General features: G+C 44.5%; 68 protein-coding genes and 2 pseudogenes (1 of these 70 running past the window's edge). 7 read left to right on the forward strand and 63 right to left on the reverse strand.

Features of this window, described 5'->3' with window-relative positions; translation table 11 throughout:
* Positions 1 to 14: 14 nt before the first annotated feature.
* The gene (locus tag OCV96_RS12365) at positions 15 to 410 is read right to left on the reverse strand and encodes a LysM peptidoglycan-binding domain-containing protein (RefSeq protein WP_227063176.1); all 396 of its coding nucleotides are present in this window, start codon (positions 408 to 410) and stop codon (positions 15 to 17) included.
* A gap of 465 nt (positions 411 to 875) precedes the next feature.
* Here OCV96_RS12365 and OCV96_RS19720 point away from each other — a divergent pair, with 465 nt between their 5' ends.
* Positions 876 to 1,160, forward strand: a complete 285-nt coding sequence (locus OCV96_RS19720) for a transposase (protein ID WP_425609811.1) — start codon at positions 876 to 878, stop codon at positions 1,158 to 1,160.
* A gap of 55 nt (positions 1,161 to 1,215) precedes the next feature.
* Positions 1,216 to 1,551, forward strand: a pseudogene (locus OCV96_RS19725) (transposase); the annotation flags it as partial.
* A 48-nt stretch (positions 1,552 to 1,599) separates the two neighbouring features.
* Here OCV96_RS19725 and OCV96_RS12375 read toward each other — a convergent pair.
* The 7 genes from OCV96_RS12375 to OCV96_RS12405 all read right to left on the reverse strand — a co-directional run bounded on the left by OCV96_RS12375 (position 1,600) and on the right by OCV96_RS12405 (position 5,267).
* Positions 1,600 to 1,947, reverse strand: coding sequence for a hypothetical protein (locus OCV96_RS12375; protein ID WP_227063178.1), 348 nt, complete (start codon positions 1,945 to 1,947; stop codon positions 1,600 to 1,602).
* A 3-nt stretch (positions 1,948 to 1,950) separates the two neighbouring features.
* Entirely contained in the window at positions 1,951 to 2,328 is a 378-nt protein-coding gene (locus tag OCV96_RS12380; RefSeq protein ID WP_227063182.1) for a hypothetical protein, read from the reverse strand.
* Positions 2,329 to 2,553: 225 nt separating this feature from the next.
* Positions 2,554 to 2,772: a hypothetical protein gene (locus OCV96_RS12385; RefSeq protein WP_227063184.1), complete on the reverse strand. Its 219-nt coding sequence runs from the start codon at positions 2,770 to 2,772 to the stop codon at positions 2,554 to 2,556.
* Positions 2,773 to 2,821: 49 nt separating this feature from the next.
* Positions 2,822 to 3,649 carry a DUF4163 domain-containing protein gene (locus OCV96_RS12390; RefSeq protein WP_227063187.1) on the reverse strand — a complete coding sequence of 276 codons (828 nt, stop codon included), beginning with the start codon at positions 3,647 to 3,649 and terminating at the stop codon, positions 2,822 to 2,824.
* A 283-nt stretch (positions 3,650 to 3,932) separates the two neighbouring features.
* Complete coding sequence (locus tag OCV96_RS12395; RefSeq protein WP_227063189.1) at positions 3,933 to 4,097, reverse strand: hypothetical protein; 165 nt, start codon at positions 4,095 to 4,097, stop codon at positions 3,933 to 3,935.
* Positions 4,098 to 4,131: 34 nt separating this feature from the next.
* Positions 4,132 to 4,728, reverse strand: coding sequence for a hypothetical protein (locus tag OCV96_RS12400; protein WP_227063190.1), 597 nt, complete (start codon positions 4,726 to 4,728; stop codon positions 4,132 to 4,134).
* Complete coding sequence (locus tag OCV96_RS12405; protein ID WP_119623702.1) at positions 4,725 to 5,267, reverse strand: hypothetical protein; 543 nt, start codon at positions 5,265 to 5,267, stop codon at positions 4,725 to 4,727. Before OCV96_RS12405 ends, OCV96_RS12400 begins: the two co-directional genes overlap by 4 nt.
* Positions 5,268 to 5,530: 263 nt before the next feature.
* Here OCV96_RS12405 and OCV96_RS12410 point away from each other — a divergent pair, with 263 nt between their 5' ends.
* On the forward strand, positions 5,531 to 5,875 hold the full coding sequence (locus tag OCV96_RS12410; protein WP_227063192.1) for a helix-turn-helix domain-containing protein: 345 nt from the start codon (positions 5,531 to 5,533) through the stop codon (positions 5,873 to 5,875).
* Positions 5,876 to 6,286: 411 nt separating this feature from the next.
* Here the strand turns inward: OCV96_RS12410 and OCV96_RS12415 are convergent, their stop codons facing one another.
* The 10 genes from OCV96_RS12415 to OCV96_RS12460 form a co-directional block, all read right to left on the reverse strand.
* Positions 6,287 to 6,673 (reverse strand): hypothetical protein, encoded by a 387-nt coding sequence (locus tag OCV96_RS12415; RefSeq protein WP_227063194.1) that lies wholly within the window; start codon positions 6,671 to 6,673, stop codon positions 6,287 to 6,289.
* Positions 6,674 to 6,690: 17 nt separating this feature from the next.
* Positions 6,691 to 7,284, reverse strand: a complete 594-nt coding sequence (locus tag OCV96_RS12420; RefSeq protein WP_227063195.1) for a hypothetical protein — start codon at positions 7,282 to 7,284, stop codon at positions 6,691 to 6,693.
* Positions 7,285 to 7,335: 51 nt separating this feature from the next.
* Positions 7,336 to 7,953: a hypothetical protein gene (locus OCV96_RS12425; protein WP_227733116.1), complete on the reverse strand. Its 618-nt coding sequence runs from the start codon at positions 7,951 to 7,953 to the stop codon at positions 7,336 to 7,338.
* A 33-nt stretch (positions 7,954 to 7,986) separates the two neighbouring features.
* On the reverse strand, positions 7,987 to 8,703 hold the full coding sequence (locus tag OCV96_RS12430) for a hypothetical protein (RefSeq protein WP_006859528.1): 717 nt from the start codon (positions 8,701 to 8,703) through the stop codon (positions 7,987 to 7,989).
* A gap of 42 nt (positions 8,704 to 8,745) precedes the next feature.
* Complete coding sequence (locus OCV96_RS12435) at positions 8,746 to 9,195, reverse strand: hypothetical protein (RefSeq protein ID WP_227063200.1); 450 nt, start codon at positions 9,193 to 9,195, stop codon at positions 8,746 to 8,748.
* 39 nt (positions 9,196 to 9,234) lie between these two features.
* Positions 9,235 to 9,576: a hypothetical protein gene (locus OCV96_RS12440; protein WP_227063202.1), complete on the reverse strand. Its 342-nt coding sequence runs from the start codon at positions 9,574 to 9,576 to the stop codon at positions 9,235 to 9,237.
* A gap of 53 nt (positions 9,577 to 9,629) precedes the next feature.
* Positions 9,630 to 9,878, reverse strand: a complete 249-nt coding sequence (locus tag OCV96_RS12445) for a hypothetical protein (RefSeq protein ID WP_227063206.1) — start codon at positions 9,876 to 9,878, stop codon at positions 9,630 to 9,632.
* 96 nt (positions 9,879 to 9,974) lie between these two features.
* A complete protein-coding gene (locus OCV96_RS12450; RefSeq protein ID WP_262594663.1) occupies positions 9,975 to 10,922 on the reverse strand; it encodes a hypothetical protein in 948 nt (315 codons plus the stop codon).
* Positions 10,903 to 12,306, reverse strand: coding sequence for a hypothetical protein (locus OCV96_RS12455; RefSeq protein ID WP_227063210.1), 1,404 nt, complete (start codon positions 12,304 to 12,306; stop codon positions 10,903 to 10,905). The genes OCV96_RS12450 and OCV96_RS12455 overlap by 20 nt, the downstream gene beginning before the upstream one ends.
* A 38-nt stretch (positions 12,307 to 12,344) precedes the next feature.
* Positions 12,345 to 12,617, reverse strand: coding sequence for a hypothetical protein (locus OCV96_RS12460; protein ID WP_227063211.1), 273 nt, complete (start codon positions 12,615 to 12,617; stop codon positions 12,345 to 12,347).
* Positions 12,618 to 12,769: 152 nt separating this feature from the next.
* Here OCV96_RS12460 and OCV96_RS12465 point away from each other — a divergent pair, with 152 nt between their 5' ends.
* Positions 12,770 to 13,183 carry a transposase gene (locus OCV96_RS12465; RefSeq protein WP_262594664.1) on the forward strand — a complete coding sequence of 138 codons (414 nt, stop codon included), beginning with the start codon at positions 12,770 to 12,772 and terminating at the stop codon, positions 13,181 to 13,183.
* Positions 13,184 to 13,278: 95 nt separating this feature from the next.
* Here the strand turns inward: OCV96_RS12465 and OCV96_RS12470 are convergent, their stop codons facing one another.
* The 3 genes from OCV96_RS12470 to OCV96_RS12480 form a co-directional block, all read right to left on the reverse strand.
* A complete protein-coding gene (locus OCV96_RS12470; protein ID WP_227733118.1) occupies positions 13,279 to 13,512 on the reverse strand; it encodes a hypothetical protein in 234 nt (77 codons plus the stop codon).
* Between the two features lie 73 nt (positions 13,513 to 13,585).
* Positions 13,586 to 14,614: a hypothetical protein gene (locus OCV96_RS12475; protein ID WP_227063214.1), complete on the reverse strand. Its 1,029-nt coding sequence runs from the start codon at positions 14,612 to 14,614 to the stop codon at positions 13,586 to 13,588.
* 441 nt (positions 14,615 to 15,055) lie between these two features.
* Complete coding sequence (locus OCV96_RS12480) at positions 15,056 to 16,438, reverse strand: hypothetical protein (protein ID WP_227063216.1); 1,383 nt, start codon at positions 16,436 to 16,438, stop codon at positions 15,056 to 15,058.
* A gap of 350 nt (positions 16,439 to 16,788) precedes the next feature.
* Between OCV96_RS12480 and OCV96_RS12485 the strand changes: the two are divergent.
* Positions 16,789 to 17,436, forward strand: a pseudogene (locus OCV96_RS12485) (transposase); the annotation flags it as partial.
* Between the two features lie 296 nt (positions 17,437 to 17,732).
* On the forward strand, positions 17,733 to 18,350 hold the full coding sequence (gene lexA, locus OCV96_RS12490; protein WP_227063218.1) for a transcriptional repressor LexA: 618 nt from the start codon (positions 17,733 to 17,735) through the stop codon (positions 18,348 to 18,350).
* A gap of 55 nt (positions 18,351 to 18,405) precedes the next feature.
* Here the strand turns inward: lexA and OCV96_RS12495 are convergent, their stop codons facing one another.
* The 6 genes from OCV96_RS12495 to OCV96_RS12520 all read right to left on the reverse strand — a co-directional run bounded on the left by OCV96_RS12495 (position 18,406) and on the right by OCV96_RS12520 (position 23,940).
* Positions 18,406 to 19,032 carry a cytidylate kinase family protein gene (locus OCV96_RS12495; protein ID WP_227063266.1) on the reverse strand — a complete coding sequence of 209 codons (627 nt, stop codon included), beginning with the start codon at positions 19,030 to 19,032 and terminating at the stop codon, positions 18,406 to 18,408.
* Positions 19,033 to 19,091: 59 nt separating this feature from the next.
* Positions 19,092 to 19,802 (reverse strand): ABC transporter ATP-binding protein, encoded by a 711-nt coding sequence (locus OCV96_RS12500; protein ID WP_117465669.1) that lies wholly within the window; start codon positions 19,800 to 19,802, stop codon positions 19,092 to 19,094.
* Between the two features lie 13 nt (positions 19,803 to 19,815).
* Positions 19,816 to 20,574, reverse strand: coding sequence for an ABC transporter ATP-binding protein (locus OCV96_RS12505; RefSeq protein WP_022312523.1), 759 nt, complete (start codon positions 20,572 to 20,574; stop codon positions 19,816 to 19,818).
* Positions 20,575 to 20,576: 2 nt separating this feature from the next.
* On the reverse strand, positions 20,577 to 21,653 hold the full coding sequence (locus OCV96_RS12510; protein WP_022312522.1) for a branched-chain amino acid ABC transporter permease: 1,077 nt from the start codon (positions 21,651 to 21,653) through the stop codon (positions 20,577 to 20,579).
* A gap of 21 nt (positions 21,654 to 21,674) precedes the next feature.
* Complete coding sequence (locus OCV96_RS12515) at positions 21,675 to 22,559, reverse strand: branched-chain amino acid ABC transporter permease (protein ID WP_117465667.1); 885 nt, start codon at positions 22,557 to 22,559, stop codon at positions 21,675 to 21,677.
* Positions 22,560 to 22,722: 163 nt separating this feature from the next.
* Positions 22,723 to 23,940 (reverse strand): ABC transporter substrate-binding protein, encoded by a 1,218-nt coding sequence (locus OCV96_RS12520; protein ID WP_262594665.1) that lies wholly within the window; start codon positions 23,938 to 23,940, stop codon positions 22,723 to 22,725.
* A 284-nt stretch (positions 23,941 to 24,224) separates the two neighbouring features.
* On the opposite strand from OCV96_RS12520, the gene OCV96_RS12525 reads away from it, so the two are divergent.
* Complete coding sequence (locus OCV96_RS12525) at positions 24,225 to 24,434, forward strand: DUF378 domain-containing protein (protein WP_117465665.1); 210 nt, start codon at positions 24,225 to 24,227, stop codon at positions 24,432 to 24,434.
* Here OCV96_RS12525 and rsfS read toward each other — a convergent pair.
* The 36 genes from rsfS to OCV96_RS12705 all read right to left on the reverse strand — a co-directional run.
* A complete protein-coding gene (rsfS, locus tag OCV96_RS12530; RefSeq protein WP_022312519.1) occupies positions 24,431 to 24,784 on the reverse strand; it encodes a ribosome silencing factor in 354 nt (117 codons plus the stop codon). The two genes, OCV96_RS12525 and rsfS, sit on opposite strands and share 4 nt — an antisense overlap.
* A 7-nt stretch (positions 24,785 to 24,791) precedes the next feature.
* Complete coding sequence (yqeK, locus tag OCV96_RS12535; protein ID WP_262594666.1) at positions 24,792 to 25,385, reverse strand: bis(5'-nucleosyl)-tetraphosphatase (symmetrical) YqeK; 594 nt, start codon at positions 25,383 to 25,385, stop codon at positions 24,792 to 24,794.
* On the reverse strand, positions 25,378 to 25,992 hold the full coding sequence (gene nadD, locus OCV96_RS12540) for a nicotinate-nucleotide adenylyltransferase (protein ID WP_262594667.1): 615 nt from the start codon (positions 25,990 to 25,992) through the stop codon (positions 25,378 to 25,380). The genes yqeK and nadD overlap by 8 nt, the downstream gene beginning before the upstream one ends.
* A gap of 64 nt (positions 25,993 to 26,056) precedes the next feature.
* The gene (gene yhbY / locus OCV96_RS12545) at positions 26,057 to 26,347 is read right to left on the reverse strand and encodes a ribosome assembly RNA-binding protein YhbY (protein WP_022153048.1); all 291 of its coding nucleotides are present in this window, start codon (positions 26,345 to 26,347) and stop codon (positions 26,057 to 26,059) included.
* Positions 26,348 to 26,371: 24 nt separating this feature from the next.
* Positions 26,372 to 27,664 (reverse strand): GTPase ObgE, encoded by a 1,293-nt coding sequence (gene obgE / locus OCV96_RS12550; RefSeq protein ID WP_022312516.1) that lies wholly within the window; start codon positions 27,662 to 27,664, stop codon positions 26,372 to 26,374.
* Positions 27,665 to 27,749: 85 nt separating this feature from the next.
* Positions 27,750 to 28,034, reverse strand: coding sequence for a 50S ribosomal protein L27 (rpmA, locus tag OCV96_RS12555; RefSeq protein ID WP_022153046.1), 285 nt, complete (start codon positions 28,032 to 28,034; stop codon positions 27,750 to 27,752).
* 3 nt (positions 28,035 to 28,037) lie between these two features.
* Positions 28,038 to 28,385: a ribosomal-processing cysteine protease Prp gene (locus OCV96_RS12560; RefSeq protein WP_262594668.1), complete on the reverse strand. Its 348-nt coding sequence runs from the start codon at positions 28,383 to 28,385 to the stop codon at positions 28,038 to 28,040.
* A gap of 5 nt (positions 28,386 to 28,390) precedes the next feature.
* Positions 28,391 to 28,696 (reverse strand): 50S ribosomal protein L21, encoded by a 306-nt coding sequence (gene rplU, locus OCV96_RS12565; protein ID WP_022153044.1) that lies wholly within the window; start codon positions 28,694 to 28,696, stop codon positions 28,391 to 28,393.
* A gap of 160 nt (positions 28,697 to 28,856) precedes the next feature.
* Positions 28,857 to 29,501: a cytidylate kinase-like family protein gene (locus tag OCV96_RS12570; RefSeq protein ID WP_262594669.1), complete on the reverse strand. Its 645-nt coding sequence runs from the start codon at positions 29,499 to 29,501 to the stop codon at positions 28,857 to 28,859.
* Between the two features lie 110 nt (positions 29,502 to 29,611).
* A complete protein-coding gene (sdaAA, locus tag OCV96_RS12575; RefSeq protein WP_262594670.1) occupies positions 29,612 to 30,499 on the reverse strand; it encodes an L-serine ammonia-lyase, iron-sulfur-dependent, subunit alpha in 888 nt (295 codons plus the stop codon).
* 2 nt (positions 30,500 to 30,501) lie between these two features.
* Positions 30,502 to 31,164, reverse strand: a complete 663-nt coding sequence (gene sdaAB / locus OCV96_RS12580) for an L-serine ammonia-lyase, iron-sulfur-dependent subunit beta (RefSeq protein WP_117465658.1) — start codon at positions 31,162 to 31,164, stop codon at positions 30,502 to 30,504.
* 38 nt (positions 31,165 to 31,202) lie between these two features.
* Positions 31,203 to 32,117, reverse strand: coding sequence for an RluA family pseudouridine synthase (locus tag OCV96_RS12585; protein ID WP_227063225.1), 915 nt, complete (start codon positions 32,115 to 32,117; stop codon positions 31,203 to 31,205).
* Entirely contained in the window at positions 32,117 to 32,656 is a 540-nt protein-coding gene (gene lspA, locus OCV96_RS12590) for a signal peptidase II (RefSeq protein ID WP_022312510.1), read from the reverse strand. The genes OCV96_RS12585 and lspA overlap by 1 nt, the downstream gene beginning before the upstream one ends.
* The gene (aroB, locus tag OCV96_RS12595; RefSeq protein WP_262594671.1) at positions 32,649 to 33,758 is read right to left on the reverse strand and encodes a 3-dehydroquinate synthase; all 1,110 of its coding nucleotides are present in this window, start codon (positions 33,756 to 33,758) and stop codon (positions 32,649 to 32,651) included. Before aroB ends, lspA begins: the two co-directional genes overlap by 8 nt.
* A gap of 126 nt (positions 33,759 to 33,884) precedes the next feature.
* Positions 33,885 to 34,421 (reverse strand): cell division protein SepF, encoded by a 537-nt coding sequence (locus OCV96_RS12600; RefSeq protein WP_227063228.1) that lies wholly within the window; start codon positions 34,419 to 34,421, stop codon positions 33,885 to 33,887.
* A 33-nt stretch (positions 34,422 to 34,454) separates the two neighbouring features.
* Positions 34,455 to 35,177, reverse strand: a complete 723-nt coding sequence (locus OCV96_RS12605) for a YggS family pyridoxal phosphate-dependent enzyme (protein WP_227063229.1) — start codon at positions 35,175 to 35,177, stop codon at positions 34,455 to 34,457.
* Between the two features lie 17 nt (positions 35,178 to 35,194).
* Complete coding sequence (locus tag OCV96_RS12610) at positions 35,195 to 36,763, reverse strand: biotin/lipoyl attachment domain-containing protein (RefSeq protein ID WP_262594672.1); 1,569 nt, start codon at positions 36,761 to 36,763, stop codon at positions 35,195 to 35,197.
* Positions 36,764 to 36,852: 89 nt separating this feature from the next.
* Positions 36,853 to 37,272: a hypothetical protein gene (locus tag OCV96_RS12615; RefSeq protein WP_022312505.1), complete on the reverse strand. Its 420-nt coding sequence runs from the start codon at positions 37,270 to 37,272 to the stop codon at positions 36,853 to 36,855.
* Between the two features lie 88 nt (positions 37,273 to 37,360).
* The gene (locus tag OCV96_RS12620) at positions 37,361 to 38,350 is read right to left on the reverse strand and encodes a D-alanyl-D-alanine carboxypeptidase family protein (protein WP_227733128.1); all 990 of its coding nucleotides are present in this window, start codon (positions 38,348 to 38,350) and stop codon (positions 37,361 to 37,363) included.
* Positions 38,334 to 38,729 carry a methylglyoxal synthase gene (gene mgsA / locus OCV96_RS12625; protein ID WP_022312503.1) on the reverse strand — a complete coding sequence of 132 codons (396 nt, stop codon included), beginning with the start codon at positions 38,727 to 38,729 and terminating at the stop codon, positions 38,334 to 38,336. Before mgsA ends, OCV96_RS12620 begins: the two co-directional genes overlap by 17 nt.
* A 43-nt stretch (positions 38,730 to 38,772) precedes the next feature.
* On the reverse strand, positions 38,773 to 39,879 hold the full coding sequence (locus OCV96_RS12630) for an FtsW/RodA/SpoVE family cell cycle protein (protein ID WP_117465653.1): 1,107 nt from the start codon (positions 39,877 to 39,879) through the stop codon (positions 38,773 to 38,775).
* 29 nt (positions 39,880 to 39,908) lie between these two features.
* Complete coding sequence (gene minE, locus OCV96_RS12635) at positions 39,909 to 40,190, reverse strand: cell division topological specificity factor MinE (protein ID WP_022312501.1); 282 nt, start codon at positions 40,188 to 40,190, stop codon at positions 39,909 to 39,911.
* Between the two features lie 12 nt (positions 40,191 to 40,202).
* Entirely contained in the window at positions 40,203 to 41,024 is an 822-nt protein-coding gene (minD, locus tag OCV96_RS12640) for a septum site-determining protein MinD (RefSeq protein ID WP_022312500.1), read from the reverse strand.
* Between the two features lie 42 nt (positions 41,025 to 41,066).
* Entirely contained in the window at positions 41,067 to 41,738 is a 672-nt protein-coding gene (locus OCV96_RS12645; protein WP_022312499.1) for a septum site-determining protein MinC, read from the reverse strand.
* Positions 41,739 to 41,823: 85 nt separating this feature from the next.
* Positions 41,824 to 44,709 (reverse strand): penicillin-binding transpeptidase domain-containing protein, encoded by a 2,886-nt coding sequence (locus OCV96_RS12650; RefSeq protein ID WP_262594673.1) that lies wholly within the window; start codon positions 44,707 to 44,709, stop codon positions 41,824 to 41,826.
* Positions 44,699 to 45,238 (reverse strand): rod shape-determining protein MreD, encoded by a 540-nt coding sequence (mreD, locus tag OCV96_RS12655; protein ID WP_022312497.1) that lies wholly within the window; start codon positions 45,236 to 45,238, stop codon positions 44,699 to 44,701. The genes OCV96_RS12650 and mreD overlap by 11 nt, the downstream gene beginning before the upstream one ends.
* On the reverse strand, positions 45,228 to 46,115 hold the full coding sequence (gene mreC, locus OCV96_RS12660; RefSeq protein ID WP_022312496.1) for a rod shape-determining protein MreC: 888 nt from the start codon (positions 46,113 to 46,115) through the stop codon (positions 45,228 to 45,230). The genes mreD and mreC overlap by 11 nt, the downstream gene beginning before the upstream one ends.
* Complete coding sequence (gene mreB, locus OCV96_RS12665; protein WP_022312495.1) at positions 46,112 to 47,122, reverse strand: rod shape-determining protein; 1,011 nt, start codon at positions 47,120 to 47,122, stop codon at positions 46,112 to 46,114. Before mreB ends, mreC begins: the two co-directional genes overlap by 4 nt.
* 16 nt (positions 47,123 to 47,138) lie before the next feature.
* A complete protein-coding gene (gene radC, locus OCV96_RS12670) occupies positions 47,139 to 47,837 on the reverse strand; it encodes a RadC family protein (protein WP_022312494.1) in 699 nt (232 codons plus the stop codon).
* Between the two features lie 33 nt (positions 47,838 to 47,870).
* A complete protein-coding gene (locus tag OCV96_RS12675) occupies positions 47,871 to 48,110 on the reverse strand; it encodes a DUF4321 domain-containing protein (protein ID WP_022312493.1) in 240 nt (79 codons plus the stop codon).
* A 113-nt stretch (positions 48,111 to 48,223) separates the two neighbouring features.
* Positions 48,224 to 49,585 (reverse strand): methionine gamma-lyase family protein, encoded by a 1,362-nt coding sequence (locus tag OCV96_RS12680; protein ID WP_118731293.1) that lies wholly within the window; start codon positions 49,583 to 49,585, stop codon positions 48,224 to 48,226.
* Positions 49,572 to 50,543, reverse strand: coding sequence for a tRNA (adenosine(37)-N6)-dimethylallyltransferase MiaA (miaA, locus tag OCV96_RS12685; protein ID WP_022312491.1), 972 nt, complete (start codon positions 50,541 to 50,543; stop codon positions 49,572 to 49,574). Before miaA ends, OCV96_RS12680 begins: the two co-directional genes overlap by 14 nt.
* Before the next feature lie 27 nt (positions 50,544 to 50,570).
* On the reverse strand, positions 50,571 to 51,047 hold the full coding sequence (locus OCV96_RS12690) for an LURP-one-related/scramblase family protein (protein WP_022312490.1): 477 nt from the start codon (positions 51,045 to 51,047) through the stop codon (positions 50,571 to 50,573).
* Entirely contained in the window at positions 51,047 to 53,167 is a 2,121-nt protein-coding gene (gene mutL / locus OCV96_RS12695) for a DNA mismatch repair endonuclease MutL (protein ID WP_118537852.1), read from the reverse strand. The genes OCV96_RS12690 and mutL overlap by 1 nt, the downstream gene beginning before the upstream one ends.
* 21 nt (positions 53,168 to 53,188) lie before the next feature.
* A complete protein-coding gene (mutS, locus tag OCV96_RS12700) occupies positions 53,189 to 55,846 on the reverse strand; it encodes a DNA mismatch repair protein MutS (RefSeq protein WP_262594674.1) in 2,658 nt (885 codons plus the stop codon).
* A gap of 133 nt (positions 55,847 to 55,979) precedes the next feature.
* Positions 55,980 to 56,312, reverse strand: the 3' end of a protein-coding gene (locus OCV96_RS12705) for a SulP family inorganic anion transporter (protein WP_022312487.1). It continues 1,317 nt past the right edge of the window; the window shows 333 of its 1,650 coding nt (coding positions 1,318-1,650); its start codon lies beyond the right edge, outside the window — the gene reads right to left on this strand; its stop codon occupies positions 55,980 to 55,982.

Consider the following 56,312-nt stretch of genomic DNA (forward strand, 5'->3'; position numbering starts at 1 on the left):
CACACTCTTTCTTATCACTTCACAAACTCATAAGAATAATAAGGTACGATCAACGTCTGTCCGGTGCGGATGCTGTCCTCTTCCGCCAGATGGTTGATGCTCTGTACCTCATCTATATATTCCTTCTTATCCTTATACTCTTCATAATCAATATAATCCTCGGACAGATCCCATAAGGTCTCTCCGTAAGCTAGCGTCACCTGAGTATAGTATTTGAACTTTAACTGTTCTTCCCCGGAGCTTGCCAGAGAACGGATTCCCTGATAGGATACCGCACAGAAAATAATCACACAGACCGTAGCAATCATGGTAAGGATCCTGCGCTGCATCTGCATCCTCCTTCTTAACTGTCTCTTATATAATCTTAACTCTCTGTCCGTCATATGGTATACACTCTTCTGTACTCTCATAACACACCTCACATAAGAAAATCTGTTCGGGAACATTTGTTCTTTCTGCTTGTATTATATCGAACATGCATTCTTCTGTCAAGTTAAAAATCGAACATATTTTTGGAATATATGTTTGCTTTTTTACTTTTTGCTATGCTATAATCCCATCTTTGACACTTAAAGAAAAGTATAGTGGCAGAATCCATTGATTTTACTTGGATTCTGCCACTTTTGATGTCTTAGAGTATGTTGTATGGAGACATCACTTTAAAATGAACCTAGATTATTCACGGCTGATCCGTGAATAATCTAGGTTCATTTTTTAATATGGTAACGATAATTAAGAGTTATCAGGTAAAAGAGGAGACGTTAACGCCTTTTCTCTTCTTCCCCTTCTTCGCTACTTAATGGTTGCTCAATAACAAAAAATCCGCATAAATCCCTTGAAAATACTGAGTTTTCCACTCAAGAGTAGTATAAGGAATGCAGAGAAAATATATAAATTGCTATAAAAACCTTGCATTTGGGGGAAAACTCATGTATAAATTCGAACGATATCGTCAGCTTGGACCTGCAAATTTCAATCAGCCCGTCGGGTTCAAGATGGATCCGGAAAACCGCTGGGTTAAGAAATCGGAAACGATTCCGTGGGACACTATTGAGGAAAAGTATGCAAAACTGTTTCCGAGTAAAACCGGAATGCCAGAAAAACCTCTCCGTATGGCACTTGGCTCTCTTCTGATCCAGAAAAATGGATCTCAGCCTTGATGAAAAGAGAATGGCCCGGATAGAAAAGATGTCTTTTGATGCTTATAACGAAAGTGATGTTCTCATCGCAGCCGTTGAGCGGTATTTCGAAAGAACGGGTCATTATCCGGAACGCATTCTGGCAGATAAAATCTACAGGAACAGAAACAACCTTGCCTATTGCAGGGAGCACAGAATCCGCTTATCAGGGCCGTCTCTGGGAAGGCCAAAGAAAAATGCCGTAACTGACCGAAAGACGGAATACAAAGACAATGCTGATAGAATTGCAGTGGAAAGAGCATTTGCCCTTGCGAAACAAAAATATGGACTCGGTCTGATTACCAGCAGGCTGGATGAGACGACGAGAAGCTCCATAGCGCTGTCAGTCATAGCAATGAATGTGGATCGAATAAACTAATTACTAGTTAGTTACAATCTGCAAATTATCTTTAAGACATTCTCAATAATTGAATGAAGGATTTACATTAAAATCAATCCCCAATTCTTGTAATTTTGTAATTACTAGTTTAATCTTAGGTGCCTTAGCTTTTAATATACATGCTTCTCTTTTTTCAAGCATTTGCTTCGCAATAACAAAATTAACATTAGCTGTTTTTGCAACAAATTTTATTTTTTCTGCATCAACTTCTGTTACATTTTTTATATACAGACTGTATTCCGTTTCATCTCTATCAATATCTTCAATGTATGTTGTTATTATATTCCACCCACACATAGGGCATCTCCATCCTTGAGTAGCACCTTCGATACTCCAATTCATTTTTCCTTTACATTTTTCACATATCATTTCCTAATTACCTCTTGGAGAAAATAATTTAAATGTCTCTCTATTATTCATACCTGCAACAAAATAATTACCATTTGGTGTAGACCATAAATAATTTGTCGGTGCATAAACTTCAACATTTAGCTTATTTGCCAAATTCTGTGCAAATCCATTATCCAAAGCACCTGTATTACAAGACCATAACCTAATTGTCTGTCCGTTATAACCATCTGAATTTTGTATTAATCTAGAAGCCGTTCTGTGATCAACTGTCATATGTTGCCCATTATGAGTAATTTGTATGCCATTAGGTGTTCCATGTGCAATTACATCTAAATAACCATTCGTATCCACATCTGTCCTACGACTAATATTACTAACAAACGCATCATCAGCGTCCATAAAAGTAGCATCTCCAACAGAGTATTTACCACTCTGGTATCAAAGACCACATGGGCATCGTAACTTCCCCTCCTTTCCTAACTTTTTCTCTCTTTATTTTCTTCTATGGCAAAATGTCCGCCCTTGACGGTATCCGTCTTTCTTGCATCAAATCATTATAGCTACGGCAGGTACTTGCTGCTCCATCCGCCCCAATCATATTGTTCCACTTGTATCCTTGCCTGTTCAAAACGATGTCTGAGTCATCTCCTCACTTTCTCCCTGATCTGCCTGCAGCATGCTTTCCACAAAGTCTTCCTTTAACAGTTCACGTATCTGCCGCATATCAATCGCATACTCGTAGTAATAGTAATCACGCAAGGTTACAATCACAAAATCCTTTCCTGCCAAAGCTTTGTCCACATCATCTCCCCAAAATGCACTCCATCTCTCTGAAAACGACATCTCCCTCTCTTTTATGTACCACTCTATATCTCTATCATCGCCATATCACTCAATTCTCGTTCTCCAATTTATTCTTTGGAATACCTAAAATATAATATCCCTGAAAAGATATTCCTTTTTCAAAAGGGAAATAAATATATAAATACTGTTGATCTAACCCTATATTCTGACTACTAAAACGGTCAAAACCTTCTCCTGTCGTACTTGCACTAACTTGTTCTTGAAACGTTTCCGAAAACTGTTTAATTACATCCGGGGCATGCGCATCTTCGGAACTAAATTCACTGTAAGTTCCTGCATATACCTCAAAATTTCCCGTCTGCAGCGCTTGCAGTACCTCATTAATGTCTGCAAAATCACTAAAGTAAATGTATTGCCCTTTTTCTATATCAATAGTAACCGGATATTGATGCATATAGGACGGTCCTCCCACGCACGAATCTATAGAAAAAACTAGACTTATATAATCATTATCCAACCACAGAAGATCATAATCAATTACATCGCCTGCATAGGCATGTGCATCTTGAACTTCCTCTTCCAGCTGTGCAACGGCTTTCACATATGTTTTCGCATACACAGAAAATGCAGCATCTTTTAAAAGTGAGTTCACTTTATTTATGTCTATGTTCAAACCGATACCATCTTCCAATTGTGGATAATTTATCGTTATATTGTATATATTTGTTTCATTTCTTTCCCTTCCAAGAGAGTATACATCATTCTTCACTTGTAAAGTTCGCTTATTCTCCATGCTGTTTAATACTGTATAAAAAACAATCAAGCTTATGAGCAAAATACCAACTATTCCGCAAAATACCTCTTTCCTATATATTTTTATACTTTTCTTAATCTCTCTATTCTGTCTTAACTTCATTATCAAAGACCTCTCATATATTTTTAAATCCTTTCCTAACTTTTTCTCTCTGTATTTTCTTCTATGGCAGGATATCCGGCCTTGACGGTATCCGTCTTTCTTGCATCAAATCATTATAGCTACGGCAGGTACTTGCTACTCCATTCGCCTCAATCGTCTTATTCCACTTATATCCTTGCCTGTTCAAAATGATGTCTGAGTCATCTCCTCACTTTCTCCCTGATCTGCCTGCAGCATGCTTTCTACAAAGTCTTCCTTTAACAGTTCACGTATCTGCCGCATATCAATATGCATACTCGTTGTAATTGTCCTTTAAAATAACAATCACAAAATCCTTTCCTGCCAAAGCTTTGTCCACCTCATCTCCCCAGAACGCACTCCACCTCTCTGAAAACGACATCTTCCTCTCTTTTATATACCACTCTATCTCTCTGTCATTTCCATTCAAAGTCTCCAGGAGATCACGCTCTGCCCCTTCCCGGCTATATGTAGTGCCTTACCTTATAGAAATCTAAATCTGGTTCTCCATCCCATGCTGTGATATGCTTAAATCGATCCTCCATCAGCATTTGACACAGACCATTCAAATCGGATACAACATCTTTTAGTTCGAGAACCTTCATCTCCTCACAGTCAATCGTCGTTGCCATCATTGTGGTTGGTAATCCATACGGTCCTTTCCGCTGACGCACTACCCATCCAGAGTAACTGATGCTTATAAACTTCTCATCCGCATATTCTACATCGCATCGATGTGTTCCTACATGAAAACGATATTCCCACCCATCATCAGGATAAGAATCAGGTGGTTCCATTTCCATCACTTTTTTTCTATCATCTTCGAGCAGCTGATTGATTTTTCTTTCCTTTTCCTTATCTCTGCTTCCAACCATCTGCAGATATACAAGCTTGTCCACGTCGTAATATTCATCTTTATACGTATAAGTCGTTTCCTCAAACTGAAAGGAGAGATCCGAACTTTTCCGCTCCCATCTCACAAAACAGAATATGCAAACTATCACCGACACTGCCATCACTGCGGCTGTTATGCACCAACCCTTCTTTGCTACTTTTTTCATGTCTCTCTCCACAGATAAATTCGATCTCTTTCTGCACCGAATCCACTCTTATATTCTATCAGACCTTTCCCCTTTTCCCAAACAAACCTCTCATAATATCCTGTTTCTGTAAGATCATTATAACTGCGATAGGTACACACTGTTCCCTCTACCATAATCTCCTCGTGCCACCCCTTTTCTTCCTTCAGTGAATCCTCTTTCCCCATCTCCTGACAGACTACCGTCCCTCTTGCGATGAAATCCTCCTCATTTTTTATATTGACTTCCTCCATCTTATTCTCATCTATTCGGTAAATTTTATCTTCCGATACATAAAAATATCCAAGAAAAAATCTATCCCTGCCGTAAAAATATCTGCTGTCATCCTCTGTATCACTCTCTATCATCATTGTATACAAAATACCGTTTTCCCACTGCTCCACCTGTTCCACTTGTATCTTTACTTGTTCATACTCTCCAAAAGGGGTGCTTGCGAACTCCGCCTCAAACGCTGCCGTCTCAGTTCCATAATCAAAGAAAAACGATGTCTGATCTATCATCTCACTCTTTTTTTTAGACCATTCCTCGCACAAGATAACTGTAATTAACAGAATAAAAGCTATGGTACTATTAAATATTAGTTTATTCCTTTTCATCACTTGCCTCTTCATCTAACGATACTATTAACAAATATATTCCCGGTTGCTTATCTACCAAATTAGGATCATATACTCCATCACTAGTATAATATCTTTCAAATAACCGGACTATATTTAACTTTCATGGTACAATGCATATATCAACTGATGGAGGCGTTGTACTTATGGGAAGAAAATCAAGTATTATCAATTTAACTGCAGAAGACCGTGAATACCTCGAAATGCAAACACGTGCCCGCACAATTCAGGCTCAGACTGTAAGCCGAGCCCGCATCCTGCTATTGAAAGCAGATGGTTGCTCCATTGATGACATTGCCGATAAAGTTGGAATCAACCGTAAGAGCGTCATGCTTTGCTTAAACAAATATGCAGAAGGCGGTGTGGAAAACGCTCTCTTTGACGCACCAGGCCGTGGTCGCAATGCCGAAATCACGGACGATGAGAAAGCTTGGTTCATCAATATCGCCTGTCAGAAACCAATTGATTTTGGTTATGCCGCAGAGACCTGAACCTATGCCAAGCTAACGTCACATATCAATAAAAACGCAGAAGCAGCTGGCTATACAAGGCTTTCCACCATTCACAAAAGCACAGTTCATAGCATTTTGGACGAAGCTGAAATCAAGCCTTTTCGAATCAAATATTACTGCGAAAACCGGGATCCTGATTTTGACAGCAAGATGCATAATGTTTTGTTAGTGTATAAGCAGCTTTCAATGCAGTTCGATGAAGATGGGCATCTCATTCCATGGGCAGAAGACAAAGAATTTGTCCATGTGCTTTCCTATGATGAGAAGCCTGGAATACAGGCAACTGCCACAACTTCGGAAGACCTTCTTCCGGATGAGCGCCACAGTACGATCAGCAGAGACTATGAGTATAAGCGTCTTGAGACGTTGTCATTGCTGGCAGGAATCGACTTACAGACCGGAGAGGCCATCCCACTGGTTAGCGAGACCCACAACAGCAAGGACTATATCGAATTTCTGAAAATACTCGAGCAAAGGTTTGACACTAATAAAACCATGCTTTATTTCTTCTACAAAAGGTTCTCCCTTATAGACGCCCACATAAAACTCATGGGTTTCTGTGATGTAACTTGCGCGCAGGTAAGATATCACAATAATCTCCTGCTCTGCCTCTGACGTGATCGCCCCTAGAACACTCTCAAACTGCTTTCGCACATTTCCGACATTGCTTTCAAATTTTTCTCTGATCTCTTTTAACCGTTCCCTTTTCAACCCGTTTATTTTTTCAGACAAAAAATCTTTCATAAGTCCAGACCGCTCCAGTACATTTTGTTCCATCGACCTGCTCTCCCCTGTCATGGCATCCACCCTTTCCGTCGTGCAAAGAAAATCCTCCCCCGATCTTCTATGAGCATCATATCATCGTTCAAAAGCGTACATTTTTTCTCCAGCTCCTCATGTCCCCATAGCCGGTGTCTGACCTGCAAGAGCAATGTCTCCTCTTCATCATAATCCTCCATGTTATTGATTTTAATTCCTTCCTCCTCAATCAGTAGTTCGAGATACGGCTGAAGGATTCCCCAATGATTAAACTCCGACAACGTTATATATTTTATGGCGTAATGTGGGTCTTCAGTTGTCCGTTCCTGCAATACAGGGTTATTAGGATAGCGGGAAGTTGGTTCTCCCTCACGGTAATATTCTCCGGTATACTCCAGTTCATATCCGATAAAGTCTGTGGTAACGAACATCGCTTCTTCTAAAGGCATTCCCGATGTTAATTCCGGAGTCAGCTCCGGAATGATTACCTCTCTTTCAATACGCCATGTCCCAAAAAACGGAATTTTCCTTTCTCCGCCAAATGCTGCAATAAGAATGATACATACGGCTACACATAAGATCAGAACTGCCACCGCCTTTGTGTGTTTTCTTATTTTGCACCTAATCATTTATAAATACCTCCCTCCTAAAAGCCCTATTTTAGACTGCTTTTACAACGGTTACGCAACTCTCCGCGCCAAAAGCGTCTTTCCCCAAAATTCTACGAGCATAGTGTCCTCATTCAAAAGTGTAAAGCGTGTTCCCACCGGAATAAAATCATACGTTTCATAAAACACCGTTTCCTCAAAATCTATATAAACCAGTAAATGCAGTTCCATGCCGTCTCTTTGACCGTAATATTTATCATCATGCCAGTCAATCCCCTCTTCCTCCATAAAATCACACACATGTGGCAAAAATCTGCCCCCATCGTTCACAGTAAAAATGTCTTCAAAAAACAAACCGTATTCAGGATCCGTGTATGTATTTTCCCCTATCCGGAAATAATCTGCAGTATACTCCAGCTCATATCCGACAAAATCTTCGGAATCATATAAATCCTCTTCCGCCACTCCATCTTTGGTCGTTCCTGTATACATTTCTGAAATGACCGCCACCTTTTCAATGTACCATGTCCCAAAAAATGGTAATTCTGCTGCGCCTCTTTCTCTCCCGCATCCTGATATGCCGACCGTACATATGGCCAAAAACGCTATCACCTTTGCATATCTTCTCATCCTACTGATAGCCATTGATAAACACCTCTGCTTCTTTTGCCCTTCGTTCATCATAATCATGTTGTGCAAACACTTCCCGTACTTCTTACAGAGTTAATGAAACAATTTATATGGATACCCATAATCTTCTTTCTGCTGTTTTTTCAAGTCTGTTCCAAATTCCACATGCATGTTTTTTTGACCATTTCCATGCATATAATAAACAATTCCTTTTCCCTTTTCCCAAACCATCAATAAATAATCTTTTGAACCGTAAAAATAATCATTATAATAACGAAAGATCCTTTTTTCTCCATCTGCTTCTACAAATGCATGATATCCGGCATCATCCACTACATCAGCCGTTCCGTTTTCACAGCAGACAATCGTCCACTCTTTTAAAAATAAATCCTCATCTGATTCCAGACCGGAAATTATGATCTCATTTTTCTCCTCCGTATACCCACCGGTGTCTGACGGCATATAATAAATATCCTCAGACGTAACATAGTAATATCCCAGATATTCTCTCCCCAACGCGAATTGATCGAACGGATCTGTCACATTCAGCTGATCCAGTTCTAAAGCATATAAGCTGCCATTTTGAAAGGATTTCAGTTCTTTTATATGCAAACTGATATCCTGCCAAATATCCCGATAGCTATATGGATAAAAATATCCTTCATATTCTACTTCTTTCTGTGTCGGCATATAAAACCATGTATTTTGAGGCTCATGTCTGCTTTCTTCTTTATCATTTTCACTGCACAAAATCACAAGAAGGATCAAAAACAAGCTTACTACAATGGATGAAAGAAAATTTTTTATCATATTATTTTCCTCCCAGGATCTATGCAAAACGCCGTTTAGTCATCAAGGCTTGGATAATACGACGAATTTCTCCACTCCTCTAATGAATGTATACACTTCAAACTCACTGTCTGCCAGTCCTACCATATCCTTCCATAAAACCTTATCAAAATTGACACTCACATAAAACGTGCTCCAGCTCACACTGTGATCCTCCCACATCTCGCTCACATGAACGGAATAATACTCTCCCAAATATTCACTTCCCGCCCCATCTTTGTATACTTCCTCTGTTTCAAGATCATATGTTTGATATAAATACGCCTGTCCATCATTCTTCAGATCTACATAAGCAGCCCAGTCATCAATCTCCGGCATCTGTTCCGAAAGGCAGTCTGATATTTTAACAATCGTATCTTCCCGTGTTTTGGCATTCTGCGTACACTCCTCTGCTTCTCCGAAGGCTAATGCTGTGGAAATTTCACTGTCATCACTCCCACACACGGCTGCCACATGCTGTCAGCAGACCTGCCATAGCCAGTACCACAAAACTTATTTTCCTTCCCTCCATAGGATATACTCCTCCCAATCATTTTCCTCGTCATCCCACATAAAATAATCGTGCATTATAGATGCCGCCGTATCGCCATAGTCACTTCCCGTTGCATAAATAGGTCCTATGATAGATACATAAATAAATGGATTGTCCTTATATTCCCATGCTTCCGCATACCTCTCATCCAATAAAATATCTGAATGGTCAACTATACTTTCTTTGTAAGATTCATAACGGCGAGGACCAGGATGAGGAAGTTTCTCACTATACATATTACCACATTCACAAGTACCAAATGAATAGATATTCTTATTAACTTCACAATCACTGCATGTCATAAGCGGTTTCCCGTTTTCAGCAAGTATTCCATGATCTTCATAAGCATCTAATTTTACATCTTTACTTTATCACAATGAATAACAGCCTCTCTTGTGACATACTCCTCTTCTTTTACAATACCTACTTTACTTAACTCTTCGTAAAAAGCATAGTGTTTCACCATCATATCACACGCAATATGTTGGTATTGTTTTTTAAAAATTCCTTTCGAAAACTTTCGAAGGCAATTTCCCTCCAATTCAAAAGTAAAATCTCCTGCTATAATGGCATCTCCATTTTTCTGTACCTTTTCTTCCGGCATAAGACTTTCTCCCTATATAAAAATTCCGTTATATTTCTTCCGTATTTTCAATCAGAATTGCGAACTTGTTTCGCAATTACCTATAAATAGTTTCCACTATTTAACTGCTTTTTTATACTCTTCATTATACAACCACTCACACTCTATATCACTCCATTCCCGTTCCCGAAGCACTTCGCCCGTCTCCCTGTTAACAGCATAACTTGTAAGATACTGATAATGAGTAAAAACAGGTTCATAACCATGAGTATAATAGTCTGTATAATCTGCAAAAATATAATATTCCTGATCTTCCGTCATACCTCTACATGAAAAATTTCTTACACAAGGAAACTCCTGATCTTCTGGAAACTGATATACATATACCGACTGTTCCTGTTTATATGTTCTTACAACTATTGAATCATAATCCCCCTCATCCGAATACATATAATAAAAAAGAGCTCTTGCAGCTTGTTCCTCCAGCATCTTTCCATCTGAAACATCCTCATTAAAATATAACTGATTAACCGCCTTTTCATATGCTTCACTATAAAGCAATTTATAACCTGCATCAGTCTCTATCCATTGAGACTCCCGAAGAACTTCGCCTGTCTTCCTATTAACTGCATAATCCGTGTGATATTCATCATAGAATCCCTGCGAAAGGGCATCTGTTACATAACGTGTATCGTGTGCAAAGACATAATATTGCCCATCTTCTGTCCTATCTTTGCTCTGTAACATTTCATACTGCAAGTCACTTTTTTCCTGCGTTTGGTATAAATATACCATTTCTCCCTGCTGCATAGTAGAAATAACCTTTGCGTCATAATCATAGTCACAATCTGAATATATGTAATCAAAAACAGCCTTTGCCGCTTCTTCCTCTGTCATTTCAAAAGTGTATATCTCGTTCTTCACTTGTAAAATCCGTTTATTCTCCGTACCGCTTAAGACTGCATAAAAAGCAATTAAACTTATGATCACAATACCCGCTCCACAAACATACTGTTTCCCACCTTTTCTTTGATTCATTGGTTTCCTACCTTTTCTTTGATTCATTGTAATCTTTCCATTCCATCATATGCAAAATCTGCACATCTCCATTTTTATCGATACTGAAATATCCTTCTGCACTGCTAGTCCACTCCTCAAACGTGCAAATAGTTTCATTACATTCATACTCATCATTCTCATCATATACACCATTTCCATTACTATCATTCCTGTAAAATGCAATTGTTTTAAACGCATTTCCAGAAAACTCAAATTTATAAAAGGAATAGCTTTCTTTATTTTCTTTTGTATATTTATACACAATCTCGCCATTTTTGCAAACACCATAACATTTTAATGTTTCTTCCACCTGTTCATGAAACAAGACAAACAGCACATTATTTTGATATGCAAGAATATAATAATCTCCCGATGTCTGAATATGTAACTCCGGTATATGATCTCCATTTATGTCACACGTCAGATACTTCATACTTCCATCATCCATATTTGCTATCGTACTTCCACCAGAATTTTCCAACGCTCTCTCTCCTGACAAAAACTCATCATATGCCCTCATTGCCTCATCAGTATTCCCATGCAGCGCTTCTGTTCCAGTAAAATTTTTTCCAAAAGCCTCCTCATACGTTACCATAGTAACAGGGCAATCAAGCATTGTAAAAAAGTCTTTTGTCACTTCATCCCATTGTTCCTGATTCAGATGCCCGCTCATACTTTCATCTCCGAATATATAAATTTCATATTCTATTCCAGTCTCGCCATAATAAGCAGTAAAATAAATTTCATTCTCCACTTCTCCTGCCCTATTCAATGTTTTATATCCATATCGGGTATTATTTGCACTCGTAGAATTACAGTATCCTATCTGATTCGAACCAAGAAGTGCTTCATATTCGTTCAGCCAGTGATAAACTTCCACTTTTTGTTCTTCCACAAGATACTTTAATATGCAGAAACCATTTATTCCAATGTCCATTAGCAATTCTGGAAGTCCATCCCCATCACAATCAATAAAACGATATCTTGTTTCTTTTACAAATTGTTCTATAAACTCCATGTCATCTAAATCAGATATCCCTCGTAGATGATCCCGAAAATAGACAGCCTTTTCTTCTTCATACTCCAATGGCATCTGATTTGTAATGATCCTATAAAAGTTCTCTTTATATGCCAGTGCCACCTGATCTGTATAAATCTCCCAATTAATCGAATATTCTTTTGACGAAAAATCAACTTTCTTTACTGACTCACATATGTTGCTGCTGTCCTGTTCGTTTGTATAATTTGTTTTGTTTTCTCTTACGCTGTTTTCCTCTGTTTCAATCTTTTTCATTTCGGTTTCTGCCACCTGTTTATAATTTAAGACACCAACCAGCAGAATTATAACTACTATTCCTATCGTCCCCATATTCACAATCTTTCTTTTCACAATAACCTACATTCCTCTCTCATATACAATAATATCTATCACAACATAATCAGACATATTCTCTCATTTGTACCCACAATACATTTGCCATCCAAATGCGGCATCTTAAATTCCATGATATCACAATATCCATCCATTCTCTCTGGCATAAAATCCGGTTTTAAATCCTTGTCCTGCGTTTGGTATTGCCATTTTAATAAAGTTTGTGCATTCAATTTATTCATTCCAAATGCATATTGCAGAATCTCTGGATGTTCTGTTATATCTACTTCATTTGTCTCTTGTAAGTTAATTAATCCTATATTATTCACGGCACAGCCGTGAAAGTGGCTGAAAGCCACATAGTTACTGTATTTTAGCTGAATATTGATTTTCACCTATCAAGTGAATGAAAAAAGAGCATCCATTTGTGGTAAAATTAAGGTGTTCAAAGTCTTAACAATCCCAAACAAAGGAGCCCTTTATGAGTATTGTAAACACCTTAGCCTTAGAAAGCAATAGACAGATTAAAATAAATTTTTATGGAGGAGATCTCTCATCCGATGCAGGCTTGCTTCTTATCAAAGAATTCATAAGCAAACTTGGTATTGATACGCTTTTAGAAAAAGCGTTTAAAACCAATGATCCTGTATTCAAGTCTGTACTTGAAAAAGATGCGCTTGCATCACAGCCTACGGTATCAAGATTCTTTAATCGTATGGATAAAGACACTTTAAACCAGTTCCTTGCGATTGCCAGAGTACTTCGGAGGAAAATTTACAGTGTTCAGATGCCACAGGCTGTTATTCTGGATCTGGATTCCACTCTTCTTGATGCATACGGCAGACAGCAACCGGATTTTGTTTCTTTGTATCCATATCTGTCCTCCTTTTGTTAGTTTTAACTAACCATATCTCATAAAAAAACCGACAATTTATGATTCCTGTGTTCACAAATTATCGGTTGATAATCGATGCATCTGAACGCTTTTTCCTAGAAATACTCTTTCCAGCCGTTATTATAAAAGGAACGCAGCTCCCTGATATATCCTTCTGCTGCCTCTCTCGGCATATCATGAACTACTACTTCAAACAATCCCGCATAAAAGCCACTGCAGACCACATGGATAAATTCGTCATTGATTCGTCCCGTCCTGTAAGACTCACTTCCGAGATTTACCAAAAATCTTCTGGTAGCCTCTGCATCAATTTTTACCAGACCCTCCAAAAATTCCTGATAATATCCAGGTGGTGAACATTTCACTACTAATTTAAACTCGTCAAAACAGTCATAAAGAATTTCAATTTATAATTTCATATTTCTCAACCATTTTCAGAACTTCCGCCATAAAATCGTCTTTTCCATGGGTAAGGTATGCAAAACTAATTTTGTATACCCCCTCCTTTGTATAAATCCGCAGCTTTTTCCAGGTTCTTTTCCCCTGCTTTACTGCTGTAACTGCTTCGATTCTCTGTATGTTCCGCCAGTATAACTCCGTTTCCTTTCGTATAGGATGTTTTATCATCATTTTTTCTTCCGAATACCATACTCTTGTATTACACATGATAAACAGAAAAATCAAACATGCCACACCGTAAATCGGCGCAAACAACAGGGAAAACCATTCCGAAGGCTCACTCTGTGAAAAACCCCGCAATGGATTTTCCTCCCCCGAAAGCAACAGCATTGCCAGATATTCCAGCAGGATTAAAATTCCCAATCCTGCCAGAATATAGTACTCCGTCCCGTATCGCAGAATCCGCTTCTGCGGACTTTCGTAGACCTGAGAGCGGTAATACACGGCAACCGTTTCAGGGCGTTTCTTCCTGAGTACGTCACAGAATAGCTCATAATTCACCATGCCGATACCCACTGTGAGGATTTTTGTTCCATCCGAAAGATATAAATTAACCATATTATCAAAGCTGCCGTCTATTTTCCGGATTTCCTGCCATCTGACTGTCCGGGGCTTCTGAAAGGCTTTTTCTATCTGTATTGTATCTCCATTAAAATAAATACATTCCCTCGCCATGATATTTCCCGCAAATATGGTAACTATTAAAAGCAGAATTGCCATTGCCACACACAGGCTCCACATCCCCCTCGCCTCCCTGGGGGCTCCGTCCATTATGTAAAGGATGCTGAAAATTCCCACAAAAACAACTGCCAGCACTCCCAGCGCATATACGACATACCTTTTCCCCGGCGGCTGACATAATATTGCCATTCCCTCCGGGATTTTATTTATCTGCCGCCGGTTTCTGCCCGTTATCAAATAAATGATACCGACAGCCAGAACCAGTATAAGCGTAAACAACAGTTTCTCCATCTTCCCTTTACCCCCTGTATTTCGCAATAACGGAAACAACCTTGTCCATTTCCAGCGGCTTCGACAAATGTTCATTCATACCCGCCATGCGGCACCTCTGAGCATCCTCTGCAAAGGCATTTCAGAAGCGTCAGAAGCTTTCCCCCTGCATCCCTGACAAAAGGTTCGCGGTGGAAAGTCGGATTATGATGCGCGCAACATTCAGCGTTCCCACAGGCAGCCCGGAAAAAATGCGGCAACTAACGGCGCACTTTCTTCCTCCTGATGCCTGCCATCGGTAATACACCTCTAATATTGATATTTTTTCAAAAGTTGCTCTCTTTTGAATAATACTGATATTTTCACCAAACTTCACAATATCGGACATTTGGAATCTGTTGAACGAAGCTGACTGAAAGTATTCAGATTGATAGCAACGAAAATATAGTCATTTTTCAGACATTATTTCAATATCTGATAACTCATCATGAAAAGAATAATCAACATACACATAAATACTTTAACCAGTTTCTGGTATGTCGTTTTCGCCGGATTTATGACCGGGTTCCATGTTTCCTCTGTTCCCGGCATATTGTTTATATTGCTCCGATTTCCTCCGGTTTCCTTCTGAGCACAGAGCCGGTTTGACGCATAAGAAAGCATTTCCTTTGCCGCCTCTGCCTCCTGCTCCGACACCTCAAGCGTCCTGCCATCTGCAAAGGTGATCCTTTTCCATCTTCCATTCTTATTTTTCGAGTAAGTCCATCCGCTGATGTCTGTGAGAAGCGGAAGATAGTACACACCGGCTGCGTCCTGTTCATCAATGATAAAATGATAAGTGACCGTGAACAATCTGTTCCTGAAAACCGGCTGCATAAGAAAATATTCCGTACAGAAAAGCTCTCTGATTTGCTTACGCTGTCCCCAGGCATCAAAGCAGGAAAGTGTCCGCATGATTGGATGAATGACAATAAGAACGACAAACACTGCTCCTGTCAGCAGCAAAAAGGCTGCGTATAGCATAATCGATGCATTATCGCTGAAAGGCGACGCCGCTTCCCTGAGCATCACTCCGCAAAGGGGAATCACCAGCGCGGCTTCCATCAGAAAGGTACCCCGAAAAACGGCATTCTGGCAAAACAGATAATAAAAGCTGACAAAGGTAACAGCATTTTTTCCACTGCGATAGCGAAGCGGAATCCGCATAAGCAAAAGCTCAGACAAAAGACCGACAAGCAGCACCACTTCCTTACACACAAGTATATAAGTCCCATACATCCATATGTATAACCCTATTCCGTGGGATGAGCCATAAAGAGCCAGCAAATCTCCGTCCTTTGCATTTTCCAGAACACTATGCAGGATATTTTTCCCGAAAATCAGGTGATAGCCTATACCACACACCAGTATAATCCATGCAATATAATCCGGAATACAGGACAGCGCCCAGCGTTTGCAGCTGCCATGCTCGTGCTTCCGCTGACGCCAGAACCCGATTCCCCATAGAACCGGATAAAGAAACACAACAAGAAGCAGCGCAAGGTTCGTTTCCGGCAACATTGTCGTTATAAGCAGACTCAGACATTTTGCCCGTGAAGTTTCTCTCAGAAGATTCGGCACATGTGTGAAAAACGATGCCACCGACACCAAAAGTATCGCAAAGATTCCCGGTATCGCCATCAGACTGACTGTTTCCGCTTTTGACTTACGTTTCACCAGATGGTACAGGTCAGCAAGATACAGACCTGCATTCAGATAAAGAAGTAGCATCGTGAGCCAAAAGCCCGGTAAATAATCAGAACCCGCCTTATACAATCCAAAGAAATCCCAGAGTGCTTCTATCATTTTTCCTTCTTCTTTCCATTACGCTTTTATAACTATTTATTCTTCCATTAAACTTCCATATAGTAAAGTAGAAGGATGACCTCGCAGTCATCCATCTACTAATTTTTCACAGTTTATTCTGCAATGGGAATGGGTTTTCGGTCTCCATCCCGACCTTATGAACATTTCTTTTTATATAAATAATCCTATATTATTCACGGCACAGCCGTGAAAGTGGCTGAAAGCCACATAGTTACTGTATTTTCGCTGAATATTGCTTTTCACCTATCAAGTGAATGAAAAAAGAGCATCCATTTGTGGTAAAATTAAGGTGTTCAAAGTCTTAACTATCCCAAACAAAGGAACCTTTTATGAGTATTGTAAACACCTTAGCCTTAGAAAGCAATAGACAGATTAAAATAAATTTTGATGGAGGAGATCTCTCATCCGATGCAGGCTTGCTTCTTATCAAAGAATTCATAAGCAAACTTGGTATTGATACGCTTTTAGAAAAAGCGTTTAAAACCAATGCTCCTGTATTCAAGTCTGTACTTGAAAAAGATGCGCTTGCATCACAGCCTACGGTATCAAGATTCTTTAACCGTATGGATGAAGACACTTTAAACCAGTTCCTTGCGATTGCCAGAGTACTTCGGAGGAAAATTTACAGTATTCAGATGCCACAGGCTGTTATTCTGGATCTGGATTCCACTCTTCTTGATGCATACGGCAGACAGGAAGGCAGAGCCTTTAACTTTCACTATCAGAGCAATGGTTATCATCCACTTGTCTGTTATGATGGAATGACCGGGGATCTGATAAAAATCCAGCTGTGTGATGGAACACAGTATTCCTGCACCGGAGTAGTTGATTTTTTGCAGCCGGTACTGGGTGAATATCTGCATGACTATCCGGAAATCCCTATTCTGCTTCGTGGTGATAGCGGTTTTTCTACGCCTGATCTTTATAATCAGTGTGAGGAAAACGGCACAAGCTATGTGATCTGGCTGAAGGAGAATGTTTTCTTTCCATTGCGAATCCCCATCTGTATGAAGTAGGTTGGATCCTTGGATTTTCTGTCATACCAAATCTTCATACTTCATTATAACACAAAACACAACATATAATTTAAGAAAATTTGACAAAAAATACCGCATTTCTACGGCTTGTAGGGATTTTAGGGTTGAGCAAGTGTCGAAGACCCGTCAAGTTAAAAATCGAACATATTTTTGGAATATATGTTTGCTTTTTACTTTTTGCTATGCTATAATCGTTATATAAATCAGTAAGAACAGATGTTTTACGGAGGTCATTTATGGGCTATGGAAAGATTACTGCCAAGCAGCAGGAAATATTAGATTATATCAAAGATGAGATTTTGAAGAGAGGCTATCCCCCTACCGTTCGTGAGATCTGTGAGACAGTGAATCTAAAGTCTACTTCTTCCGTGCATTCTCATTTAGAGACTCTGGAGAAGAACGGCTACATCCGCAGAGACCCGACCAAGCCCCGTGCCATTGAGATCTGCGACGACAACTTCCAGATGGTGCGTACCGAGATGGTCAGCCTCCCCGTGATCGGTAATGTTGCTGCCGGGCAGCCTATTCTGGCCGAAGAGAACGTTCAGGACTACTTCCCTGTTCCCGCCGATGTAGTACCCAAGGGAGAATCCTTCATTCTGAATGTCCGCGGAGAGTCCATGATCAATGCCGGTATTTTCAACGGTGACCGTGTCTTCGTTCATGTCCAGAACACAGCGAATAACGGTGAGATCGTTGTGGCCCTGATCGATGATTCCGCTACCGTCAAGACTTTCTATAAGGAGAAGGGACATATCCGTCTCCAGCCGGAGAACGACACCATGGATCCCATCATAGTAGATAATTGCCAGATCCTTGGCACCGTGTTCGGCGTATTCCGCTTTTACAGATAAGCAAAACAGCCTGCAGCATGATTTGCTGCAGGCTGTTTTTAACTATATTTTACATTTAGTCCTCCGGGAATCTTACTTTCATATAAGAAATGATCTCATCCACGCATCTTTCATATCCCAGCTTGGAGCTGTCCAGACACAGATCGTAATTTCTTGCATCTGTCCATTCCCGTCCAGTATGATACTTATAGTACTCCGCACGGTGCTTATCCGTCTTATTGATAAAGCGCTCCAATTCCTTCGGGCTCATGCTATGCTTCTTCGCTGCGCCTTCCAGACAATATTCCTTCGGGGCATGAATAAATACGCTGAGGACATTCGGATAATCCTTCAACACATAATCCGCACACCGTCCGATAATGACACAGGATTCCTCCTTTGCCAGATCCCGGATGATCTTCGCCTGATAGTTAAACAGATTGTCCGTGGAGGTAAAATCATCACTTTCCGGAGGAATCAGTTCCCCGTGATACTCCTTTTTCGCAATATGGAACAGCTTCGTGCTCTTCACTTTTTCATCTGCATTTACGAACAGCGCTTCATTGATGCCACTGTCATCACTTGCCAGCTTCATCAGCTCCTTGTCATAGTAATGAACATTCAGCTTCTTCGCCAACATCTCACCGATGGTTCGCCCGCCGCTTCCATACTGTCTTGCAATGGTAATGACTACATTATTCATTTCGATCACCATACCTTTCTGTCTCTGCTGCTTCCACCCGCAGTGACTTAAATCAAGAGTTATTCACCCAGATATGCCTTCTTAATGGAATCATTATTCAGAAGGTCGCTTGCCTTGCCTTCCAGAACAATCTTACCGGTCTCCAATACATAAGCTCTGTCTGCGATGGACAATGCCTTCTTCGCATTCTGCTCTACCAGCAGAACTGTAGTACCGCTCTTGCTTACTTCCTGGATAATATCAAAAATCTCATTTACAAAAATAGGGGACAGTCCCATGGACGGCTCATCCATTAAAATAATCTTGGGATGAGACATTAATGCTCTACCCATGGCCAGCATCTGCTGCTCACCACCACTCAAGGTACCCGCCATCTGATTCTGACGTTCCTTCAAACGGGGAAAGCGGTCAAATACGGTCTCCAGAGTCTGTGCGATCTCTTCTTTATCTTTTCTGGTGTAAGCACCCATCATCAGATTCTGTAATACGGAAAGCTGTGCGAAAACACGTCTTCCCTCCGGAACATGCGCCATACCCATGGATACGATCTTATGTCCGGGAATCTTGACCAGATCCTGACCTTCAAAAGTAATGGTTCCTTCCTTCGGTGTCAGCAGACCGGATACGGTGTGCAGGATCGTTGTCTTACCGGCGCCGTTGGCTCCGATCAGTGCAATGACCTCTCCCTCATCTACGTGAAAGGACACACCCTTTATGGCCTGTATCATGCCGTAATATACTTTAATATCATTTACTTCTAACATTGCCATAGCTGTTGTCCTCCTATTCACCCAGATAAGCCTTGATGACTTCCGGATTGTTCAGCACATCACTGGTCTTGCCCTGACACAGGACACGGCCAAAGTTCAGAACCGTAAGTTCCTCACAGATTCCGCCTACCAGTTTCATATCATGCTCGATCAGAAGGATCGTCATATCAAAATGCTCTCTGACAAAACGGATGGTCTCCATCAGTTCCAGCGTCTCGTTAGGGTTCATACCTGCAGCAGGCTCATCTAACAGAAGGAGCTTGGGCTTGGTAGCCAGTGCTCTCGCAATCTCCAACTTTCTCTGCTTACCATAGGGAAGATTGTCCGCCAGTGTTTCCGCTTCCTCTTCCAATCCGAATACCTTCAGAAGCTCCATGGCCTCCTCCGTCATCTGCTTTTCTACTTTATAATATTTCGGCAGACGTAAAATACCGGTAACCGTGCTGTAGCTCATATGATTATGCAGACCTACTTTTACATTGTCTATCACAGACAGATCCTTGAACAGTCGAATATTCTGGAAGGTTCTTGCAATTCCTGCCTGATTGATTTCGATGGTCTTTTTACCGGTAACATCCTTTCCATCCAGCGTAATAATACCCTCTGTGGGCTTATATACACCTGTCAAAAGGTTGAATACGGTGGTCTTACCTGCACCGTTGGGACCGATCAGTCCGTACAGGGAACCTTTTTCAATCTTAATATTGAAATCATCTACCGCACGAAGTCCGCCGAAAGAAATGCCTAAATTTTTTGCCTCTAATAATGCCATGATTATTCAGCCTCCTTTTTCACAGACTTCTTGAATCTGGCTGCCACTTTTTCTCTCCATTCAATACACTTCGGAGCCCAGTTGAACAGCATCATTACGATCAGTACGATGGAATAGATCAGCATACGATAATCGTTCAGACCACGCAGTAACTCCGGTAACAGGGTAAGGATTACAGAAGCAATAATGGAACCGCGAATATTACCGATGCCACCCAGTACAACGAATACCAGTATCATAATAGACATGTTATATCCAAAGTTCTTGGGTAATGCCGTCAGTGTGGACAGATTATGCGCATACAGTACGCCTGCTACACCTGCAAGTGCCGCAGAAATGGAGAATGCCATCAGTTTATACTTTGTAATATGAATTCCTACGGATTCCGCCGCAATGGTATTGTCACGAATTGCCATGATGGCACGTCCGTCTCTGGAATGGATCAGGTTCAATACAATAAACAATGTGATCAGCAATAACACAATACCAATGGTAAAGCTGGAATCATGAGGGGTTCCGGTGATACCCTGTGCACCTTTGATAATAACGTCTCCGTCCTCTGACATGTTCAGATCCATGGTATTGGTAAAGGAGATATGGAATCCATTCTCATCCCGGCCTACAAACATAATATTTACCAGATTCTTAATGATTTCGCCAAAAGCCAGTGTTACGATTGCCAGATAGTCACCCTTCAAACGAAGTACGGGGATACCGATCAGCAGTCCGAACACACCTGCAAAAAATGCACCGATCATAATAGCAAAGAAAAAGCGAAGTCCGGAAGGCATTGCGCTATTCTCCATGACTTTGGAGAAAAAGGCGCTGGTGAATGCTCCGATACACATAAATCCTGCATGTCCAAGGCTCAGTTCTCCCAGAATACCTACGGTAAGGTTCAGAGATACCGCCAGAATTGCATAAGTACACAGCGGAACCAATAGTCCCTGGATCAAGCTGCTCACACTGCCGGCAGACACCAGAATCTGCATGATGACATAAGCTGCAATCACCATTCCGTAAGTAATAAGATTATCCCGGAAGGTTTTATTTATTTTCTTATTCGATAATTTCTTCATATTATGCACCTGCCTCTTCCCTTATACTTTTTCCTGAATATTCTTGCCAAACAGTCCGGCAGGTTTTACCAGAAGCACAACGATCAAAACTGCAAATACAATAGCATCAGCCATCTGGGAAGAAATATAGGCTTTACCAAAGATTTCGATAATCCCCAACAATATACCACCAACCAGAGCACCTGGAATGGATCCGATTCCGCCAAATACAGCCGCCACGAAAGCTTTAATACCGGGCATGGAACCGGTGTACGGTGTCAGGGAAGGATATGCGGAACATAACAGAACTCCCGCTACAGCGGCCAGTCCGGATCCGATGGCAAAAGTCAGTGCAATGGTTCCGTCCACATTGATACCCATCAACTGTGCAGCCCCCTTATCCTCGGATACTGCTAACATTGCCTGTCCTGCTTTGGTCTTGTTGATAAAAAGCATCAGACCTGCCATAATGATCAGACAGGTAACAATCGTAACGATCGTCTCTCCGGTAATATTGATCTGTCCGTCTGCCAGCTTCACAGCCGGAACGGATACTACAGAAGTAAATGCCTTGGCATTTGCACCAAAGATCAAAAGAGCTACATTCTGCAGCAGATAGCTGACACCGATTGCGGTGATCAGAACCGCTAACGGAGAAGAAGCCTTTCTTAAAGGCTTGTATGCTACTTTTTCAATAGCCATTCCCAACAGGGTGCAGGCGATAACAGCTGCCAGAACACCGATTACAGGAGAAAGTCCCATGGTACTGCACATTGTATAAGTAATAAATGCACCGACCATAATGACATCACCATGTGCGAAATTCAGCATTTTGGCAATACCATATACCATGGTATAGCCAAGTGCGATCAGCGCATAGACACTTCCAAGGCTGATACCGTTGATCAGATAACTGATAAAACTCATGTGAACTACCTCCATTCATGCGAATGCACAAATTATCATATAAAATAAAGTATAACAGAACATACCGGGAAAAACAACTGCTCTCCCATTATTGCAAAGTCTCTGACATTAAGCAAAGAGGGCTACCCTGCGGTAACCCTCTTTGGAAACTTTATCAGCAAAATTACATAGCCTTGTAAGCACCATTCTCGATCACAACAGCCTTAGGAGCCTTGTTAGCCTCACCGTCTGCGGTCCAGGTCATGCCGTTACCGGTCAGACCATCTACAGTGATCTCTGTCATGGCAGCCTTCATACCATCACAAATATCAGAAACACTCATATCAGGAGTAACACCGCTCTTCTCGATAGCAGCCTTGATCACATAGATAGCATCATAGCTGTCTGCTGCGAACTGGTTGGGAGTCTCACCGTATTTTTCCTTATACTTAGTTACGAAAGACTGGGTCAGATCATCGGTTGCATCAGCTGCGAAAGGAGTTAACAGCATAACACCTTCGGTCAGAGATACATCAAAGTTATCTACACCACCGAGAATACCATCCATACCGTCACATGAGAACCACTTGGGAGCATAACCCATAGCAGCTGCCTGTGTCAGGATAAGTGCGGATTCCTGATAATAAATAGGAAGGAATACCATGTCTGCTCCGGCATCCTTTGCCTTCTGTAACTGTACGGAGAAATCCGTCTTGTTATCAGCAGTAAAAGCTTCTGCTGCTACGATTTCAAACGGCTGATTCTCAGCTTCTTTTGCAAACTTCTCATAAATACCGGAAGAATATACATCGGAGCTGTCATAAATAACGGCAATCTTCTCAGCCAGACCGTTCTCACCAATATACTGTGCGGATGCAAGACCCTGGTTAGGATTGGAGAAGCATACGCGGAAGTTGTTATCATACTGAACACATTCTACTGCTGAACCGGAAGGAGTAATCTGGAACATATTGTCCTCTTTGGTCTTGTCAGTAACTGCAATACATGCACCACTGGTGGTAGAACCATCAATGATCTGAGCGCCCCAGTCCTTTAATGCATTATAAGCATTTACGGATTTCTCGGCATCTGCCTCATCATCCTGGAACTTGAATTCTACCTGATAACCATTGATACCGCCTGCTGCATTGATCTCTTCTACTGCAATCTCTGCACCGTGCTGTACAGCCAGTCCATAAACTGCTGCACCACCGGTAGTAGGTCCGATACCACCGATCTTAAATACGCTGCCGGATGCTGCACTGTCGGAAGCTGCTGCACTCTCAGTTGCTGCATTTGTACCGGTTGCTGCTGAACCATTGTCTGTATTACCACAGCCAGCCATAGCCATTACCATAGCAGATGCTACGGCAACACTTAAAAACTTGTTAAATTTCTTCATAATATCTTCCTCCTTTTTAACAATGTATACAAATATACAATGTATAATTGTTATTTTTGTATATTACTCGCTTCTATTTCCTTTGTCAATGGATTTTCTTTTCTAATTTGATGTTTTTTGACATTAAAATAGATCAATAAAATCATATTTAAATATAAATATAGTATATTTTTTATTCCGGGGGAAAGACTATTTACGAAACAATCATTTAATAGAAACATCAAAAAAATGTCTGTATGGAACTTACAGCAGTAAAATCCATACAGACAGGATAAGGAGATTTTATGGGTAATAAATATTTGGATGGAACCGCTCTCACCATAGCCATAATAGGTGCCGTGAACTGGGGGCTGATCGGACTTTTCCGCTTTGATCTTGTAGCCTTCCTGTTCGGTGACATGTCCTGGTTTTCCAGAATTGTATATGTGTTGGTGGGAATCAGCGGACTCTATCTCATCAGCTTCTTTCTCCATCTGGGAGATAGCGAAGCTTAAAGTTCCTCTACGGGAATCTGTACGCCATCTCTCCAGATACGTTCCAGATCATAGAGCAGACGGTTTTCCTTGTCAAAGACATGTACGATCACATCGCCAAAGTCTAACAGTACCCAGTTGGCTGTCTCATAGCCTTCGGTCTGTCTGGCAGGGAAGCCGGCTCTTCCCAGCTTTTCCTCTACATTATCACACAGTGCCTGGATCTGGCTGGAGTTATTGCCTCCCGCGATAATAAAATAATCTGCAATTACAGACACATTACTGATGTCTATTACTTTGATATCCTCTGCTTTTTTATCTTCCAGCGCCTCTACGGCCAGTTTTGCCATTTTTCTGGATTCTTCACTCATCGAAATATTACTCCTCACTCTTCTTATTTTCATTATAGTTCTTATAATATTGATAGGTCTCTTCCGTCATGGGATCCATCTCGCCATCCCCGGATCGCAGATAATCCAGAGTGTCCTCTAGGATCTTTTTTACTGCTACATCCAGGTCTATAAAAGCCATCTGTCGGATTATCTTAAGATTCGGTGCCTGTTTTCTACCCGGTTCAATATAATCCGCCGTAAAAATGATCTTTTCCAGCAGAGTCATATTCGGATGTCCTGTGGTATGGTATAAAATAGCGCTCAGGATTTCCGGATCTTCCACCTTGTATTCTTTCTTCGCCAGATAGCTTCCCACCTTGGCGTGCAAAAGATAGGGATTGCGCCGTTCCACGTCCGTCACCGGAATGTGGTGTTTCTCGCAGGCTGACAACAGTTTATCATTTCCCATACATTTTGCACAATCATGAAGCAGTCCTGCCACCTGTGCCCGTTCCACGTCCTCACCATAACGCATGGCCAGCGCCGCCGCAGTATATTCCACGCCCTGTGTATGAACAAAACGTTTTGGTTCCTGTACTTTTTCCATTTCTCTGGTCAGTTTTTTCAAAACATCACTCATCCTGGTAAAGCCCCTTTTCTTCCATATATACTCTCACCGCATCCGGCACAAGATATCGTACGGATAGCCCCTTGCGCCTTCTTTCACGTATTTCGGAAGATGAGATCTCGATGCGTCGGAAAGGAAGCAGTCTGATCTGTGCACCGAATTTCTTTTCCAGCGCATCGATTTTTTCCTGCATATCTGCAATATCAGCATCTCCCCGTACAGCGGCAAGAACTGTACATGCGGCAAACAGACGGTTCACACATTTCCAGTATTCTATGGTATACAGACAGTCCGCTCCACAGATAAAAAAGAACCGATCCTCCGGATATTCCTTTTGCAGCTGTTCCATGGTCTCGTAGCTGTAGGAATTTCCCGGGCGGCGGATCTCCATGTCCAGACAGCGGAATCTGTCGTTGTCCGCAATGGCCAGATTGACCATCCGGTACCGGTCCTCCGCCGATAACACAGTGATCCCTTCTTTTCTTTTCAGATAGGAACATCCTGTGGGGATCAGCCAGACCTGATCCAGTCCCACCATCTCCAGCACATGCTCTGCCAACAGCAAATGTCCTGTATGAATCGGATTAAAGGTGCCACCCATAATGCCTATTCTGCTCATGCTTCCTCATCCCTTTGCACGCAGTTATCATTCTTGATTGGTTCTCGTCGGCTATGCTCTGACCTTATCTGGGCAGTTCGATCTTCGGCTTGTCCTTGTCGGGCTTGTACAATACAATCTTCTTGCCGATCACCTGTACGACCTGGGAATGGGTACGCTCCGCCACCATCTCCGCAATAGCTCTGGGGTCGTCAAAACAGTTCTTCAGAACACCGATCTTGATCAGTTCATTATTATTAAAGGATTCACCAATAGCTGCGGTGAGTTCCGGAGTCAGGCTGGATTTACCCACCTGAAAAATGGGATTCAGATTGCTGGCCAGACTCATTAAATAAGCTCTCTGTTTGCTTGTCATAATCTATCTTTTCCTTTCACAAACTTACTTATAGTAATCAAAGGACAGACCGTACATGCGTACCGTATCGCCCTCCTGGATACCCAGTGCTTCCAGTTCCTCTAAAATACCGGTATCCTTCAGGAAATTCTGGAAGAAGGTAAATCCCTTCTCACTGTCCAGATTGGTGTATCCCAGCATCTTCTCGATCTTGGGTCCTTCTACTACGTACTCGTCCTCTTCTTCATCATAGGTTACGGTGTAAGCATCATCCACAGATCCTGTCATACTCTCCGGGAAGTACTCCTGCGCAAAGACAGTGGTCTCTTCTCCGATGTTAGCAAGCATATCGTTCACTTCGTATAACAGTTCCTTTACGCCCTGACCGGTTACTGCAGACATAGGGAACACCTTGATGCCCTTCGGTTCAAACTCTGCCCGGATTGCAGCTACCGGATCGGATCCATCCTCCGTATAGATAGCGTCAATCTTATTCGCCGCGATCACCTGAGGTCTGGCTGCAATCTCCGGATTATAGGCTTCCAGTTCTTTATTGATGGCATAGATATCCTGAATGGGATCTCTTCCCTCCGTACCGGCTGCATCCACGATATGGATGATCACCTTGGTACGTTCGATGTGGCGCAGGAATTCGTGTCCCAGACCGATTCCCTCGGAAGCTCCCTCGATCAGTCCCGGAATATCCGCAATGACAAAACCACCGGTTCCTTCCAGATCCACTACACCCAGATTCGGATTCAGGGTCGTGAAATGATAGTTGGCAATCTTGGGTCTGGCATTGGTCACTCTGGACAGGAACGTGGATTTACCAACATTGGGAAATCCTACCAGTCCGACATCAGCGATCACCTTCAGTTCCAGCAGAAGTTCCAGTTCCTGTGCAGCCTGTCCCGGCTGTGCATACTTGGGTGCCTGCATGGTACTGGTAGCATAATGCTGGTTGCCGTTACCGCCCTTGCCGCCTTTTAAGAGAACAACCCGTTTGTTGTCCCCCGACATATCCGTAATTACCTGCCCGCTCTGTGCTTCTTTGATCACGGTTCCCGCAGGGACTTTGATAATGATATCTTCTCCGTCCTTGCCGCGGCAGTTTTTCTTGCCGCCCTCTTCCCCGTCTCCGGCCTTGTACTTACGGATGTGCCGGAAATCGATCAGGGTATTCAGTCCCTCATCTACAACAAAGATCACGTCACCGCCGTGACCACCATCGCCACCGTCAGGGCCGCCACTGGGAACATATTTTTCGCGGCGAAAGGACACATGACCATCTCCGCCTTTACCGCTTCTTACGTAAATTTTAGCTCTGTCAGCAAACATTTTGTTCTCCTTTCCGACATAAAACTCTTTACGGACTAAAAGGGCTTCAAACAATCAGTATGTTTGAAGCCCTGGTTAAATCAACTTATTTCTCTACAGGATATACAGAAGCCTGCTTCTTGTCTCTGCCCTTTCTCTCAAAACGGAGAACGCCATCAACTAAAGCAAACAGAGTATCATCTCCACCGATACCAACATTGACACCGGGATGGATCTTAGTACCGCGCTGTCTGTAAAGAATATTTCCAGCTTTTACAAACTGGCCATCAGCTCTCTTCGCACCTAATCTCTTGGATTCGGAATCTCTACCGTTCTTGGTAGAACCAACTCCCTTTTTATGTGCAAAAAATTGAAGGTTAAAGTTAAACATGGTCTACACCTCCTCGATTTTTACTTGCAAATACTGTTCCCCGTACTGTCTGCTGAGCTTCTGCAGTGAAAACACCATAAAGTCCATCAGAAATACGGTCTTGTCCTGCGGAATGGAATTCTCGAAATCACATTTGATAAATCCCGTCTCCTCATTCTGCGTCAGCTGCATTTTTTCGCCGATCATCTCGTCCAACGCCATGATCGTACTCTGTACGGTCACGGAAATCGCTGCACAGAGGATATCCGGTTCCTTACCGAACAATCTCTTCTTCGCATATTCCGCATGCCCCATGCAGTAGAATCCACGATAGATCCCTTCATGGTTCTTACGAATGATAATAGTTGTCATAACGATTACGCGTTAATCTTTTCGATCTTAACCTGAGTGTATGCTTGTCTATGACCATTCTTCTTGTGGTAACCGGTTTTTCTCTTGTACTTGTATACAATAACCTTCTTACCTCTACCCTGCTCCATAACGGTTGCGGTAACAGTTGCGTTAGCAACGTCAGCACCAACCTTGAGGGTATTGTCACTTACTGCGATCACCTGGTCAAAAGTAACAGTATTACCAGCTTCTGCATCGATCTTCTCAACTTTGATCACATCACCTTCAGAAACTTTGTACTGCTTTCCACCTGTTGCAATAATTGCGTACATAATAAGGCACCTCCTATTATTTACTCGCTAACTTTGGTGGTAAAGGATTCTAAAATCCGACACACTTATACCTAGTTATGCGGCATACCGTAGTATAATAACATGAGGCGCCCTAATCGTCAAGATATAATTTTATTTTTTTGAAAAATATTTCAGATATCTACTTTTCCAGAATATCTGCATTATTTTTCTTCTCGAAGTCTTCCACATACTGAATGATCAGCTTTACGGTTCCTTCGATGCCGAGGATGCTGCTGTTGATGCATAGATCGTAACTATCAGCTCTGCCCCACTTCTTGGAAGAATAATAGTTGTAGTAACTCTGACGCTGCTTATCCTTCTTCGTGATCATTTCCTTTGCCTTGGCTTCCGTCAGATCATATCTGGCCATGATACGTTTGGTCTTCACATCGTCATCGCCGAAGATGAACAGATTGATGCAGTTCTTGTAATCTGCCAGAGCATAATCTGCACAACGGCCTACAATAACACAAGGGCCTTCATCGGCGATCTTCTTGATCGTATCGAACTGTGCAAGAAATACTTTGTGGCTGATAGGCATATCTACAAAAGAGGATGCATTGTAGCCAAAAGAATAAGTATCCATCACCAGATTATACAGGAAAGAATTGGTAGGTCTCTCATCATGGTTCTGGATCATTTCCTCACAGAAACCACTTTCCTGTGCCGCTCTGATAAGAAGTTCCTTATCATAGCATTTGATTCCGAAATACTCTGCAACCTTTTCCCCGATTTCACGGCCTGCAGAACCAAACTGACGTCCAATGGTAATAATCGTATTCATACACACACCCACTTTCTGCTGTACTTGATAACTAGCATTTTTTGTATTTTCATTATACGTGATATTTAACAAAAAATCAACCAATTATCAGTTTTTTTAGTCGTTTATTACTAATTTTCATATGATGCATGCATTTTTTCTGCTATTTTCATGCCTTCATCCGTCTGTGCCAGGCCTCCTAACGCCGTTTCCCTCAGGGAAGCATCCATTTTATCCCCGACTTCTTTCATGGCATCCATAACCTGATCCGGTGGAATCCGGCTTACGATCCCCGCCATTGCCATATCCGCACAGGCCATGGCATTCACAGTACCGATCACATTTCGTTTCACGCATGGAACCTCCACCAGTCCCGCTACCGGATCGCATACCAGTCCCAGCAGATTCTTCATGGCCATGGCAGCCGCTGTAGCAATCTGTTCGCAGTTGCCTCCCTGCAGATATGTCAGAGCTCCGGCCGCCATGGAACTGGCGGACCCGATCTCCGCCTGGCATCCTCCCGCAGCCCCGCTGATAGAAGAACGGGTGGCTATGATCTGTCCAATCCCCGCCGCTACATACATGGCTTTCAGAATTTTGTCGGTATCCCTGCACCGTTTTTGAAAATAGGGAACCAGCACCGCAGGCAATACCCCACAGGCTCCAGCGGTAGGTGCTGCCACGATCCGTTTCATACAGGCATTGGATTCTCCCATCTGTAACGCTCCTGCAATACATTCGTCTACATATTCCCCGCATAGTGACTCCTTACCGGTATTGTGTGTGTATTCCTCCATCCGTTGGCCATCACCGCCGACAAGTCCGCTGGAGGACTTAATATCTCCTTCATAAGTAGCCGCTGCCAGCAGCATGGCATCCCAGGTAGTCCGCATATGCTCCATACTGTCCTGCTTTGACACATTCCGCTCTGCCATATCATCTTCCAGAATCACCTGCCAGAATTCTTTTCCTTCCGTATGACATTTCTGTAATATCTGTTCAAATGACTGATAGGACATAGTTACTCCTCCACATTGATATAGGTCACCTTAATGATGCCGTCCAGCTGTTCCAGCCAGGCCACCGATTCCTCCGGCACTTCCTGATCTGTCTCTATGACCATAACGGCGTAGCCGCCACGCTTGTCCCTGTAGAGTTGCAGAGTTGCAATATTCACCTGCTTTTCAGCCAGCATGGAGGTCACCTGTGCCACATGTCCCGGCTGATCCACATTGTGTACAATCAAAGTCGGCTTTTCCGCAGAGAAATTTACTTCGATTCCATCCAGTTTTGCAATCAGGATCCGGCCGCCGCCAATGGAAGCCGCCTGCACTTCTATTTTCCGCCCATGTTCTCCGGTCAGCCGCAGAACCGCCGTATTGGGATGGGCATCTTTCAGGGTAATGGTGGAAAAAGAGAATTCCATTCCGTCCTTTTTCGCCAGGAAAAAGCTGTCCGGAATCCGGATATCATCCGGTCGCATTCCCAAAAGGCCTGCGATCAGCGCCTTATCCGTGCCATGTCCGATGCCCGTAGTAGCAAAGGAACCATGCAGAAGGATTTCCGCCTTCACCACATGGTCCTGAAGTAATTTTCCTGAAATATAACCGATCCGGACCGCTCCCGCAGTATGAGAACTGCTGGGGCCGACCATTACGGGTCCTAAAATATCAAACAGATTCATAGTCGCCTCATTTCTGTACGAAACATAAGCTATAAGTTTTATTTCTCCAACACTGTCAGAAGATGTTCAAAATATTCCGGCAGCGGAGCATCGATCTCCAGATATTCTCCGGTAGTGGGATGAATAAATCCCAGTGTCTTGGCATGAAGTGTCTGCCCCTGTAATTTGAAAGGACTTTTCCGGTTGGAGTAGACTTCATCCCCCAGAAGCGGATGCCCGATGCTTGCCATATGCACACGGATCTGGTGCGTCCTTCCGGTCTCCAACACACACTCTATATAAGTATATCCCTGAAATCTCTGTAATACCCGGTAATGGGTCACGGCACGTTTTCCGTTCTGGTGGTTCACCGCCATTTTTTTACGGTCATTCGGATGCCTGCCGATGGGCTGGTCGATGGTGCCTTCCTCCTGATTCAGCTCTCCGAAACAGATGGCACGGTATCTTCTGTTGATGGAATGTTCCTTCAACTGTTCTGCAATGCACCGGTGTGCTTTGTCATTTTTGCAGGCAATGACAGATCCAGTGGTATCCTTGTCGATACGATGTACAATACCGGGGCGCAGTACTCCGTTGATCCCGGACAAATCCCTGCCACAGTGATACATCAGTGCATTAACCAGAGTGCCGCTGTAATGTCCCGCCGCCGGATGCACCACCATCCCCTTCGGCTTATTCACCACGATCAGATCCGCATCCTCATACAGGATATCCAGAGGGATGTTCTCCGGTTCAATATCCGGTTCCACAGATTCCGGCACGGAGAAGACTACTTCATCATCACATTTGACACGACAACTTCCCTTTACCGGCGTACCGTTTACCAGCACATTTCCGTCTTTGATCAGCTTTTGGATAAAAGAACGGGACAGATTCTCCACAAGCAGACTCATACATTTGTCAATCCGTTCGTCTTCCATCTCATCTGTTATCTGAAATCGGAGTTCTTCCATTATTTCATCTCCCGATAACGATTCTGCTTAAAGTTGAGGAATTCCAGATCCTTTTCCTTGTATACGAACAAAAACAGAATAAACAGGCCAATGGTAGCCACTACCACATAAATATCCGCCACATTAAAGATCGGATAATTGATCAGTACGAAGGAGATAAAATCCACTACATAATCCAGTCGGAATCTGTCGATCATGTTGCCGATGCCTCCGGCAATGATCACTGCCAGCAATACATGCACGATTCGGAATTTCTTCTGTTCCGGAAGCTTGAAAAGGAAAAACAACAGCACCGCAAGAAATACGATTCCCACAAACAGAATAAATATCTTCTGGTTCTGCAGCATACCGAATGCGGATCCTCTGTTCTCCAGATATTGCAATTCCAGAACTCCGTCAATGATCACATAGGCCGGCTGGTTCTTCAAATGTACCACCGCCAGATGCTTGGTAAACTGATCCAGTACCAGAAGTACGGCTGCAATCAGGGCATCTATGATCAGCATAACAACTCGACTACTTTTCTTTTCCTTATTCATGAGCATCCTCTTCACTAAAATTGATTTCTTCGATGGCAGCCAGAATTTCCTCATCCGTAACGGTTCTGTCGATAACTGCCTTTCCGATCTTCTTTAACAGAATAAATTTGATCGTACCGGCTTCCATCTTCTTATCGGATTTTGTAAGTTTCAAGATCTCCTGCGGATTGATATCGTCCACGGAGATTGGCAGATAAAACGGTACAAACATATCACGGATCTCATAAAATTCTTCCATGCTCAGCATTTCTTTTTTCCAGGAAATATATGCTGCAGCTACCGTACCCAGTGCCACACACTCTCCATGATACAATTCAAAATTCTTGTATTTCTCGATAGCATGTCCGATCGTGTGTCCAAGATTTAAGAGAGCACGGTCTCCCTGCTCGGTAGGATCCTTTTCCACCACCATTTTCTTGATGGAGCAGGTACGGATCACCATTTCTTCCAGGGTATTCAGATCCCGCTCGCAGATCTCATACATGTTCTCGATCAGCCACTCATAGAAGGGCGCATCCTTGATCAGTGCGGATTTCATTACTTCCGCAAATCCGGAATAAAACTGTCTCTCTTCCAGCGTTTTTAATACGGACAGGTTCATATATACCAGTCTGGGCATCTTAAATGCGCCTACCATGTTCTTATAGCTGTCAAAATCCACACCTGTCTTACCGCCAATAGAGCTGTCTGCCTGTGCCAGCAATGTAGTTGGAATCTGTACAAAATCAATGCCTCTTAAATAAGTAGCCGCCACAAATCCGGTCAGATCACCGCAGACGCCGCCGCCCAGTGCCAGCAGCATATCTTTTCTGTCAAAACCCTCTTCAATCAGGAAACGGTACACGTCCCTCACGGTATCCAGATTCTTGTGTTCTTCTCCTGCGGGGAACACATATTTCACAGCCTTACGGCATTTTCCCTCCAGAAACTTAAGAATCTGTGCCGCATACAGTCCGTCTACGGTGGAATCCGTCACAATACATAATCTCTTGTCTGCTGCGCCAAGCTCTGCCAGTTCTTCCCACAGGCCGTCAAAAGACTGCTGGAATACAATATCGTAGCAAGGCTTTTTGTTATAAAGCACCGGTAATCTCTGTGCCATGTTGTTCACCCTTCAGTTCCTTATAAACTGTTCTTTCTTGTATAATTTATATCTGTTTTTAAAAAACTTCCTGCAGTTGCCCACAGGAAGTTATCTTCATATGACATTTTAATGGCATTTGACATTTTATGACATTCCATTGTTGATCGGCATTTCAAAAGATCCGGCGCCGCCGAAAATATCCTGAAAATCACCGGAGATATCTACGCTGGCCGGCGTAATAATGAAAATATAATGGGATATTTTCTGTAAATTACCCGATATTGCGAAACAGGATCCGGAAGTAAAGTCAATGATACGTTGGGCGATATCCACGTCCAGGCCTTCCAGATTAAGTACCACTGTCCGGTTGGCCAACAGTGTCTCTGTGATCTCTCTTGCATCCTCTACGGAAGTAGGCTTGATCACACAGACCTCCATGCCGGTTCCAGGCATTTTCTTGGTCACGGTGCGGTGGATCGGTGTTACCTTAGGCTGTGAGGAACGCTTACTCTTCTCTTCCGGTTCGTCATCCTCCTGTGCCTGCTGTCTGCTCTTGGCCGGGCTGAATTTCTTTACCGGTTCTACTTCTTCCTCATCATCCAGATAATCGTCATCATAGAAACCTTCATCCTCTTCATCGTTCAGTTTCATATAATTCAGGAACTTATCCATTACACCCATTGTTGTGTGTCTCCTTTATTATTCAATCTCTTTCTAGATCGTCTTACTATAATCCCTTTCTCCGAAAATACCGGTTCCGACTCTGACGATCGTGGCTCCTTCCTGCGTGGCCACCATATAATCGCCGGTCATTCCCATGGAAAGAATATTCATAGAAATATTATCAATGTTTTTATTTCCGATGTCAACAGCTAATTGCCGAAGTTTCTGAAAATAGCCCCTGTTTTCTTCCGGATCCTCCACAAAAGGGGCGATCGTCATCAATCCTCTGATATGTATTCCCGGAAGCGTTGCAATCTCACGGATCAGTGTTGCAGTTTCTTCTACCGTAGTTCCGAACTTGCTTTCCTCCTGTGCCACATTTACCTCGATCAGGATATTGACTTCCACCTGCTTCTTCACGGCTTCTCTGCTGATCTCTTCCGCCAGCCGGAGGCTGTCCACGCTGTGGATCAGGTAAACCTTATCTACAATATATTTTACCTTATTGCGCTGCAGATGGCCGATCATATGCCATCTGACATCCGAAGGCATCTGAGGGATCTTGTCCACCAGTTCCTGAACCTTGTTCTCCCCGAAATCTCTGGCTCCCGCACGGTAGACATCCATCAGCATATCCACCGGTTTGGTCTTGCTGACTGCAAGCAGCGTCACTTCCTGCTCCGATCTGCCCGCCTGCTCACAGGCTTTTGTGACGTTCTCTTTTACCGTTTTGTAATTTTGTGCCAGTTCCATGCTCTGTATGGTCTCTTCCATAGTATCCGCCATCCTTTCTAGCTTTCCGGTGTCTGACTTTCCTGTGTTGCTTCCTGTGTGGTCTCCTGCGTCGGTTCCTCTCTGGTCTCCGCTGGAAGTGGCTCTGTGCTCTCCGGTATATTGTCGCTTACTCCCGGTTCTACACTGTCTGTAGGAATATCCGTCCTGCCGGTATCTGTTTTCTTGATATTGGTGATGATCTGATCATCCGATACCGAAGAACCGTCCAGTACAATATAGTCATATACATTCAGGCCATAGGTCGTATTGGCTTTTACGATGGAATACTCGTCATTCTGATACAGAATATTGATCTGCTTGAAGTCAGCATATCCCTTATTCACATTATACACACCGATCAGTGTTGCACGCTTGCTTACCGTATAGGTCTCCTGGCTGTCTGTCTTGTACAGGACATCTCCGGCCTTCAGCACCGAAGTATCCATGTAGTACACGCCTTCATTTTCATCGTAGCTGTACGCACCGGTCTCCACAAATTCACTGGAAATGTCCCCGTTATCCCGGTAGCACTGTCTGATCACACCCTGGGTTCCCGTATTTTCATTGGTCGTGACAAAATCTTCATCGATCAGGAAAAATTCCTTCTCCACAATGGAAGAATTTGGAATCTTCAGTCCGGTCTCATCATTCAATATCAGCTCGATATCCAGAAATCTGTCGGATACAAACGTAACCATGGAATTTGTAAAGGTAAGTGACAGAAATGTATTGCCATCACTGCCGGTAAACAGCTTTGCCTGCCCCCAGGACTCATACTGATTCTTCAGAAAACGTACTTTGACATAATCCTCCTGTTGGATCTCTGCGCCTCGCTCTGCATCGATGGGAATGACCACCGACCAGTTTTCCTCCGTGGAAAGCTTGTACACCGGATCTCCCACAGCCATCAGTTCATTACCGAGCATCTGTTTCTTCTCGTAATTTTTGTTATCAAATACTTCCTGGGTAACACCTTCCACAGTCAGATTCTCATAACCGTCCGTCCAGTAAGCCACGATACCGGTGGTGGGCGCATAACAGAAATTTACAATATTTGCAGCCGAACCGTTATTTCCGTTTTCAATGCTTTGCAGCATATTTACATTGGCCAGTTTCAGCACCGTGTTCTTCAAAGAATATTTAAAATCATAGGTACTCTCGTAATTTTTGTCATCATACCCATGCATAAAATTCACGATTTCATTACGGAATTCCGAAAGTTCCTGGTCACTCAGGGTATTTTCTCCAAGGCTGGCATCCTCCAGTTCTTCCGTCAGCCGGCCCGTCTCGTCCACGATGTAAACAGTGTCTCCCTTGGCCACCCGTTCGCCTTCTCTTGCATAAAAATTCACATATCCGGCAGTATCCGTACTTACAACTTCCTCTGTGCGGATTGACACTCCACGGTAAATATTATTGGTAGCCAGTGATCCTTCCGTTACTTCATAACGCACGATGTGGTCTGTCTGAAAATACAGTATCACACAAATGATTACATAAATAAAAATAGCTCCGAAGATGAGCATACCGATATTGAGGTTCAAAGGTTTTCTGTATTTTTTTATTTTTCTCGGTTGTTCTGCCATTGGAAAACCTCCTTTCCTCTCCCTTACGTTTGAGAAGCCCCGGTTGGCATCCGAGGCTTCTCATACGTGAAAATTATAATTCGTTCTTCTTACAAAGATACAATGATCTTATCCTTCACAGACTCCGGTAATTCGGATTCGTCCCTGGATACACTGAGGATAAAATCCACCTGGAAGAAATCACTCATTCTCTCCAGTTTTTCAACAACTGCGGAAATGTCTTTGTCTTCCAGTGCTGCGATTTTCAGAAAGCTGTCAAAATACATCTGCTCCAGATCATGATCCTGAGAAATGATACCGCATACGAATCCCAGAAATTCGCTTTCATTCTCGATCATATAACGGGAAACGTCGATCAGACGCACCTTGTTGTTCAGTTCATACATATGTTTCGTACTTTTGTCCAGATATACGATACTTCCCGCAATATCCTTTACCTCGCTGTTGACTTTGTCCAACAGCTGTTTTGTCTTGCCCTTGCCCTTTTTGCCTACAATCAACTGAACCATTGGTGTAACCCTCCTGTCGTAAAATTTATAGGAACTTCACGCAACCTATTTACTTTATTATAGTTTATAACCCCTCAAAAAACAACAGTTATTTATTGATTTGCTCCAGGAGTTGTACCATTTCCGGGTACAGCACATCACTGGCTGAGGAATTCAGGATTACCGATATATAAGGAGCTCCGCTTGTGTCTCTGGATAAAAGGATCAGACAATGTCCCGCCGCGTTGGTCGTACCTGTCTTGCCGCCGATGACTGTAATGTTCTCCGGTGCCTGAAAATCTCCCCGTAAAAAACGGTTTGTGTTGTTCACCGTAAGTTCCTTGGCTTTTCCGTCCTTGTCATAATATGCGGTTTGGTAGCTTGTCATGTGAATGATCTCATTAAAGGAATCATATTTGATTGCTTCATTAAAGATCAGATACAGGTCATAGGCTGAAGTATAATGATTGTCATCCGACAGACCATGAGGATTGGCAAAACTGGTATTTGTAGCCCCCAGTCTCTGTGCTTCCTCATTCATCATCTCCACAAAATGATCTACACTGCCGCCGATATTCTCCGCAATCAGCATTGCTGCGTCGTTGGCGGAATACATCAGCAGAATATGTAATGCCTGATCCAATGTCATGGTATCTCCGGCTTTTAATCCGCACAGCTGTGCACCGGATTCCGTGATCTTTACGCTATCCGTAGCTGTCAGCACAGTATCCGGTGACGCATTCTGTAATGCCACCAGTGCCGTCATTACCTTGGTCAGGCTGGCCGGATACAATCTTTCATGTGCATTTTTGGAATATAATACCTTTTTATTGTTTACGTCGAACAGTACAGCGGCCGAGGCCTGTGACATGTCTACGCTGCCATCCCCCGTCTGGTCCTCCGTCACCACACACAGATCCGCAGCAAAGGGCTCTGCCCTGCCCGCTCCGGTTCCTGCCAGCACATTGAAACTGCTGACACTGGAATTGACATCGTACGGAAATGTATACGCCACATTACCGCATCCGGTAAGCAGACTCATGCAGAGGATCAAGGACATGCAGAAGCAGATCCGACGAACTTTATTTGTACATTTCACGCCACTCTAAATCTCCTCTGTCTAAGGACTTGATCAACAGTTCCGCGCTGGCGAGATTCGTTGCCAACGGAATATTATGCATATCACACAAGCGCATTACATTGCTTACATCCGGCTCATGGGCCTTGGGTGCCAGTGGATCCCGCAAAAAGATCACCAGATCGATCTCGTTGTGTTCGATCTGTGCACCGATCTGCTGTTCTCCTCCCAGATGTCCAGCAAGATATTTGTGTATATTCAGGTTGGTGACCTCTTCGATCAGCCTGCCGGTAGTTCCTGTGGCATATAATTCATTTTTACTTAAAATTCCGCGATATGCAATGCAGAAATTCTGCATCAGTTTCTTTTTGGCATCATGTGCGATCAGTGCAATATTCATATAGTCCATACCCCTTCTCTGTGTAATGTATGATTTCTTTTGTCTAGCTTCTCTTCGCCTGTAATCGTACGTTCAGTACAACACCCATTCCAATATACAGACTCATCAGCGAGGTCAGGCCATAGCTTACAAAAGGCAGCGGAAGTCCTGTATTCGGTAAAATAAACGTAGCCACTCCGATGTTCACAAAGCTCTGGAAAGCGATCAGTCCCCCCATTGACGCCGCTATGATCGTCCCCGCGGTATCTTTCGCCTTTCCCGCGATAGAAACGCACTCCATTGCCATCAGCATCAGCAGTATGATCACTACGATACTTCCCTTAAAACCAAACTCTTCACCGATAACAGCGAATATGAAATCGGTTTCCGCTTCAGACAGGAAATTGCCATTCTTTACCGATGTGATCTCATTGTTTTTATAGCCCTTGCCGTCCAGTTCTCCAGAGCCTATGGCCATTACAGAGTTCAACTGCTGGTAAGCCAGATCCGTGGAATATTCCTCCGGATTGACGAAGGCAAGGATACGATTTTTCTGGTAAGTCTCCAATATGGTACTGTCCGGCTGCATTGCCAGAGATACCAGTATGATCACTGCAGGAATTGCCACCGCCAATGCTCCGAAGATCAGCTTATAACTGATGCCTCCGGCATACAGGATCACGCAGAAAATAAAGATCAGCACAAGGCTGGTAGACAGCGCCGGCTGTTCCTTTACCATGATCCAGGGAACACCCATAAGTACCGCAATCGATGCGATCACAGGGAAAGTATTCAGCTTCTCCTTATATTTCATAATAAACTGTGCAAAGAATAAAATCAATAAAATTTTTGCAAGTTCTGAAGGTTGAAATTGCAGTCCACCGATCTTAAGCCACCTCTGGGCTCCGTTGCCTTCTTCACCCATCAGGATTACCAGTCCGAGCAGTACCAGATTGCCTATGTACATCAGCCAGTAAAGCTTCAGGATCACGGAATAATTAAAAAAAGAAAGGGCGATCATGATAACAAGCCCCGCAACTACACCCGCCATCTGTTTGGTCTGCTGGGCAGGTTCCGCACTGCCGATGGTTATGATGCCGATGATGGACAGTGCAAGTATCAGTATGATCAGTTTAAAGTCATAATCCCGTAATCTATAATTCTTAAACATCCGTTTGACCTTTCTGTTCTTTATGCTCCTTATGGCATTTTCGCAGTCTTCTGTAAATCAATAATGGGAATATTGGCAATCAGGCTGGGGCTCTTATTCCGTCCGCCCTTACTGCCCTTTGCCTGTATCTCGATTTCCATATGATCCGTATCGATCCGCATATATTTCGAAATCACTTTTGTAATATCCGCCTTGATCAGTTCCATCATCTCCGGAGAACAGTTCACCCGGTCCGATATCAGCAGGATTTTCAGACGGTCCTTTGCCACCTGGCAGGAGCTTTTCCTGCGAAAAAAATGTTTCATATTCATCCCGTCCCCTTCCTATGCTTTCCGAAAAATACCGGTTACTTTTGTCCAAAAAGATACTCCTTTTTCGAAATCCAGGAACGGAATTTCTTTTCCCAGCACACGATCCACCACATTGCGGTAAGCCTTACCCGCCGGTGTATCGCTTCCGACTAATGGTTCTCCCTGATTGGTGGCGATGACTACATTCTCATCATCCGGAACGATTCCGATGAGCGGTACCGCCAGAATATCCACCACATCATCCGCAGACATCATATCTCCGCGCTTTACCATATCCATGCGCAGTCTGTTGATGATCAGATCCATCTGTTTGAAGCCGTTGGCCTCCAGCAGTCCGATAATACGATCTGCATCTCTGATGGCCGAGACCTCCGGTGTTGTTACCACCAGTGCCCTGTCGGCCCCGGCAATAGCATTCTGGAAGCCCTGTTCAATTCCCGCCGGGCAGTCCAGAATGATGTAATCAAATTGTTCTCTCAAGTGGTCGATCACCTTCACCATCTGTCCCGGGGTGACTGCCGATTTATCTCTGGTCTGTGCCGACGGCATCAGATACAGTCCCGGATGTCTCTTGTCCCGGATCAGTGCCTGTTTGATTCTGCAGTTCCCTTCGACCACATCTACCAGATTGTAAACGATACGGTTCTCCAGTCCCATGACCACGTCAAGGTTACGCAGACCGATATCCGTATCGATCAGGCAGACTTTGCTGCCCGCTTTTGCAAGACCTGTTCCAACGTTTGCGGATGTAGTGGTCTTACCTACACCGCCTTTTCCTGAAGTGACGACAATGACTTCGGAGCTTTTCTTCTCCGTGGAAACGTTTTGTTCCATTTTGGATTCCTCCTGTTTGATTTTGTCGTCCCCTGGATTCTTTTAAAAAGTACCCAGTAATTCTTTTGTAAGGGGATCAAATACGATCTTCCCGTTCTTCAGGTGTGCAATTTTCGGTTGTACTTTGGGACGAATGCCCCATTTCGACTGTTTCGCATTGGTTTTATATTTGAAATCGCCGATTTTTAATCTTTCCGGCTCCATTTCAAGCGCTACAATATAACAATCTTCTCTGCCAGATCCGCCCGCATAAGCTTCCCCGTACAGTCCTCCCAGAATGATGATGTTGCCTGCGGAGATCACCGCACTGCCCGGGTAGACATCCCCCAGGACCACGATGCTGTTCTCGGTTTCTATGACTTCCCGGTTTTTGAGGGTTCCCTTGTAGAACTGCCCCTCGTCCCCGGTGGAAAGCTTTTTCTCCATATGCTGCAGAGCTTTGATAAAGTTCTTGTTCGTGGTCTCATCATGGCCCACGATACAGGCGATCCTCACATTGCTGTTCTTCCGGATGGTATCCAGGATGCGGATTTCTTCCACTTCGGTCACCTCCCGTCCCTCCATGGATAATGCCATGGTGGACGTACCGAAGAAGTTTTTCGCCTCTGTGAATTTCACCGCCAGTTCCTGCAGGATTTCTTCCAGGGAAGCATCCTCCCTCATCAGAAGAGTGATCCCGCTCTGATAGCTTTTGATCAATACTGCATCTTTCATTTTCTTATACCTGTCTTTTTATTTTCTTAATATCCGAAGTCCCACATTTGGCATTCATCTGTCTGTGTTATCTGACTCCGGATAGTTACATCTCATTGGATACTGCATTGTCGAGAGTATCCGCAGTACCTGTGATCAGATCATCCTCTTCCGCCAGTCCGTAATAATACTTGATAATATCTCTGGTGAACTGGGCTGCATAGTCTGAAGAATATCCGAAAGGTATTCTTGTGGCAATGGCGATCTCCGGATTCTCATACGGCGCATAGCAGATAAAAAGCGCATGGTTCGGCCGGGAAGCTGTCTGCTCTGCCGTACCGGTCTTACCTGCGGCATTTACCGCCAGATCACTAAAGTACTTTTTGTTTTCCACCACCTGACGCATTCCCAGATGGAACGCATCCCAGTATTCCTGCGGCAGGTCAATCTGGTTTCTCACTCCTGCATGGTACTCTTTCAACAGATTGCCCTGGGAGTCTGTTGTCTTATCCAACAGGGTCAGATTATAACAGGTTCCACTGTTGGCAATGGTAGTGACATATCTGGCCAGTCCAACGGTAGTGTAGCTGTTGCTGCCCTGTCCGATGGCAGAACGTACCGGATCCTTGGTGGATACATCCGGTGCATATTCTCCGATCTCCACTCCCGATTTATCTGTCAGTCCATACAGATCCGCATATTTGCTCAGGGTATCCAGACCCGCTTCCTCATTATAGCTTCCGGTTCTGGTAGCCAGCTGGTAGCCCACATTGTAGAAGAAGTAGTTACAGGAATCCTTGATGGCAGATGTCACATTTTCATAGCCATGTCCGGAAATTTTCCAGCATCTGGGGGATGGTGTGATCTCGGTAAAAGTACCGACACAGTTCACGCGGCTCTGAAGATTAATCACATTCTCCAGAAGTCCCGCTGTAGCGGATACAATCTTGAACGTGGAACCGGGTGCTGCCTTATACTGGGTGGCAAAATTCAGCTGTGGGCTGGACTTGTCCGCATTCAGCTGCGCATAATACTCCGCATCCACGGTATTCGCCATTTTGTTATTGTCATATCCCGGATAAGACACCATAGCCAGCACATCTCCCGTATTGACATCCGTAATGACTACAGAGGCATTGCAGGGATCCAGTGCCAGTTGGGCCGGTGTGATCTCCAGATTATTGATCCGGTTCATCATAAACTGATATGCCGACAATTTACCGGAATACAGTGCTTCTTCATCCTCAGCCGGGATGTCCACCACCTGCTGTTCACACAGGAGCATACAGATCTGTTTCCCGGTGATCTTGTCATTTAAAAGCATATACTTGTAGAAACGTTTCTGGAACTCCGTGGTATGGTCGATGGCATTAATGGTGTACTCCAACAGTTTGTCATAAACTTCTGTAGAATCCGAATATTTGTCATTCAGATCCAGCTTGCTGACATCAATCCAGTTCATGGCGATGCAATACTGCAGATACTCCTTTAAGGAGATCACTTCCTCCTTCGCCCAGGCCGTCTGCGTAGCATCGTTATCATCCACCAGTTCCTTCATGATCACGCCTTCCTCCCGAAGGAGGCTTACGATATTACTCTGGTAAACCTGATATTCCTTGGAAAGCTTGCTATAGGGAGTTGCCCCTTCTGTAAGTTCGTAAGTCAGTCTGTCGTAAACACCCTGCTTATACTCCAGATAAGCGGCATAGACTGCCTTTTCCGTCTCTCCGGCATCTTCTGCCTCGAAATGTTTTCTGTCCAGGATATTGTTGTTGATCATGGCAAAATACACGTCATAGATCGGGATCTTAATGGACGAGCTCTTGGCATTCTCCGGCAGATTGAATTCTTTGGCGTTGATGATCTTGCTTGCCACCAGACCGGCCAGCTTCTGTTCGATGATATTATATACTGCCTCCGTAAGATCCTTATCGATGGTCAGGTAGACATCCGCTCCCGGCTGTGCCTCTTTCCGCTCTAAAATAGTGATCACCTTACCGGTATTGTTCACCACCACTTTTTCACTGCCCTTGGTACCCTGCAGAGTAGTCTCCATATATGCCTCAATACCACTCTTACCTACCACATCATTGATGGTATAGGTATCCTCCAGGCCGCCTTCCGTCACCACCTGGTCATTTAACTCTGCCAGTTCATCGGAAGAGATTTTGCCGGTATATCCCAGCACATGGGCGAAATATTTGCTGTCTATGTAGTGGCGCACCGTATCCTCTACGATGGACACACCGTCCAGCTGGTCGGAATTCTCCATGATCACCGCCACTGTCTCCGCACTGACATTGGTAGCCACAGTGGTTCCCACATATTTCCGGAAGGAGGTCAGATTCATGGCATACCGGATGGTTACCATCTGCAGCCACTCCTCTTTGGTATAACCTTTCCCCGGCACGAAGGGGGTCTTGGTGTTCTCGGGATCTTCGTACTGACCGATAGCAAAGCCCTTGGCACGGCTTAAGTACTCTATCAGTTCCTGGGCTGTCATGGCTTTTTCTTCTTCACTAAGCTCGTCTATGGTTCTGTATCCAAGCACATCCGCCTGAAAACGAAGCAGCGCCGTGCCATCCACGGAATAGGCATAATCGCCGTCTTCATCAATAATGATCTTAAAATCCGTGATCACACTGTCACCGTTTTTCTCGATCAGCTTTATCAGCCGATAGACAACGTCATTGACCTTTGCGTTCTTATTCCGGCTGGACTCAAACACATCCTCGATCTTCACAGAATAAGCCAGTTCATTTTCCGCCAGTACATTGCCGTTCCTGTCCAGGATCCGTCCTCTGGTACTGGATATATCCCTGGTCTTCTCGATCTGAAGGATAAAGTCGTTCAGATACTCTTCTCCGTTTACGATCTGCAGGTTGAAACAGCGGTAAAGCAGAACACCGGCAAAAAAAGCAAACAGTATCATAAGTACTGTCAGTCTGCTGGTCACAATATTAATAATGTGATCTCTAATTTCACGAAACAAATTTCTGTGCGCTCCTTTTTTCCTTCTCCTCCAGTTTCTGATTAATCTTCAGGATCAGAGGATACAAAATAATCGTAACAACGATGGTGTAAAGTGCCTCCGGCAGGATCACACTTGTAAAATAATACGGGAAATGAAAACGCCCTCTCAAAAGAAACATCAGAATGTAACAAATCAATCCATAAGAAATGTCGCTGACAATAATAAGCGCCAACGGCAGCTTGATATCCTCCGGATAAAAGATCCGGCTGAATTTCCCGTTAACAAAGCCTATGTACATCATGACCATGGCATAAAATCCCAGGAAACTTCCGAAAAAAATATCACATAAAAGCCCGCAGGAAAATCCGATCAGCAGTCCCTCCTTCTCCCCTCTCATAAATCCGAAGGAAGAAGTCAGAATGATCATCAGATTGGGAATGATTCCGCCCATTGCCAGGCTGTTAAATACACTGCACTGCAAGACAAAAAATAAAAGGATCAGAAGAACCACTACAATCTTGCGCAGGAAGCTGCTGTTATTCTCCATCTGCGCCTCCTCCCGGAACCTGCTGTTTCTTGTCCGTGATCACCAGCACCTCACTCAGATGCTCGAAATCCACCACCGGAGTCAGGTATCCGGATTTCGTCAGATTGTTGGTATCTTTATTGATGGTACTGATATAGCCGATCAGGATATTGGGAAGATATTTATCACTGATATCGGATGTAACTACCTTATCTCCCTCTGCCACTGCATCCTGGCTGTCCACCAGCTTGCTGAAAGGAATCACTCCCTGGGCCATCATCTGCAGATCTCCGGATACGATCAGATTGTCACCCGTGGCAAGTGTCATACCGCTGACATTAGAATTGTCGGAAATAATGGAAGTCACCCGGGACCAGTTCGGTCCTACGGACGTAATGCGTCCCACCAGACCGCCTCCGGCGATCACATTCATATCATCCGCCAGCCCATCATTAGAGCCTTTGTCAATGACAAAAGAAGAATACCAGTTGCCAGAATCTCTGCTGATGATCCGGGCACCGATCTTATTGTAGTCCCCGTATTCTTCATCAAGCTCCAGCAACCCTCTCAGTTCATTCAGTTCATATTTGTCCTGCTGCAGCAGAGTGTTCTCTTCCGTCAGGGAAGCCACCTGCTCCTTCAGGGCACTGTTCTCCGCTAAAAGCGTCCGGATCTGCACCAGTTCATCGGAACGATTTGCCAGCCATTCTCCGGCCTTGGCGATCCCCTGTTCAAAGGGTACGATCACATATCCCACCACTCTGTTGAACGGTCGGTTAAATACATTGGTTCCAAAGGTCACCAGCATCATGATGGTGCAGAGGATAGTTAAAATAAAAAGGAGATATTTACTCGGTAAAGTAAACCTCTCCCCTTTTCTTTTTACGACTGGGCTCATTTACTCATCCCTTCAATTGCATAAGCTACCGTTTTATAGTTATCATCCTTGATGATCTTGGCAAGTCCTGTTGCCACGCTGGTCAGCGGATTCTCAGCCACATTCACATGCAGTCCGGTACCGGTTGCCAGTCTCTCTGCCAGATGACTTACCTGGGATGCTCCTCCGGTCAGATAAATACCGTGACGGTAAATATCCGCTGCCAGTTCAGGGGGTGTTCTCTCCAGTATCACCTTTACATTATCAATAATGGTATTAAAGTGCTCTTCCAGAGACTCGTCCACCATTCTTGTGGGAATCTCACGCTCCACCGGCAGACCGGTGACAATGTCTCTGCCGTATACTACAGCACCCTTTCCTTCTTCTTCCAGTTCCTTCAGGGCAATCTTCACATTCTCAGCCGTCTTGCCACCGATGATCAGAGAGAATTCTCTTCTGACTGCCGCACGGATGGCATCATCAAATTTCATGCCGCCCACCTTGATCAGACGGCTCAGTACGATACCGCCCAGTGACAGGATGGAGATTTCCGTGGTCTCATAGCCGACATTCACCACCAGGACGCCCTGGGAATTTTTTACATCGATATCCAGACCCAGACCGTCTGCCACGGCCTTCTCCACTACCATGATCTTCTTGGCCTTTACGTTAGCTCCTTTGATCAGATCATAGAATGCTCTTTTTTCCACCTCGGTAACATCCGTAGGCACTGCAATGAAGAAATCAGAAGGCTTGGTATTGCCCTTCTGCAGATCACCGATAAAATACTTTACCAGAGTCTCCATATTTTTGATATCCGCGATCACACCATTGGAAAGCGGATAAGAAATATGAATATTGCTGGGAGCTTTCTCATACATTTCAAATGCAGAGTTACCATAAGCAAATAAAGTATTCTTATTCTCGATGGCAATCATATTTTTTTCGATCATGATATTGTCATCATTGCGGTTATAGATCTTTATATTGTTGGTACCAAGGTCGATACCAAATGCATTGTTTGCCACTGTCGTTATCCCTTTCTTATATCAAAAATTTTTGCTCTCTGAAGCTAGTATACCTGTTATCGCCAATAATAATGTGGTCTAACAGCGGAATGTCCATCTGGTTTCCCACCTTTGCCACATTTTCCGTCAGCTCCCTGTCGGATCTGCTGGGAGTGGGATCTCCGCTGGGATGATTGTGCACGAGGATAAGACTGACTGCCTTGTCCTTTAACGCCTCCAAAAATATCTCTCTGGGAGAGATCAGTGCCATATTGACGCTGCCGTCCGACAATTTCTTCTCACGGATCAGCTGTCCTTTGGCATCCAGACAGAGCAGATACACACATTCGGTATCCCTGTGTCTGAGTTTTTCCATAAAATATTCCGCCACATGATCCGCTCTGGTGAAGCAGATCCCCTCTCTGGCTTTGGCCCGGCTCATCCTGTTGGACAGTTCGGCGATGCATTTTAGTTTCACCGCTTTCACCATGCCGATGCCCCGGATCTCCATCAGTTCTTCCACACTCACATCATGCAGACCCAGCAGTCCTTCTCTCGGATAGGTGGCCAGTGCCAGTACCTTCTCAGCCAGCGCCACCGCAGAATCCTCCTTCGTCCCGGTTCGCAGAATCACCGCAAGCAATTCCGCCTCCGTAAGATTCTCCGGTCCGAACTGCAGAAATCTCTCATAGGGAAGTCCCCGGTCTGTATTTACCTGTACATTCTTCTCGGGCATAAGTCTCCTTCTGCCTGCTCCGACGTATGCTGCCTAACGGATAAAACGGTATACCACAAACGCTATGATCACACCGATCACACTGGCGATCGTGATGTTAAACTCCAGCCCGAAAGTCAGAATAATGAAACCGAGATTCAGTTCCACTGGACTGCTGAGGCCGAAATTCTGTCCGTAATTCAGAAAAGTACCGTCGAAATAAGTCCCTATAAATCTGCCGATCACAAATCCGATCAGTACCAGGACGATCAAAACCCAATTAATTCTCTTCAAGGTAGTTCCTCTTCTTTCTTCTGTGTACTCTCCATGGCTGAACAGTCTCCCCGTGAGCCTGTCTTCCATACGTCTTTTTATACTATCACAAAAAGCTTCTTCTGTACACAAATTTAGTAGATTTTATTTTGCGCTTTTTCTACAGGATTCGTATTTTTCAATGTAGTTCTACATGCTTTCCGGATCTGTTCTTCCGTCACAAGACCTTTTTGTACCAGTACCTGCAGGGATTTCAGAATACCGAATTTGGCATGCTGCCAGGTCAGTCCGCCCTGGAAATACACTGCATACGGAGGCTTGATGGGGCCGTCCGCAGACAGCTCAATGGAGGAACCGGAAACAAATGCTCCCGCTGCCATAATGACCTGTGCATCATATCCCGGCATATCCCAGGGTTCCGGTGTCACATGACTGTCTACCGGTGCCGCCGCCTGAATTCCCTGGCAGAAGCCGATAACCCCCTCAGGCTGACCGAAGGTCACTGCCTGAATGATATCGTGTCGGCTCTCACTGCCGTTCGGTACTACCGCAAAACCTAATTTTTCATAGACATTGGCTGCAAAGATCGCACCCTTCAGTGCTCCCGCCGTCACCGTGGGAGCCAGGAAAAATCCCTGATAAAAATCTTTCAAAATGCCAAGGGAAGCGCCGACTTCCTTGCCCAGCCCCGGAGAGGTCAGACGGTATGCCGCATTTTCCACACATTCTTTCTTTCCAGCAATATATCCGCCGATAGGAGCAAGTCCGCCTCCGGGGTTCTTGATGAGAGATCCTACGATCATATCCGCACCCACGTCGGAAGGTTCTATGGTCTCCACGAATTCTCCGTAGCAGTTATCCACCATGCAGATCACGTCCGGCTTAATACCTTTAATGAAGGCGATCAGTTCGCCGATCCGCTGTACGGACAGGGTGGGTCTGGTCTGGTAGCCCTTGGATCGCTGAATCGTTACCAGATGAGTTTTCTCATTGATATTCTCACGGATTTTATCGTAATCAAAGCTTCCGTCCGGCAGCAGATCCACCTGGCGATAAGTCACACCGTATTCTGCCAGCGATCCCTTCGACGGGCGGATACCGATGACTTCTTCCAGCGTATCATAGGGTTTGCCTACCGGGGACAACAGTTCGTCTCCAGGTCTTAAATTACTCATCAGAGCCAATGCCAGTGCATGCGTGCCGCAGGTGATCTGAGGGCGCACCAGTGCATCCTCCGTATGGAAAGTCGCTGCATAGACAGCCTCCAGGGTATCTCTTCCAAGATCGTTGTAGCCGTAACCGGTAGTGCCCAACAGGCAGGCCTCACTGACCTGATGCTGCTGCATGGCATTTACCACCTTTAACTGATTGTATTCCGCGTTACTATCCACTTCATCAAAGCGGTCTCTTAAACTTTTCTCAATGGTGCAGCCGTAATCATATACGGTCTTGCTGATTCCCATAGACAGGTAGATCTCTTCATTACTGCTTCTCATAAATCTCTTTTTCTCCTAATTCTCTGATCATGTATTCCAATATTTTCTCTTCGTTATAATCAAACCGACCCTTGTCGATCCAGGTGACTTCACTCTCTCTGCGAAACCATGTCAGCTGTCTCTTGGCAAAATGCCTGGTATCCCGTTTCAAGGTATAGACCGCATCTTCCAGGCTGCATTCTCCATCCAGATATTCCAGAATCTCCTTGTAGCCCAGTCCCTGCATGGACGTCATGCCCTTACGGCATCCCATATCCTTCAGTTGTCTTACCTCATCCACCAGACCCTGTGACATCATTTCATCGATTCTGTCCTCGATCCGTGCATACAGCTTTTCCCGGTCGTCCGTCAGCACAAAATAGCTGAAATTATAGGGACTTGTCCGTTCTTTTTCCCTCTCGTTGTGTACAGAGATCGGTTCTCCTGTCAGTTCATAATATTCTAAAGCACGGATGGTTCTCTTGATATTATTGGCATGAATATTCTCCGCCGATACGGGATCGACCTTCTTCAGCATCTCATGCAGACTCTCCGGTCCCTGTTCTTCTGCCAGAAGTTCCAGTTTTTTTCGATATTCGGTGTTCTCTTCGTTTTCCGTAAAATCAATGCCCCGAAGCACCGCCTGAATGTAAAATCCGGTGCCTCCCACCAGAATAGGGATATGGCTCCTGTCATATATCTGCTCCATACATTCCAGACAATGTTTCTGGAACACTACTACATTGAATTCTTCCCAGGGCTCCAGAATATCGATCAGATGATGGGGCACCCCCTCCATCTCCTCCGGACGGATCTTGGCAGAACCGATATCCATATGTTTATATACCTGCATGGAATCTGCCGACAGGATTTCTCCGTTTATGGCTTTTGCCAGCGCGATGGACAGTTTTGTCTTTCCCACAGCTGTCGGCCCGGTCAGGACCACCAGTGGTTTCTTTTTATTCTGTATTACCGACATTATTTTTTCCTTACTCTTTTTATCCTGCTATCCGTTGTTCTGGGTACAGTTTGCTGCATCGATGGCGATGACCAGCATCAGACCCTCCAGTTCATCCTGTGGATCGGAGAAATTAATAGTATACGTATCTCCCCAGTGAAACAGTTCTTTAGAGATATGGATGATACTGCTGCATCCATTGTATACATCATAATCCCATCCCAGAAAATCTCCCTCCACGCGCCAGCCGTTATAGTCGATCTCATATCTGGGCTTGAAAAAAGAAAACTGTTTGCGGATTTCACCACGGACCCGGCCACCGATCTCGATTTCAAAGGCCGGAAGAAAGGTAAGCAGCCGCTGTCTGATCACTCCCAGTTCATGGTTATTTCTGTCGTATACATGCAGCTGGTGTCCCAGGGAGAAAAACTCCGCTTTTACAAAATATTTTGGATTTTCATTTTCATCATAGACATCATAGGAATCTGTCCAGGAAAACACTCTCTGTTTGATCAGTAAACGCATTATACTATCCTCTTAAATTTCTTCTCCAGATCTGTCTCCGTCATGGTAATAATAGTGGGTCTGCCGTGGGGACAGTTGTAGGGATTATCCAGGGTCAGAAGTTCGTCGATCAATTTCTCCGCCTCCTGAAAGCTCAGACGGTTATTGCCTTTGACCGCCGCCTTGCAGGACATGGATGCAATCTTTTCCTCAATGACCTGAAAACTTCCGCGATTGCCGGTCTCCTGGGACAGTTCATCCAGCACTGCCAGGAACAGTTCCCTCTCACTGCATCCGTAGAGATCCACTGGCACACTACGGAGGGCATATTCGTTGCCTCCGAAAGCATCAATCTCAAATCCCAGCTGTGCAAAAGCATCCTCATAGGTGTGCAGAATGCTTTCCTCCTGCCCTGTCAGGCTGACAATAATCGCCGGCATCAGACGTTGGGACACCACACTCTTTTCATAAAACTGTTTCATCAGGCGTTCATATTTTACCTTTTCATGAGCCGCATGCTGGTCAATGATGAACAATTTGTCTTCAAACTGGATCAGCCAGTAAGTATCAAAGACCTGACCGATAATCCGGTAACGGCTGCGATTCTGCATGGACAACAGTTTTTCCTCGAACAGATTCAACTGCTGGGTATTTTTGATCTCCGGTTCCGGGGCGGCAGCTGCATCCTGCGACGATGCCGTGGGCTGTCCGGAAGCAGTTGTTGTGGCCACCTGTTCCTGTACCGGGTTCTTCCTGTCTTCCGGCGGCACTGCCTCCACGAAGAAATCATCTTCCTGCGGTACGGCTGTGGTGCTGACTGCTTTGGAAACTTCTGGTGTATTACCGTACAGGACGGCCTGCGTTTTTTTCACCGTCACAGTTCCTGCAACACCCACTGTGGAGTTCTCTATTAGCTCCGGCTTGCGGATACTGGTCTGTACCCCGGCATGATTTTCCTGCCAGACAGGTTTCTGTATAAATTCTCTCCGGTCCCTGGAAGCCGCTTCATATTTTGCTGCCTCCATGACACGATAGCTTTCTTCTCTCTTTTTTTCAAATACTTCCGGTGTGTGTTCTTTCCAGGAAGCTCTTCTCTCTTCCTGTTCTTTCTTCTGGATTGCCTTTTCATCCTCCAGAGAAGCATCCGGGATCATCTCCCGGTTCCGCAAAGTGATGGCGATCTTCTCACTGAGCATTCTGGCAAATGCCATGCCGTCAGAGAACCGCACATCCATTTTGGAAGGATGTACGTTCACATCCACCGTCTCCGTATCCATGGTGATATGCAGTACGCACAGTGGAAACTTATGCTGCATCAGATACTGCTTGTAGCCTTCCTCGATAGCCTTGGCGATCACACCGCTGCGGATAAAACGACCGTTGATAAAATAGATCTCGAAGTTACGGTTGGAACGCACCAGTACCGGTTTGCCCAGATATCCTTCGACTTTGATGCCGTTCTCTTCGATCTGGACAGGCACCAGCTCTGCGGCAATCTCCCTGCCGTAGATCCGGTAAATTACCTCCCGCAGGTCACCGTTTCCGGAGGTATGGAATCTGGTCTGGTTTCCCAGTACGAATTTAAACGAAATATCCGGTCTCGACAATGCCAGATGTTCCATCAGATCCGTGATATAACTGCCCTCTGTGGCAGGCTGTTTTAAGAACTTCCGGCGTACCGGCGTATTAAAAAACAGGTTCCGCATGAGGAACGTTGTGCCGTCCGGTGCACCGATTTCATCAATGGATTGCTCCCGCGCCCCTTCCAGTACCATGCGGGTACCCGTGAGATTTTCCTTTCGCTTGGTAATGATCTCCACCCGGGAAACTGCCGCGATACTGGATAAAGCCTCACCACGGAATCCCAGACTCGCAATATGGTTCAGATCATCCGCATCCTCTATTTTACTGGTGGCATGGCGCAGGAACGCGGTAGGAAGCTGATCTCTCTCGATACCGCAGCCGTTATCCGTCACGCGGATGAATTCAATGCCGCCTTCCTTTGCCTCCACCGTGATTGCTGTAGATCCGGCATCAATGGCATTCTCCACCAGTTCCTTTACCACACTGGCTGGTCTCTCCACCACCTCACCGGCAGCGATCCTGTCGATCGTCCGGGAGTCCAGTACATGTATTCCCATAAATCTCCTCCCTTATGCTTTCTAGCCGTTCCAGCGGTTCTTTAACTTATTCTGCAGGCGGTACAAAGTATTCAGTGCATCCAGCGGTGTCAGAGTCGTTACTTCGATCTCCATCAGTTCCTTCAGCACATCCTCGTCCGTCACCGTATCAAACAGAGACATCTGCGCCAGATCCACTTCATCGTATTTTGGCTGTTTTTTTGCTTTCCCATCGCCCTTATTATCAATGGCGATACTCTGCACCTTTTCGGTGATATCATTGTCGGACAGCTGTTCCACGATCTCTTTTGCACGGTCAATGACCATATCCGGCACACCGGCCAGTTTGGCCACCTGGATACCGTAGCTCTTGTCTGCACCGCCCTTTACGATCTTACGCAGGAATACAATATCGTCTCCGCATTCCTTGACTGCGATGCAGTAGTTGTTGACATTGTTCATTTTGCCTTCCAGCTCGGTCAGCTCATGATAATGGGTGGCAAACAGTGTCTTCGCTCCCAAAAGCTTTCGATTACTGATATGTTCGATCACTGCCCAGGCAATGCTCAGGCCATCAAAGGTGGACGTGCCTCTTCCGATCTCATCCAGGATCAGGAGACTTTTGGATGTGGCATTCCGTAAAATATTCGCCACCTCATTCATCTCCACCATGAACGTGGACTGCCCGCTGGCCAGGTCATCCGACGCACCCACACGGGTAAAGATTCTGTCTACAATGCCGATGTTGGCACTTCTGGCAGGCACGAAACAACCGATCTGTGCCATCAGCACGATCAGTGCCGTCTGACGCATATATGTGGATTTTCCCGCCATATTCGGACCGGTGATGATGCTGATACAATGACTTCCATTATCCAGATAGGTGTCGTTGGCAATGAACATGTCATTAGTGATCATCTGTTCCACCACAGGATGTCTGCCATCCTTGATATCAATGACACCTTTTTCATTTAACTTCGGGCGTACATAGTGATTGCGCTCAGACACCAGGGACAGGGATACATAAACATCCAGCTTTGCAAGCGCCTTGGCAGTATTCTGGATACGTACCAGTTCCTGTGCGATGGTATCCCGGATTCTGCAGAAAATATCATACTCCAGTGTTTGAAGCTTGTCCTCCGCATTTAAGATCGTATCTTCCAGTTCTTTTAATCTCGGTGTGGTATACCGCTCCGCATTGGCAAGGGTCTGTTTGCGGATATAATCCTCCGGCACCAGATCCTTGTAGGAATTGGTCACCTCAAAGAAGTAGCCGAACACATTATTTTTTTTGATTTTGAGATTCTTGATTCCGGTACGTTCTCTGTCTTCTTCCTCCAGCTGGACCAGCCATTGTTTGCCGTCATGTTTGGCTGCACGCAGATGATCTATAGTCTCATCGAACTGATCCTTGATCATTCCGCCTTCACGAATAGATATGGGCGGTTCCTCAACGATCGCCTCGTCAATCAGCTGATAAATGTCCTCCAGTCCATCGATTTCTTCCCGGATGGCTGCCAGCTCCTCTTTCTGGAAGCCCGCCAACACCGTCTTGATAGGCGGCAGCATCTGCAGAGAGTTACGAAAAGCGATCAGATCTCTGGGGTTTGCCGTCTTATAAGTCACTTTGCTGAGCAGTCGTTCCAGATCGTAAACCGGATTCAGGTACTCTCTGATCTCGTCCCGGGAGATGGAATCCTGATTCAGTTCCTGGATTGCATCCAGACGTTTCTCCATTTCTTCCTTATCAATCAGAGGCTGCTCAATATAGTTTCGCAGCAATCTGCCGCCCATGGCCGTCTTCGTCTTGTCCAGTACCCACAACAGAGACCCTCTCTTCTGCTTTTCCCGCAGTGTCTCTGTCAGTTCCAGATTTCTTCTGGTGGAACTGTCCAACAGCATGTATTTGCTGGTAAGATAGGGAGAAATATGAGTAAAATGTTCCAGATCCGTCTTCTGGGTATCATATAAATATTGCAGTAATGCTCCTGCTGCCAGAATTCCTGTAGGAAATTCCTCAACACCGAGGCCGATCAGAGTATTCACCTTAAAATGTCTCATAAGGATCCGCCGGCAGCCGTCATCATCGAACATGTGAGACTCCAGTGAGCTGACCGACATATGTAACCGGGACTTCAAGTCCTCCACATCATATCCGCTGACCAGAAAGGCCTCATTGCAGATGATCTCCGAGGGCTCATATTTCATCAGTTCGTCCTTCAGTTTCCGCAGGTCTTCTACCTCTGTCACATAATAATCTCCGGTAGTGACATCCGCTGCGGAAATGCCGATTCCATCCGAGGTATAGGCAATGCACATCAGGTAATTGTTCTTGCTGGCTTCCAACGACTGGACATCCAGGTTGGTCCCCGGGGTCACCACACGGATAACCTCTCTCTTCACCAGTCCCTTTGCCAGCTTTGGGTCCTCCACCTGTTCGCAGATGGCTACTTTATAGCCCCTGCTGACCAGTCTGGCCAGATATGTCTCCACCGCATGATAGGGAATACCACACATAGGAGCACGTTCCTCCAGTCCACAGCTTTTTCCGGTCAGTGCAATTTCCAGCTCTTTGGATGCTACTATAGCATCGTCAAAGAACATTTCATAAAAGTCTCCCAGGCGATAAAAAAGGATGCAGTCCTTATACTGCTCCTTGGTCTCCATATATTTTTGCATCATTGGTGTCAATTCAGCCATGATTTTCTCCTGTTCTGTAAAAGAATACACGACAAAGCGGACACGCAAAAGCTTGCGTATCCGCATCTATCTTAGCACAAAATATTGAGGTTGTAAATTAAAGAACCCGTCCACAAATGATAGTTTTTGCCCCTTATCCCAACCGTGCGGCGCGCTCCAGTGCATCATCAATATGTGCACACACATTCTCTCTGCCGACCTTGTCCAGAAAACCGCTCTTCTCCATGACGTGCATGGGCTGTTCCCCTACATGGGACAGAATGATCTGGATATTTTTCTTCTTGCAGTCTGTATATAGCTGTTCCAGATTATGCATAGCTGTGGCATCGATAGCGCTCACGCTACGCATACGCAGTACCAGACAATTCATCTTCTCATCCAGCGTGATCTTGAGGATCTTGTCCGCTGCGCCGAAGAACAGAGGGCCGCTGACCTCATAAACCATAGTGTTGTGCGGTACGACTCT

The organism is Waltera acetigignens (assembly GCF_025567015.1).
Lineage (GTDB): Bacteria > Bacillota > Clostridia > Lachnospirales > Lachnospiraceae > Acetatifactor > Acetatifactor acetigignens.

Bases quoted from the DNA above. Each gene is read 5' to 3' on its own strand.
- OCV96_RS12510 (WP_022312522.1), bottom strand. From the start codon at position 21,653: ATGAAGAAATTATCGAATAAGAAAATAAATAAAACCTTCCGGGATAAT.
- aroB (WP_262594671.1), bottom strand. From the start codon at position 33,758: ATGGCACAGAGATTACCGGTGCTTTATAACAAAAAGCCTTGCTACGAT.
- OCV96_RS12525 (WP_117465665.1), top strand. From the start codon at position 24,225: ATGGGTAATAAATATTTGGATGGAACCGCTCTCACCATAGCCATAATA.
- OCV96_RS12425 (WP_227733116.1), bottom strand. From the start codon at position 7,953: ATGATTATGATGAACGAAGGGCAAAAGAAGCAGAGGTGTTTATCAATG.
- OCV96_RS12600 (WP_227063228.1), bottom strand. From the start codon at position 34,421: ATGGGTGTAATGGATAAGTTCCTGAATTATATGAAACTGAACGATGAA.
- OCV96_RS12560 (WP_262594668.1), bottom strand. From the start codon at position 28,385: ATGACAACTATTATCATTCGTAAGAACCATGAAGGGATCTATCGTGGA.
- OCV96_RS12605 (WP_227063229.1), bottom strand. From the start codon at position 35,177: ATGGAAGAGACCATACAGAGCATGGAACTGGCACAAAATTACAAAACG.
- rsfS (WP_022312519.1), bottom strand. From the start codon at position 24,784: ATGAGTGAAGAATCCAGAAAAATGGCAAAACTGGCCGTAGAGGCGCTG.
- OCV96_RS12405 (WP_119623702.1), bottom strand. From the start codon at position 5,267: ATGATAGATCAGACATCGTTTTTCTTTGATTATGGAACTGAGACGGCA.
- OCV96_RS12615 (WP_022312505.1), bottom strand. From the start codon at position 37,272: ATGGTTCAGTTGATTGTAGGCAAAAAGGGCAAGGGCAAGACAAAACAG.
- sdaAA (WP_262594670.1), bottom strand. From the start codon at position 30,499: ATGTCCTATCAGTCATTTGAACAGATATTACAGAAATGTCATACGGAA.
- OCV96_RS12400 (WP_227063190.1), bottom strand. From the start codon at position 4,728: ATGAAAAAAGTAGCAAAGAAGGGTTGGTGCATAACAGCCGCAGTGATG.
- OCV96_RS12500 (WP_117465669.1), bottom strand. From the start codon at position 19,802: ATGGCAATGTTAGAAGTAAATGATATTAAAGTATATTACGGCATGATA.
- OCV96_RS12570 (WP_262594669.1), bottom strand. From the start codon at position 29,501: ATGAATACGATTATTACCATTGGACGTCAGTTTGGTTCTGCAGGCCGT.
- OCV96_RS12680 (WP_118731293.1), bottom strand. From the start codon at position 49,585: ATGAGAAGCAGTAATGAAGAGATCTACCTGTCTATGGGAATCAGCAAG.
- OCV96_RS12515 (WP_117465667.1), bottom strand. From the start codon at position 22,559: ATGAGTTTTATCAGTTATCTGATCAACGGTATCAGCCTTGGAAGTGTC.
- OCV96_RS12475 (WP_227063214.1), bottom strand. From the start codon at position 14,614: ATGGAGAAACTGTTGTTTACGCTTATACTGGTTCTGGCTGTCGGTATC.
- OCV96_RS12585 (WP_227063225.1), bottom strand. From the start codon at position 32,117: ATGGAAGAACTCCGATTTCAGATAACAGATGAGATGGAAGACGAACGG.
- OCV96_RS12610 (WP_262594672.1), bottom strand. From the start codon at position 36,763: ATGGCAGAACAACCGAGAAAAATAAAAAAATACAGAAAACCTTTGAAC.
- minE (WP_022312501.1), bottom strand. From the start codon at position 40,190: ATGAATATGAAACATTTTTTTCGCAGGAAAAGCTCCTGCCAGGTGGCA.
- rpmA (WP_022153046.1), bottom strand. From the start codon at position 28,034: ATGTTTAACTTTAACCTTCAATTTTTTGCACATAAAAAGGGAGTTGGT.
- mutS (WP_262594674.1), bottom strand. From the start codon at position 55,846: ATGGCTGAATTGACACCAATGATGCAAAAATATATGGAGACCAAGGAG.
- OCV96_RS19720 (WP_425609811.1), top strand. From the start codon at position 876: ATGCAGAGAAAATATATAAATTGCTATAAAAACCTTGCATTTGGGGGA.
- OCV96_RS12445 (WP_227063206.1), bottom strand. From the start codon at position 9,878: ATGCCGGAAGAAAAGGTACAGAAAAATGGAGATGCCATTATAGCAGGA.
- OCV96_RS12505 (WP_022312523.1), bottom strand. From the start codon at position 20,574: ATGGCATTATTAGAGGCAAAAAATTTAGGCATTTCTTTCGGCGGACTT.
- obgE (WP_022312516.1), bottom strand. From the start codon at position 27,664: ATGTTTGCTGACAGAGCTAAAATTTACGTAAGAAGCGGTAAAGGCGGA.
- mgsA (WP_022312503.1), bottom strand. From the start codon at position 38,729: ATGAATATTGCACTGATCGCACATGATGCCAAAAAGAAACTGATGCAG.
- lexA (WP_227063218.1), top strand. From the start codon at position 17,733: ATGGGCTATGGAAAGATTACTGCCAAGCAGCAGGAAATATTAGATTAT.
- rplU (WP_022153044.1), bottom strand. From the start codon at position 28,696: ATGTACGCAATTATTGCAACAGGTGGAAAGCAGTACAAAGTTTCTGAA.
- yhbY (WP_022153048.1), bottom strand. From the start codon at position 26,347: ATGACAAGCAAACAGAGAGCTTATTTAATGAGTCTGGCCAGCAATCTG.
- OCV96_RS12450 (WP_262594663.1), bottom strand. From the start codon at position 10,922: ATGAATCAAAGAAAAGGTAGGAAACCAATGAATCAAAGAAAAGGTGGG.
- yqeK (WP_262594666.1), bottom strand. From the start codon at position 25,385: ATGAGTGATGTTTTGAAAAAACTGACCAGAGAAATGGAAAAAGTACAG.
- minD (WP_022312500.1), bottom strand. From the start codon at position 41,024: ATGGAACAAAACGTTTCCACGGAGAAGAAAAGCTCCGAAGTCATTGTC.
- OCV96_RS12410 (WP_227063192.1), top strand. From the start codon at position 5,531: ATGGGAAGAAAATCAAGTATTATCAATTTAACTGCAGAAGACCGTGAA.
- nadD (WP_262594667.1), bottom strand. From the start codon at position 25,992: ATGAGCAGAATAGGCATTATGGGTGGCACCTTTAATCCGATTCATACA.
- OCV96_RS12390 (WP_227063187.1), bottom strand. From the start codon at position 3,649: ATGAAGTTAAGACAGAATAGAGAGATTAAGAAAAGTATAAAAATATAT.
- mreC (WP_022312496.1), bottom strand. From the start codon at position 46,115: ATGAGCCCAGTCGTAAAAAGAAAAGGGGAGAGGTTTACTTTACCGAGT.
- OCV96_RS12415 (WP_227063194.1), bottom strand. From the start codon at position 6,673: ATGGAACAAAATGTACTGGAGCGGTCTGGACTTATGAAAGATTTTTTG.
- OCV96_RS12645 (WP_022312499.1), bottom strand. From the start codon at position 41,738: ATGAAAGATGCAGTATTGATCAAAAGCTATCAGAGCGGGATCACTCTT.
- OCV96_RS12480 (WP_227063216.1), bottom strand. From the start codon at position 16,438: ATGATAGAAGCACTCTGGGATTTCTTTGGATTGTATAAGGCGGGTTCT.
- OCV96_RS12385 (WP_227063184.1), bottom strand. From the start codon at position 2,772: ATGTCGTTTTCAGAGAGATGGAGTGCATTTTGGGGAGATGATGTGGAC.
- OCV96_RS12520 (WP_262594665.1), bottom strand. From the start codon at position 23,940: ATGAAGAAATTTAACAAGTTTTTAAGTGTTGCCGTAGCATCTGCTATG.
- mutL (WP_118537852.1), bottom strand. From the start codon at position 53,167: ATGGGAATACATGTACTGGACTCCCGGACGATCGACAGGATCGCTGCC.
- OCV96_RS12465 (WP_262594664.1), top strand. From the start codon at position 12,770: ATGAGTATTGTAAACACCTTAGCCTTAGAAAGCAATAGACAGATTAAA.
- OCV96_RS12420 (WP_227063195.1), bottom strand. From the start codon at position 7,284: ATGATTAGGTGCAAAATAAGAAAACACACAAAGGCGGTGGCAGTTCTG.
- OCV96_RS12440 (WP_227063202.1), bottom strand. From the start codon at position 9,576: ATGACATGCAGTGATTGTGAAGTTAATAAGAATATCTATTCATTTGGT.
- OCV96_RS12430 (WP_006859528.1), bottom strand. From the start codon at position 8,703: ATGATAAAAAATTTTCTTTCATCCATTGTAGTAAGCTTGTTTTTGATC.
- OCV96_RS12380 (WP_227063182.1), bottom strand. From the start codon at position 2,328: ATGGACGCTGATGATGCGTTTGTTAGTAATATTAGTCGTAGGACAGAT.
- OCV96_RS12690 (WP_022312490.1), bottom strand. From the start codon at position 51,047: ATGCGTTTACTGATCAAACAGAGAGTGTTTTCCTGGACAGATTCCTAT.
- mreD (WP_022312497.1), bottom strand. From the start codon at position 45,238: ATGGAGAATAACAGCAGCTTCCTGCGCAAGATTGTAGTGGTTCTTCTG.
- OCV96_RS12630 (WP_117465653.1), bottom strand. From the start codon at position 39,879: ATGTTTAAGAATTATAGATTACGGGATTATGACTTTAAACTGATCATA.
- sdaAB (WP_117465658.1), bottom strand. From the start codon at position 31,164: ATGAATCTGTTTGATATTTTAGGACCCGTAATGGTCGGCCCCAGCAGT.
- radC (WP_022312494.1), bottom strand. From the start codon at position 47,837: ATGCCCGAGAAGAATGTACAGGTAAATACAGACCGGGGACTTCCCTAT.
- miaA (WP_022312491.1), bottom strand. From the start codon at position 50,543: ATGTCGGTAATACAGAATAAAAAGAAACCACTGGTGGTCCTGACCGGG.
- OCV96_RS12495 (WP_227063266.1), bottom strand. From the start codon at position 19,032: ATGAATAATGTAGTCATTACCATTGCAAGACAGTATGGAAGCGGCGGG.
- lspA (WP_022312510.1), bottom strand. From the start codon at position 32,656: ATGAATAAGGAAAAGAAAAGTAGTCGAGTTGTTATGCTGATCATAGAT.
- OCV96_RS12365 (WP_227063176.1), bottom strand. From the start codon at position 410: ATGAGAGTACAGAAGAGTGTATACCATATGACGGACAGAGAGTTAAGA.
- OCV96_RS12375 (WP_227063178.1), bottom strand. From the start codon at position 1,947: ATGATATGTGAAAAATGTAAAGGAAAAATGAATTGGAGTATCGAAGGT.